This is a genomic window from Streptomyces sp. NPDC029138 (assembly GCF_055564375.1).
The window spans coordinates 136,073-192,459 of record NZ_JBVHWM010000004.1; the positions used below are offsets into that span (position 1 = coordinate 136,073).

The window sequence follows — 56,387 nt, forward strand, 5'->3', positions numbered from 1 at the left end:
CCACGCCCTGGCCGGAGTTCGCCGCCCGCTTCCTCGGCGCGGACGAGGCCGCCTACCGGGCGGCGGTCCGGGACTGGCGGAAGGAGGAGGAGCGATGACGGCCACCCGCGCCGAGTACTGCGTGATCGCCTGCGCCGAGGCCTGGCGCGGCGCCGGGGAGGTCCTGGCCAGCCCCATGGGCCTGATTCCCTCGCTGGGCGCGCGGCTGGCCCGGCTCACCTTCGCGCCGGACCTGCTGCTGACCGACGGCGAGGCCCTGCTGGTCCGCCCCGACGGCACACCGGAGGGCTGGCTGCCCTACCGTCAGCACCTGGAGCTGGTGGCGGGCGGCCGGCGGCACGTGATGATGGGCGCGAGCCAGCTCGACCGGTACGGCAACCAGAACATCTCCTGCGTCGGCGACTGGGCGCACCCCCGCAGACAGCTGCTCGGAGTGCGCGGAGCGCCGCTCAACACGCTGAACAATCCGACGAGTTACTGGGTCCCCCGACACTCCCGGCGGGTGTTCGTGGAGCGGGTGGACATGGTGTGCGGGGTGGGGTACGACCGGGCGGCCGGGCTGGGTCGCGCGGCCCGCTTCCACCACCTCGCGCGGGTCGTCACCGACCTCGGCGTCTTCGACTTCGCCACCCCCGACCACTCCATGCGGCTGGTCTCGGTGCATCCGGGGGTGAGCGTGGGGCGGGTGCGGGAGGCGACGGGGTTCCCGCTGGCCGTGCCGGACGACGTGCCGTGCACCCGGGAGCCCGGGGCGGAGGAGCTGCGGCTGATCCGTGAGGTGCTGGACCCGGCGGCGGCACGCTCGCGCGAGGTGCCGGAAGGGACGGAGAGCTGATGGAGACCGCGCTCACCCGGCTGGTCGGGGTCCGCCATCCGATCGTGCAGACCGGGATGGGGTGGGTGGCCGGGCCGCGCCTGGTCTCGGCGGCGGCGAACGCCGGCGCCCTCGGCATCCTGGCCTCGGCGACGATGACGCCGGACCAACTGCGGGACGCGATACGGGAGGTGCGGTCCCGCACCGGCGCGCCGTTCGGGGTGAACCTCCGGGCCGACGCGGGCGACGCCCCGGACCGGGTGCGGATCCTGCTGGAGGAGGGTGTCCGGGTGGCCTCCTTCGCGCTGGCCCCCTCCGCCGAGCTGATCGCCGAACTGAAGGCGGCGGGAGTGGTGGTGATCCCGACGGTCGGCGCCCGGCGGCATGCCGAGAAGGTGGCGGCCTGGGGTGCGGACGCGGTGCTCGTACAGGGCGGCGAGGGCGGCGGGCACACCGGCGAGGTGGCGACGAGCGTGCTGCTGCCGCAGGTCGTGGACGCGGTGCGGATACCGGTCGTGGCGGCGGGCGGCTTCTTCGACGGGCGGGGGCTGGTCGCGGCGCTGGCGTACGGGGCGGCCGGGGTGGCGATGGGCACGCGGTTCCTGCTCACCTCCGACTCGACGGTGCCGGACGCGGTGAAGACCAGATACCTCGCGGCGACGGTCCGGGACGTCACGGTGACCCGGGCGGTGGACGGACTGCCGCACCGCATGCTGCGCACCGACCTGGTGGCGGCGCTGGAGCGGTCGGGCCGGATACGCGGCTTCGCGCACGCGGCGCGGCGGGCGGCAGGCTTCCGGCGGCTGTCGGGGCTCACCTGGCGGCGGCTGGTCCGCGAGGGCCTCGCCCTCCGGCGCGACAAGGAACTGTCCTGGAGTCAGGTGCTGCTCGCCGCGAACACGCCGATGCTGCTGAAGTCGGCGATGGTGGACGGCCGTACGGATCTGGGGGTGATGGCGGCGGGGCAGGTCGCCGGGGTGATCGACGACCTGCCGTCGTGCGCGGAACTGGTGGACCGGATCATGAAGGAGGCGGAGGAGGTGCTGACCGGACTGACGGGGCTGAGAGCGGCCCGGTGACGGTTGACATGACCGCCGGTCGACCGCCGTCCCGCCGCTCCGTCACAGCCGTTCGGCGACCACCACCCGGCCGCTGCCCCACCGCCGTCCGGCGATCGTCGCCCGGCCGCTGCCCCACCCCTGCGTCACAGCCGCTCGGTGATCGCCACCCGGCCGCTGCCCCACCCCCGCCCGCCGCTCCGTCACAGCGTTCGGCGATCGCCACCTGGCCGCCGCTCCACCGCCGTTCGGCGACCACCACCCGGCCGCCGCTCCACCGCCGCCCCACCCCCGCGTCACAGCCGTTCGATGATCGTCACGTTGGCCTGGCCGCCGCCCTCGCACATGGTCTGGAGGCCGTAGCGGCCGCCGGTGCGCTCCAGTTCGTGCAGGAGGGTCGTCATCAGCCGGGCGCCGGTCGCGCCGAGGGGGTGGCCGAGGGCGATGGCGCCGCCGTTGACGTTGACCTTGTCGGGGTCGGCGCCGGTCTCCTTCAGCCAGGCGAGGACGACCGGCGCGAAGGCCTCGTTGATCTCCACGAGGTCGATGTCGTCGAGGGTCAGACCGGTCTTCTTCAGGGCGTGCGCGGTGGCCGGGATGGGCGCGGTGAGCATGCGGATGGGGTCCTCGCCGCGCGCGGAGAGGTGGTGGACGCGGGCGCGAGGGCGCAACCCGTGGTCGCGTACGGCCCGTTCGGAGGCGAGCAGCAGGGCCGCTGCCCCGTCGGAGACCTGGGAGGAGCAGGCCGCGGTGACGGTGCCGCCGTCGAGAACGGGGCGCAGGGCGGCCATCTTCTCCAGGGAGGTGTCCCGGCGCGGGCCCTCGTCCACGGTGGCCTCGCCGCAGGGGACGGTCTCGCGGGTGAAGCGGCCGGTGTCGATCGCCCAGATCGCGCGCCGGTGCGAGCGCAGGGCGAACTCCTCCTGTTCCTCGCGGCCGATGCCCCACTGGGCGGCGATCGTCTCGGCGCCGGCGAACTGGTTGACGGGCCGGTCGCCGTAGCGGGCGCGCCAGCCGGCGCTGCCGAGGAAGGGGCCCTCCGTCAGGCCGAGGGGGACGGCGGCCTGACGGGAGGCGAAGGCGATGGGGACCTGGGACATGTTCTGCACCCCGCCCGCGACCACCAGGTCCTGGGTGCCGGAGAGCACGGCCTGCGCGGCGAAGTGCACGGCCTGCTGGGAGGAGCCGCACTGCCGGTCGACGGTGACGCCGGGCACCTCCTCGGGGAGGCCCGCGGCCAGCCAGCAGGTGCGGGCGATGTCGCCGGCCTGCGGCCCGACCGTGTCCAGACAGCCGAAGACCACGTCGTCCACGGCGGCCGGGTCGATCCCGGAGCGCTCCACCAGCGCGGTCAGCACCCCCGCGCCCAGGTCGGCCGGGTGGACCGCGCTGAGTCCTCCCCCGCGCCGCCCGACCGGTGTGCGGACCGCTTCGACGATGTAGGCCTCGGCCATGGCAACTCCCTCTGTCGGAAAGGGCTATGCGCGTACGGCGATCCCGTCCAGGACCATCGACAGGTACTGGCGGGCGATCTCCTCGGGGCTGTGCTTGCCGCCGGGCCGGTACCAGGAGGCGGCGACCCACACGGTGTCGCGGACGAACCGGTAGGTGAGCCGGACGTCGAGGTCCGCGCGGAAGACCCGCTCGGCGACCCCGCGTTCCAGCGTGCTGAGCCAGGCCTTCTCGAACCGGCGCTGGGACTCGGCGAGGAAGGCGAACCGGTCCTGGGCGACGAGCTGCCTGCTCTCCTTCTGGTAGATCGCGACGGCGGCCCGGTGCCGGTCGATCTCCCGGAAGGACTCGGTGACCAGCGCCTCCAGCGTCTCGCGGGGCCCGAGTCCGGAGGCGAGGACGGTGTCGTAGCCGTCCCACAGTTCGTCGAGGAAGGTCCGCAGGATCTCCTCGAGCATCGACTCCTTGGAGTCGAAGTGGTAGTAGAGGCTGCCCGCGAGCATCCCGGCGTGGTCGGCGATCCTGCGGACGGTGGTGGCGTTGTAGCCATGCTCGGCGAAGACCTCGGCGGCGGTGCTCAGGAGTTCTCCGCGCCGGGCCGCTGTCGCGGTCACCTGGGGCTTCTTCTTGGTCGGCACGCACCCATTGTGGTCTGCCCGCCCCTCAGGGGTGCTGGCTGCTGACGGCGACGACCTCGCCGGTCAGGTACGAGGAGTAGTCGGAGGCGAGGAAGACGATCACGTTGGCCACCTCCCAGGGCCGCGCGTACCGTCCGAAGGCCTCCCGTCGGGTCAGCTCGGCGAGCAGTTCCGCGGAGGTGACCTTCTCCAGGTGGGGGTGCATGGCGAGGCTGGGGGCGACCGCGTTGACCCGCACGCCGTACGCGGCGGCCTCGATCGCCGCGCACCGGGTCAGCGCCATCACACCGGCCTTGGCGGCGGCGTAGTGGGCCTGGCCGGCCTGGGCGCGCCAGCCGACGACGGAGGCGTTGTTGACGATCACCCCGCCGCCGCTCTCGCGCAGGGCGCGCAGGGCTGCCCGGGTGCAGCGGAAGGTGCCGTTCAGGGTGACGTCCAGGACGCGGGTCCACTGGTCGTCGGTCATGTCGACGAGGGCCGACGTGCCGCCGAGTCCGGCGTTGTTGACGACGACGTCCAGCCGTCCGTGGGCGGCGACGGCCGCGTCGAACATGGCTCGCACCTGGTCCTCGTCGGTGACGTCGCACGGCACCGCGGTGACCGCGCCGGGGAACTCCCGGCCCAGTGCGGCCTCGTGCTCCTTCAGCCGGCGCGGGTGGGCGTCGCTGATCAGGACCCGGGCGCCCTCCTCCAGGAAGCGGCGCGCGGTGGCTCCGCCGATGCCGGTGCCGGCCGCCGCCGTGATGACGGCGGTGCGCCCGCGCAGCAGTCCGTGCCCGGGTACGTAGGCCGGGCTCTCGACGCCTGTCATAGGGCCACGCTAACCTACCAAACACTTGTTAGGGAAGAAGAGCGGCACTGGAGGAAGGCGGCGACCGTGGACCTGACCCACTCTCCGGCCGACGAGGAGTTCCGCGCCGCGGCCCGGTCCTGGCTGGCCGCGCACGTGCCGCGTACGCCGCTGCCGTCCCTGGAGACGGAGGAGGGCTTCGCGGCCCACCGCGCGTGGGAGGCGGAACTGGCCGCGGACCGCTGGTCGGTGGTGTCCTGGCCGGAGCGGTTCGGCGGACGGGACGCCGGGCTTCTGCGCTGGCTGGTGTTCGAGGAGGAGTACTGGGCGGCGGGCGCGCCCGGCCGGGTCGGCCAGAACGGCGTGAGCCTGCTCGCCCCGACCCTCTTCGCGTACGGCACGCAGGAGCAACGCGCGCGCGTGCTGCCGCCGATGGCCACGGGTGAGGTGGTCTGGGCGCAGGCCTGGTCCGAGCCGGAGGCGGGCTCGGACCTCGCCGCGCTCACCTCCCGGGCGGTGCGCGCGGCCGGCGGCTGGCGACTGCGCGGGCAGAAGACCTGGTCCTCGCGCGCCGCGTTCGCGGACCGGGCCTTCGGCCTGTTCCGCAGCGATCCCGACGCCCCCAGGCGGCACGAGGGGCTCACGTACCTCATGTTCGACCTGCGGGCCCCCGGTGTCACCGTCCGCCCGGTCGGCCGCCTGGACGGCAAGCCGGCCTTCGCGGAGCTGTTCCTGGACGACGTGTTCGTCCCGGACGAGGACGTGATCGGCGAGCCGGGCCAGGGCTGGCGGATCGCGATGTCCACGGCGGGCGACGAACGCGGGCTCACCCTGCGCTCCCCGGGCCGCTTCCTGGCCTCCGCCGCCCGGCTGCGCGACCTGTGGCGCGCCCAGGGTTCACCCGGGCACGCCCGCGCCCGGGTGGCCGACGCCCTGGTCGCGGCCCGCGCCTACCAGTTGTTCACCTACGCCGCCGCCTCCCGGGTCCTGGACGGCGCCCGGCTCGGCCCGGAGTCCAGCATGAACAAGGTGTTCTGGTCCGAGCTGGACCTCGCCCTGCACGAGACGGCGCTCGATCTGCTGGGCCCGGAGGGCGAACTGGCGGACGGCGCCTGGTCCGAGGGGTACGTCTTCTCCCTGGCCGGGCCCGTGTACGCGGGCACGAACGAGATCCAGCGGGACATCGTCGCCGAGCGGCTGCTCGGCCTGCCGAAGGGACGCCGCTGATGCGCTTCCTCCTCGACGCCGACCAGCGCGCCCTCGCCGACACCCTGCACGCGATGCTGAGCGCCGCGGACACCCCGGCGGTGGTCCGGGACTGGAGCCGGGGCGACCGCACGCGCGGGCGTGCGCTGTGGTCACGGATCGCGGAGGTGGGGGTCTTCGGTCTGGCGGTGCCGGAGGAGTACGGCGGGCTGGGGCCGCGCCCGGTGGAACTGGCGGTGGCGTTCGTGGAGTTGGGTCGGCACGCGGTGCCCGGTCCGCTCGCGGAGACGGTCGCGGCGGCCGTACTCCTGGGCGAGCCCCCGCTGGCCGAGCGCTTCCTGCCGGGGCTCGCGGCCGGGACGGACACGGCGACCGTGGCGGCGCCCACCGGCTACGCCCTCGACGGGGACGCCGTATCCCTCCGCCTGTCCCCGGCCCCCGAGGGCCTGTACCTGTCCACGGCGCCCCCCGGCCCGGTGCGCCGCTCCCTGGACCCGGCCCGCCGGCTGACCCGGCTGGCCCCCGCCGGCGAACTCCTCAGCCCCGACGCGCCGTACGACCGGGCGCTCACCTGGGCCCGCCTGGCCACCGCCGCCCAGGCCCTCGGCGTCGGACTCGCCCTGCTCGACCGGACCGTCGCCTACGTGAAGCAGCGCACCCAGTTCGGCGTCCCCGTCGGCTCGTTCCAGGCCGTGAAACACCGCCTGGCCGACGCGAAGACCGCCCTGGAGTTCGCCCGCCCCCTCGTGTTCGGCGCGGCGATGTCCCTGCGCCCGGCGGAGGTGGCCGCCGCCAAGCTCACGGCGTGCGAGGCGGCGTACCGGACGGCCCGCACGGCGCTGCACCTGCACGGCGCGATCGGGTACACGGCGGAGTACGACCTGTCCCTGTGGCTCACCAAGGCCCGGGCGCTGCGATCGGCGTGGGGAACGCCGGAGGAGTGCCGGGATCTGGTGCTCGCGGACGGGCTCTAGGAGCTGGTGGCGGATCGCCGCGGGTCTCAGTCCGGTCGTACGACGCCCGCCGCGCGTGCGGCCGCCAGCCATGTCGGGAACTCGCCGACGAGACGGTCGTACAGCTCGGCGTCGGAGACCCGGCGCGGGTCCTGGCCGGCGTGGAAGAAGCCGGCGTTGTCCACGATCCGTCTGCCGGGCACCGCCAGTTCGTCCAGCTTGCGCAGGAACTGGAACTGCCGGCTGTCCGGGTCGCCGAAGCCGACGAACTGCCAGAACAGCGGGAGTTTCGCGGCTTTGCACAGATAGCGTTCGGCGGCGAGCTTGTTGATGGGGCCGCCGTCGGTCTGGAAGACGACCAGTGCGGGAGCGGTGGCGCCGCTGTCCAGGTAGTGGTCGATGACGGCGTCCATCGCCAGGTGGTAGCTGGTCTTGCCCATGTGGCCGAGCCCGGCCACGATCCGCTCGATACGGCCCTCGTGTCCGGCGAGGGCGATGTCGGTGACCGCGTCGACGTCCGTGGAGAAGAACACGACGGGCACCCGGCCGTCGTCGTCCAGGTGCGCGGACAGGCCCAGCACCCGGTCGGCGAGCGTCTGCACACTGCCGTCCTGGTAGTACGGCCTCATCGAGCCCGAGTAGTCGACCACGAGGTAGACGGCGGCCCGCAGCCCGTCCAGGCCGTGCTTGCGCAGGGACACTCCCGCCGACCGGTAGGCGCCGACCAGCGCGGGCGCGGTCTCCTCCACCTTCCGCAGACTGATCGCGGCCATGATCTCCCCCGTCGGCTGTTCCGGCGCCCGAGCGTACCCGCAGCCCACATATGCGACGACGCCTGCCCAGTCGTCCGGTCGGGGACAGGCGGGCAGGCGCCGTTCATGTTCCGTACGCCTTTGTACGGGACGTCTCTGCGGGACCTGGGGTCCGTTGTGCGCGCGTCAGACCGCCAGGGCGCGGTCCGTCGGGCGGATCGGGGCTGGCAGGTCGCTGGCTCCGGTCAGGAAGCGGTCGACTCCGCGGGCGGCCGAGCGGCCCTCCGCGATCGCCCACACGATGAGGGACTGGCCGCGGCCGGCGTCACCGGCGACGAACACACCCGGCACGTTGGTCTGGAAGTCGGCGTCGCGGGCGATGTTACCGCGTTCGTCGAGTTCCAGGCCGAACTGCTCCACCAGGCCGTTCTCCCGGTCCGTGCCGGTGAACCCCATGGCGAGGGTGACCAGCTGGGCCGGGATCTTGCGCTCGGTGCCCGGCTTGGAGGTCAGCTTGCCGTCGACGAACTCCACCTCGGTGAGGTGCAGCCACTGCACGTTGCCGTCCTCGTCGCCCTCGAAGTGGGTGGTCGAGACGGAGTAGACCCGCTCGCCGCCCTCCTCGTGGGCCGAGGTGACCTTGTAGAGCATCGGGAAGGTCGGCCAGGGCTGGTTCGTCGGGTGCCGCTCGTCGCTCGGGCGGGGCATGATCTCCAGCTGGGTGACGGAGGCCGCGCCCTGCCGGTGGGCGGTGCCCACGCAGTCCGCGCCGGTGTCACCGCCGCCGATCACGACGACGTGCTTGCCCTCGGCCGAGATCGGGGCGGTGACGTAGTCACCCTCCTGGACCTTGTTGGCCAGCGGCAGATACTCCATGGCCTGGTAGATGCCCTTGAGCTCGCGGCCGGGCACCGGCAGGTCACGGGCGGTCGTGGCGCCGACGGCCAGGACCACCGCGTCGTACCGCTTCTTCAGGTCGGTCGCCTTGAGGTCGCGGCCGATCTCGATCCCGGTGCGGAAGCGGGTGCCCTCCGCGCGCATCTGCTCGATACGGCGGTTGATGTGCCGCTTCTCCATCTTGAACTCGGGGATGCCGTACCGGAGGAGGCCTCCGACGCGGTCCGCGCGCTCGTAGACGGCGACCGTGTGGCCGGCCCGGGTCAGCTGCTGCGCGGCGGCGAGACCCGCCGGGCCGGAGCCGATGACCGCGACCGTCTTGCCGGACAGGCGCTCGGGGATCTGCGGGGCGACGTCCCCGGTCTCCCACGCCTTGTCGATGATCGAGACCTCGACGTTCTTGATGGTGACCGGCGGCTGGTTGATGCCCAGCACGCACGCCGACTCGCAGGGGGCCGGGCAGAGGCGACCGGTGAACTCCGGGAAGTTGTTGGTCGCGTGCAGCCGCTCCTGGGCGGCCGCCCAGTCCTCGCGGTAGGCGTAGTCGTTCCACTCGGGGATCAGGTTCCCCAGCGGACAGCCGTTGTGGCAGAACGGGATGCCGCAGTCCATGCAGCGGCTGGCCTGCTTGCTGATGATCGGCAGCAGGGAGCCGGGGACGTAGACCTCGTTCCAGTCCTTGACCCGCTCGTCGACGGGGCGGGTCTTGGCGACCTGACGGCCGTGGTTCAGGAAGCCCTTGGGGTCAGCCATTGCTCGCCGCCTCCATCATCTTCTCGGTGATCTCGGTCTCGGTGAGACCGGCTCGCTCGGCGGCGTCCTTGGCGGCGAGCACTGCCTTGTACGTGCTGGGGATGATCTTGCTGAACCGCTCCACGGCCGTGTCCCAGTCGGCGAGCAGCTTCTCGGCGACCGTCGAGCCGGTCTCCTCGGCGTGGCGGCGCACCACGTCGTGCAGCCACTGCTTGTCCGTGTCGTCCAGCGCCTCGACGGACCCGGCGTTGCCGGCGTTGACGTTGTCGCGGTCGAGGTCGATGACGTAGGCGACGCCGCCGGACATGCCCGCCGCGAAGTTGCGGCCGGTCGGACCGAGGACGACCGCGTGACCGCCGGTCATGTACTCGCAGCCGTGGTCGCCCACGCCCTCGGAGACGACCAGCGCGCCGGAGTTGCGGACGCAGAACCGCTCACCGGTACGGCCGCGCAGGAACAGTTCGCCGCCGGTGGCGCCGTAGGCGATGGTGTTGCCCGCGATGGTCGAGTACTCGGCGAGGTGGTCGGCCGCCCGGTCCGGACGGACGATGACCCGGCCGCCCGAGAGGCCCTTGCCGACGTAGTCGTTGGCGTCGCCCTCCAGGCGGAGCGTGACACCGCGCGGCAGGAACGCGCCGAAGGACTGGCCGGCGGAGCCGGTGAAGGTGATGTCGATGGTGTCGTCGGGCAGGCCCGCGCCACCGAACTTCTTCGTCACCTCATGGCCGAGCATGGTGCCGACCGTGCGGTTGATGTTGCGGATGGCGACCTGGGCCCGCACCGGCTGCGCCTCGGTGGCGTCGTTCGCGGCCAGGGCGTCGGCGGCGAGCTTGATCAGCTCGTTGTCCAGGGCCTTCTCCAGGCCGTGGTCCTGCTCGACGATCCGGTGGCGGACGGCGCCCTCGGGCAGGTCCGGCACGTGGAACAGCGGCTCCAGGTCCAGGCCCTGCGCCTTCCAGTGGTCGACCGCGCGCTCGACGTCCAGCACCTCGGCGTGGCCGACGGCCTCCTCGATGGAGCGGAAGCCCAGCTCGGCGAGCAGCTCGCGGACCTCCTCGGCGATGAACCGGAAGAAGTTCACCACGTGCTCGGCCTTGCCGGCGAAGCGGTCGCGCAGGGTCGGGTTCTGGGTGGCGATGCCGACCGGGCAGGTGTCCAGGTGGCAGACGCGCATCATCACGCAGCCGGAGACGACGAGCGGAGCGGTCGCGAAACCGAACTCCTCGGCGCCGAGCAGCGCGGCGATGATCACATCGCGGCCGGTCTTCAGCTGACCGTCGGTCTGGACGACGATCCGGTCGCGCAGGCCGTTGAGCAGCAGGGTCTGCTGGGTCTCGGCGAGGCCCAGCTCCCAGGGGCCGCCCGCGTGCTTCAGCGACGTCAACGGGGAGGCACCCGTACCGCCGTCGTGACCGGAGATGAGGACGACGTCCGCGTGCGCCTTGGACACACCGGCCGCGACCGTGCCGACGCCGACCTCGGAGACCAGCTTCACGTGAATCCGCGCCTGCGGGTTCGCGTTCTTCAGGTCGTGGATCAGCTGGGCCAGGTCCTCGATGGAGTAGATGTCGTGGTGCGGCGGCGGCGAGATCAGGCCGACGCCCGGCGTCGAGTGCCGGGTCTTGGCGACCCACGGGTAGACCTTGTGGCCGGGCAGCTGGCCGCCCTCGCCGGGCTTGGCGCCCTGGGCCATCTTGATCTGGATGTCGTCCGCGTTGACCAGGTACTCGGAGGTCACGCCGAAGCGGCCGGAGGCGACCTGCTTGATGGCGGACCGGCGGGCCGGGTCGTACAGGCGCTCGGGGTCCTCGCCGCCCTCACCGGTGTTGGACTTGCCGCCCAGCTGGTTCATGGCGATGGCGAGGGTCTCGTGCGCCTCCTTGGAGATGGAGCCGTACGACATGGCGCCCGTCGAGAACCGCTTGACGATCTCGGAGACCGGCTCGACCTCGTCGATCGGGATCGGCTGCCGGTCGGACTTGAAGCCGAACAGGCCGCGCAGCGTCATCAGGCGCTCGGACTGCTCGTTCACACGGGACGTGTACTTCTTGAAGATGTCGTACCGGCCGGTGCGCGTGGAGTGCTGGAGGCGGAAGACCGTCTCCGGGTCGAACAGGTGGGGCTCGCCCTCGCGGCGCCACTGGTACTCGCCGCCGATCTCCAGCGCGCGGTGCGCGGGAGCGATGCCGGAGGCCGGGTAGGCCTTGGCGTGGCGGGCCGCGACCTCCTGGGCGATGACGTCGATGCCGACGCCGCCGATCTTGGTGGCGGTGCCGTTGAAGTACTTCTCCACGAAGGCCTCGTCCAGGCCGACGGCCTCGAAGACCTGGGCGCCTCGGTAGGAGGCGACGGTGGAGATGCCCATCTTGGACATGACCTTCAGGACGCCCTTGCCGAGGGCGTAGATCAGGTTGCGGATGGCCTTCTCGGGCTCGATGCCGTTGATGAAGGTGCCCGCGCGCAGCAGGTCCTCCACCGACTCCATCGCCAGGTACGGGTTGACGGCGGCGGCGCCGTAGCCGATGAGCAGGGCGACGTGGTGGACCTCGCGGACGTCACCGGCCTCGACCAGCAGACCCACCTGGGTGCGCTGCTTGGTGCGGATGAGGTGGTGGTGGACGGCCGCGGTGAGCAGCAGCGACGGGATCGGGGCGTGCTCGGCGTCCGAGTGGCGGTCGGACAGGACGATCAGGCGGGCGCCGTTCTCGATCGCCGCGTCCGCCTCGGCGCAGATCTCGTCGATGCGGGCGGCGAGGGCCTCACCGCCACCGGAGACCCGGTACAGGCCGGACAGGGTCGCGGCCTTGAAGCCGGGCATGTCGCCGTCGGCGTTGATGTGGATGAGCTTGGCCAGCTCGTCGTTGTCGATGACCGGGAAGGGCAGCACGACGGACCGGCAGGAGGCGGCGGTCGGCTCCAGCAGGTTGCCCTGCGGGCCCAGCGACGAGCGCAGGGAGGTGACCAGCTCCTCGCGGATCGCGTCCAGCGGCGGGTTGGTGACCTGCGCGAACAGCTGGGTGAAGTAGTCGAAGAGCAGGCGCGGGCGCTCGGACAGGGCCGCGATCGGCGAGTCCGTGCCCATGGAGCCGATCGGCTCGGCGGCGGTGCGGGCCATCGGGGCGAGGAGGACGCGCAGCTCCTCCTCGGTGTATCCGAAGGTCTGCTGGCGGCGGGTGACCGAGGCGTGGGTGTGGACGATGTGCTCGCGCTCGGGCAGGTCGCCCAGCTCGATCTCGCCGGCCTCCAGCCACTCGGCGTACGGCTTCTCGGCGGCGAGGGACGCCTTGATCTCGTCGTCCTCGATGATGCGGTGCTCGGCGGTGTCGACGAGGAACATCTTGCCGGGCTGGAGGCGGCCCTTGCGGACGACCTTGGCCGGGTCGATGTCGAGGACGCCGACCTCGGAGCCGAGGACGACGAGGCCGTCGTCGGTGACCCAGTAGCGGCCGGGGCGCAGGCCGTTGCGGTCGAGCACGGCGCCGACCTGGGTGCCGTCGGTGAAGGTGACGCAGGCGGGGCCGTCCCAGGGCTCCATCAGCGTGGAGTGGAACTGGTAGAAGGCGCGCCGGGCCGGGTCCATGGAGTCGTGGTTCTCCCACGCCTCCGGGATCATCATCAGCACGGAGTGGGGCAGCGAACGGCCGCCGAGGTGCAGCAGCTCCAGGACCTCGTCGAAGGAGGCGGAGTCGGAGGCGTCCGGCGTACAGACCGGGAAGATCCGATCGATGGCCTTCTCCTCCGAGCCGAACAGGTCGGAGACCAGCTGCGACTCGCGGGCGACCATCCAGTTGCGGTTGCCCTTGACGGTGTTGATCTCACCGTTGTGCGCGACGAAGCGGTACGGGTGCGCGAGCGGCCACGACGGGAAGGTGTTCGTGGAGAACCGGGAGTGCACGAGCGCGATCGCGGAGGCGAAGCGCCGGTCGGACAGGTCCGGGAAGAAGGGCTCCAGCTGGCCGGTGGTCAGCATGCCCTTGTAGACGATCGTGCGGGCGGACAGGGACGGGAAGTAGACCCCGGCCTCGCGCTCGGCGCGCTTGCGCAGCACGAACGCCTTGCGGTCCAGCGCGATGCCCTCGCTGGCACCGTCGGTGACGAAGATCTGCCGGAAGGCCGGCATGGTGGAGCGGGCGGTGGCGCCCAGCAGCTCGGGCGCGACCGGGACCTCACGCCAGCCGAGGACGGTCAGGCCCTCGTCCGCGGCGATCGTCTCGACGTGTGAGACGGCGTCCTCGCTCCCGCCCTCCGGCAGGAAGGCGATGCCTACGGCATAGGAGCCGGCCGCGGGAAGGTCGAAACCGGCCACTTCGCGGAGGAAGGCATCCGGCACCTGGGAGAGAATGCCCGCGCCGTCGCCGGAGTCGGGCTCGGAGCCGGTGGCACCACGGTGCTCCAGGTTGCGCAGGACGGTGAGGGCCTGCTCGACCAGGGTGTGGGACGCCTCGCCGGTGAGGGTGGCGACGAAACCGACGCCGCACGCGTCGTGTTCGTTGCGGGGGTCGTACATACCCTGCGCAGCAGGGCGAGCATCCATGAACGACCAGTTCTGGCCATTCGCGGAATGCTGGGACGGCTGGCGCGGCGTACGCATCGGCTCTCCCGTCGTCGTCATGTGGCATGTGGCAGGTGCCGAGGGACGACGTTGGCCCTCTGCGTGAGATCTGCGATGAGATCAAAATTTCGTGCAGGTTACATGATGGGGCGGTTCTCGGGAACCGGAAACACCGTTCCAACATGCGGACGCCGCGGTCGCGGCGGAGGTGCCGCGCGGACGCGGCGGGTGCCGTGCGGTGGCGGCGCGGTTGCCGTGCGAGGACGGCGGTGCCGTGCGGTGACGGCGGGGGCCGCGCGGTGGCGGCCGACGTTTTCGGGGGACCGTTGCGGACACGATCGGTCGGATCGGCGTCCGGCGGTCCGAAGGGGTCCAGGACGAGCGTATCGCCCACCCCGTGGGGTGCGGCAGGCGTCATTGCCCACAGCGCTTACGGCTCATGCCCGGTGGACATGCACTCGAAACCAGCGAGTAACGGGTAGTTATGCGGCCCATCGCATAGGTACCGGTCGAGCTATCCTACGGCCGTTCCGAACAGGCTGCCCAGGGCGTACGTCACACCGGCCGCCGCGCCACCGAGCGCGAGCTGCCGCAGACCGCTGAACCACCAGCTGCGCGCGGTCACCTTGGCCACGACGGCACCGCACCCGAAGAGTCCGGCGAGGGCGAGCAGGACGGCGGGCCACAGCGCGGTCGCGCCGAGCAGGTACGGCAGCACGGGCAGCAGGGCGCCGAGCGCGAACGACCCGAACGACGAGACGGCGGCGACCAGCGGCGAGGGCAGATCCCCGGGGTCGATGCCCAGCTCCTCGCGGGCGTGGATCTCCAGCGCCTGCTCCGGGTCCTTGGACAGCTGCCGGGCGACCTGCCGGGCCAGTCCCGGCTCGACCCCACGGGCCACGTACAGCGCGGCCAGCTCGTCCTCCTCATCCTGCGGATGCCTGCGCAGCTCACGGCGTTCGACGTCGAGTTCCGCCTCGACGAGTTCCCGCTGGGAGGCGACGGAGGTGTACTCACCGGCCGCCATGGAGAAGGCGCCGGCGGCGAGCCCCGCGAGACCGGTGATGATGATGGTGTGCTGGCTCACGGACCCGCCGGCCACTCCCGTCATCAGGGCGAGGTTGGAGACGAGACCGTCCATCGCACCGAAGACGGCGGGCCGCAGCCACCCGCCGTTCACATCGCGGTGCGTGTGGTTGTCGCGGTGCGCCTCGTGCAGCGTCGCCTCGGTTTCGATGATGGCCATCCGGGTCCCCCAGGGAAGCTAAGCCAAAGCTAACTTTGGACGAGTTCTACTTTTCGACAACACAGAACTTACGCTCATCATTTCGCCCACGCCAGCAAGGAAAGGCTGAGCTAACCTGCACTTTCCGTACTGGACGCTCATATGTGCGAAAGAAGGCTCAGATGCCGACCGGGTGACAGAGCCTCGCCCCCGGCTCACGCGGGCGCCTCCCGTGGGACACATCCGCAAAGGGTCCCGTGCGACCCCGCCGAAGGAGGCCGCCCCATGGCATCGATCGCCTGCACTCCCCCGGCCCCGGCGCCCGGTGACGCCGCCGGACTGCGTGAGCGGGCCCGCGGTGCGCTGCTCGGCCTGGCCGTCGGAGACGCGCTGGGCGCACCGGCGGAGAACCTCAGACCCTCCGAGATCCGCGCCCGCTGGGGCCGGATCACCGGGTACGTCAGCGAGCAGCCGTGCGGCACGGACGACACCGAGTACGCCATCTTCTCCGGTCTACTGCTGGCCCGGCACGGGTCGGCACTCACCCCCGAGCATGTCGAGGCGGCCTGGCACGAGTGGATCGCCGACCGTGCCGAGGGCCCCTTCCGCGGGGCGGGCTTCAGCGAGCGCGGCACGCTGGAGAACCTCCGCCGTGGCCTCGCGGCCCCCATCTCGGCCCAGCACCGGCACGCCTGGAGCGACGGGCTGGCGATGCGGGCGGCGCCGTTCGGGGTCTTCGCCGCCGGGCGCCCCGCCGAGGCGGCCCGGCTGGTCGCCATCGACGGCTCGGTCAGCCACGAGGGCGAGGGCATCTACGGCGGCCAGGCGGTCGCGGCGGGCGTGGCGGCGGCGATGACCGGCGCCACGGTTCCGGTGGTGATCGCCGCCGCTCTCGCGGTCGTCCCGGACGACTCCTGGACGGCTCGCTCCCTGCGGCGCGCGGTGGCGGTGGCCCACCGCGGCGAACGGGCGGTCCGCTCCGCGGTCGTCATCGGCGGCTATCCCTGGACCGACCTCGCCCCGGAAGCGGTCGCCCTCGCCTTCGGCGCGTACGCGGCGGCCGACGGCGACTTCCGGGCGGCGGTCCTGACGGCCGTCAACATGGGCCGCGACGCGGACACGACGGCGGCGGTGGCAGGCGCCCTCGCCGGCGCGACCCAGGGCCTCTCGGCGATCCCGCAAGTCTGGGCGACGGCCATCGGCCCGGCCCGCGGCCGCTGCCTACCGTCCATCGCCGGCCACCACGTACTGGAGGTCGCGGACCAATTGGTGAGGGCGGCGGAAGGGGTCACCGAACTCCTCCGACCCCCGCCCTCCACCACCCAGCCGACCGAGCTACTCCCCTCCCCGCCTCACACCACCCAGCCAACCGAACTCCTTCCACCCCCGACCCCGACCACCCAGCCAGCCGAACTCCTCCCACCCCCGGCCCCCACCACTCAGCCGACCGAGTCGGGTGGTGGGCGGGCGGAGGGTCGGGGGTCCAGGGGGCGCAGCCCCCTGGTGGGGGTCGGGAATCCCGGGGAACCGGACAGCGGGCGCAGCCCCCTCGTGGGGGTCGGGAATTCCGGGGAACCGGACAGCGGGCGGAACCCCCTCGTGGGGGTCGGGCAACCGGACAGTGAGGGGCGGCCATGAGCGGGCGCCGTATCGAGGGCCTCCTCCTCGGCCTCGCCGCCGGAGACGCCGCCGGCTGGCCCGCCGCCCGGCACCGCGCCGCCCGCATGCCCGAGTGGACCCGCCGTCTCACCCGGGAACTGGACACCTTCGCCGAGCAGAACGCCACCACCACCCTCCCGGTGCCGATCGCCCTCAACCAACCCCCCGAGCCCCTCCGCCTCGGCCCCTCCGACGACGCCGAGTGGGCGGCGTTCGCCGCGGAGGCAGTCCTGCGCGCCGGCGACGACGACGTCCTCGGCGACCTCAGCCGAGCCCGCCGTATGCGCGCCGCCATCGACCTCACCTGGACCGCCGTGGCCTCGGAGGTCGCCGCCGCGGCGGACCGCGCCCCGGAGATCGAGTCCGCCGTACTGCCGCTGCGCGCCCGCATCTCCGTCCGCGCCGGCCTCGGCAACCTCGCCACCGGCCTGCGCCCGCCCGCCACCGGCCACGACAACCCGCACTACTTCGACGACGCGGCCTGCGTCCGCGCCTGCGTCCTCGCCGTGGCCCACCCCGGTGATCCGCAACAGGCCGCCGCGCTCGCCGAGTTCGACGCCCGCTACACCCAGGACGGCGACGGCGTGCACGGCGCGCGGGCCATGGCGGCGGCCCTCTCCCTCGCCCTCGCCGACGCGGACACCGACACCTGCGTGACCGCCGCGCTCGCCGAACTCCCGGCGGACACCGAGATCGGCCGCAACGCCCGGCACGCCCTCGCCCTGGCCGAGGACAGCGAGTCCGCCTTCGCCCTCGTCCCCCTCCTGGAACACCAGATCGTCGACCACGTCTACAGCTACGGCATCGCCGCCGCCGAGACCGTCCCCGTCGCGCTCGCCCTGACCACCGCCTCCCGGGGCCGGATCGCCGAGGCCGTACCGGCCGCCGCCTGTCTGTCCCGGGTGGCCGACTCCGCCCCCGCCCTCGCCGGCGCGCTCACCGGCGCGCTCGGCGGCGGCGCGGCCATCCCGGGCACCTGGCGGGACGCCTGCCGGACCCTGCCCGGCTGCACCCTGCCCCGCCTCACCGGCACGGACCTGGTGGAACTCGCCGGACTCCTGGAAGCCGCACAACCGGCCCGCCCAGGAGGATGATTCGGGGCATGACGCCCGAACACCCCACAGAACTGACAGAACCCACAGAAGAACCCGCAGACGGCACGCCACGGAACAGCGAAGGCCCGCTCCCGCTCGCCGACCGCGTCACCGCCGCCCTGGTGGGAGCCGCCGTCGGTGACGCCCTCGGCGGCCCGGTCGAGGGCTACTCCCCCGACCAGATCGCCGAGCGGCACGGCGGTCGCGTGCGCGGCGTCGTCGGCCCCTGGCACGGTGACGCCTGGCGCACCGCCCGCCCCATCGCGCCGTACCACAAGGGCGACGGCCACGTCACCGACGACACCCTGATGACGCACGCGCTGATCCGCGTCTATGACCGCGTCCGCGACCACCTCGACGCGTACGCGATCGCCGACCACCTGGTCCCGGACCTGATGACCACCCGCCGCTGGATCCCGGAGCTGGAGGCCGAGGCCCTGCCGCTGCACCGCCTCTTCCTCGCCGAGAAGTGGCTGGTGGCCCGGCTGGCCTACGGTCACGCCGACCCCCGGGAAGCGGGCACCGGCAACATCGTCAACTGCGGCGCGGCGATGTACATGGCCCCGGTCGGCCTGGTCAACGCGGCCAACCCGGCCGCCGCCTACGCCGAGGCGCTGGACATCGCGGGCGCGCACCAGTCGTCGTACGGCCGTGAGGCGGCCGGTGTGTTCGCCGCGGCGGTGGCCGCCGCGGCCGCGCCCGGCGCGACCCCGGACTCGGTGGTGAGCGCCTGTCTGTCCCTGGCCAAGGACGGCACCCGCACGGCGATCGAGAAGGTCTGCGAAGTCGCGGCGGAGTACCGGGACTTCGAGTCGGCGCTCGGTCCGCTGCGCGCGGCGGTGGCGCCGTACGACACCGTCGGCCCGGACTACCGCGCCCCCTCCCTCGCCGCGCGCCGCCCCTCCCGGCTGCACTCGATCGAGGAACTCCCCGTCGCCCTGGGCATGCTGGTCGTCTCCGGCGGCGACTACCGGCAGGCCGTGCTCGGCTCGGTCAACTACGGCCGTGACTGCGACTCGATCGCGACGATGGCCGGTGCCCTCGCGGGCGCGCTCGGCTCGCCCGCCCCCGAGGAGTGGGCGAAGACCGTCGCCGACGCCAGCCGCCTGGATCTGTGGGCGCCGGCCCGGACGCTCACCGAGGTCACACGCGAGATCTTCGACCGGGACGTGCGCCGCCGGCGCGCCCACGAGGAGGCGTTCACCGCGCTCGGAGGCCGCCCGTGCTCCGACTGACCTGGGTCCAGCCGGAGGATCTGCTGGGCCACGAACTGCGCCAGGCCCGCCTGGACGGGCGTGAGCCGAAGGCGATCGAGGCGCGCTGGCGGGCGGCGGGCGGCCCCGAGGCCCCGGAGCGGGCGGGCGCGTCCCCGCACCGGGTGTCCCGTTATCTGCGCCTGCTGGCGGAGGATCTGCTGGACGAACTCGCCGATCTGCCCAGCCGTTTCGCCGAGGACGAGCCGACGGACCTGGCCCGCGTCAGGTCCCAGTGCCCCGACTGGCCCACCGGCCGGTCCGCCGCCGCACCGGACCCCCGCGCCCTGGAGGCCGCCTGGCTCGGCCGGGCCATCGGCTGTCTGCTCGGCAAACCCGTCGAGAAACTCCCCCTCGACGGCATCCGCGCCCTCGCCCGGGCGACCGGGAACTGGCCCCTCGCCACCTGGTTCACCGCCAGAGGAGTCCCCGACGACCTCCTGGCCGCCCATCCCTGGAACCGGCGCTCGGCCACCACCTCGCTCGCCGAGAACATCGACGGCATGCCCGAGGACGACGACCTGAACTATCCCCTGCTCAACCTCCTGCTGCTCCAGCGCCACGGGAGGAGCTTCACCACCGACGACGTGGCCCGGCTCTGGCTCGAAGAACTCCCGCCCGGCCGCACCTTCACCGCCGAGCGCGTCGCCCACCGCAACCTCCTCGCCGGCATCGAACCCCCGCACACGGCCCGCCACCGCAACCCGTTCCGCGAGTGGATCGGCGCGCTGATCCGCGCCGACATGCACGGCTGGAGCAATCCCGGGGACCCGGCCGCAGCCGCCGAACAGGCCCACCGCGACGCGGTCCTCACCCACACCGCCAACGGCGTCTACGCGGCGATGTTCACGGCCGCCGTCATCGCCACGGCCGCCACCGGCACGCACGACGTCCACGCCTGTCTGCGCGCCGGCCGCACGGTGGTCCCGGCCCGCTCCCGCCTGGCGAAGGCGATCGACCACGCCGTCCGACTGGCCACCGCCACCCGCGACTTCGACGACGTCGTGGACGAACTCCACACCGTCTACGCCCCCACCCACCACTGGGTCCACGCCCTGCCCAACACCGCCGTGACCGTCGCCGCGCTCACCCACGCCGAGGGCGACTTCACCGGCTCCGTCTGCCGTGCCGTGTCGGGTGGTTGGGACACCGATTCCAACGGTGCCACCGCCGGAAGCATCGCCGGCCTCCTCGCCGGCAGCCCGGGCGCGCTCCCTGACCGCTGGCGGGCCCCGCTGAAGAACCGGCTCGCCACCACCGTCGCGGACTTCGACGGCACCGGCTTCGACATCCTCGCCCACCTCACCCACCTGGAGGCGACCCGACCATGACCCACATCGTCGTCCTCGGCAGCACGAACATGGACCTCGTCACGTATGTCGGCAAGGCCCCGCAGCGCGGGGAGACCGTGACGGGACGGGAGTTCCGTACGATCCCCGGCGGCAAGGGCGCCAACCAGGCGATCGCCGCGGCCCGCGCCGGCGCCACCGTCTCGATGATCGGCGCGGTCGGCAACGACGCCTTCGGCACGCGGCTGCGCGACACCCTGGAGCACTCCGGCGTGGACACCGACTTCCTGCGCACGGTCGAGGGCCCGTCCGGCACCGCGCACATCGTGGTGGACGACGAGGGCGGCAACGCGATCGTCGTCATCCCCGGCGCGAACGGCACCGTCGACCATCTCTCCCCCGGCGACGAGGGGCTGATCGCCACCGCCGACGCCCTGCTGCTGCAACTGGAGATCCCGCCGGCGGCGGTCGTCGCCGGCGCGGAGGCGGCCCACCGGCACGGCGTCCGTACGGTCCTCACCCCGTCCCCGGTCCAGCCGCTGCCGCCCGAACTCCTGTCCGCCGTCGACCTGTTGGTGCCGAACGAGTACGAGGCGGTCACCCTCACCGGCCGGACCGACCCGCGTGAGGCGGCAGCCGCCCTGCTGGACCTGGTGCCGGAGGTCGTGGTCACCCTGGGCGCCACGGGCTGCCTGTACCTGACCCGGGGCGCCGAACCGCTCGTCGTCCCCGCGCCCCGCGTGACCGCCGTGGACTCCACGGGCGCGGGCGACACGTTCGTCGGCACGCTGGCGGTGGCCCTCGCCGAGGAGAAACCGGTACGGGAGGCCCTGACCTGGGCGGCAGCCGCGGCGGCGATCTCCGTCCAGCGGGAAGGCGCGTCGGCGTCGATGCCGTACCGCCCGGAGATCGAGGCCCAGTACAGCGCATGAACACGACGAGCACGACACACACGGCGGCTACGACGGCACGGACGTCCCCGGCGCTGGACGGCCTGCGGGTGCTGGACCTCGCGACCCTCTTCGCCGGACCGATGGCCGCCACGCTGCTCGGTGACTTCGGCGCCGAGGTGATCAAGGTGGAGCATCCCCGGCGGCCCGACCCCTCCCGGGGCCACGGCCCGGCCAAGGACGGCGTCGGCCTGTGGTGGAAGGTGCTCGCCCGCAACAAGCGGACCGTCACCCTGGACCTGTCCACACCCGGCGGCCGGGCCACCCTGCTGCGGCTAGCCGCCACAGCCGACGTGATGATCGAGAACTTCCGCCCCGGAACCCTGGAGAAATGGGACCTCGGCTGGGCGGAGCTGTCCGCGGCGAACCCCCGGCTGGTCCTCGCCCGGGTCACCGCCTTCGGCCAGTTCGGCCCCTACGCGCACCGCCCCGGCTTCGGCACCCTCGCCGAGGCGATGAGCGGCTTCGCCGCGGTCACCGGCGAACCGGACGCACCCCCGACGCTGCCGCCCTTCGGTCTCGCCGACTCGATCGCGGGCCTGGCGACCGCCTACGCCGTGCTGACGGCGCTGGCCGCGCGCGAGCGCACCGGCACGGGACAGACGGTCGACATGGCGATCATCGAACCCATCCTGTCGGTCCTCGGCCCCCACGCCACCTGGTACGACCAGCTCGGCTACGTCCAGGAACGCACCGGCAACCGGTCCGCGAACAACGCCCCGCGCAACACCTACCGCACGGCCGACGGCACCTGGGTCGCCGTCTCCACCTCCGCCCAGTCGGTCGCCGAGCGGGTGCTACGGCTCGTGGGCCGCCCGGAGCTGATCGAGGAGCCGTGGTTCGCCACCGGCGCGGACCGGGCCGCCCACGCCGACGTGCTGGACCAGGCGGTCGGCTCCTGGATCGCCACCCGCACCCGCGCCGAGGTGCTCGCGGCCTTCGAGAAGGCGGAGGCCGCGGTGGCCCCCGTCCAGGACGTGCGGGACGTCCTGGCGGACCCCCAGTATCAGGCCCTGGACACGGTCACCACCGTCGACGACCCGGAGCTGGGCCCGCTGCGCATGCAGAACGTCCTCTTCCGGCTGTCCGCCACACCCTGCGCGATCCGCTGGGCCGGCCGCCCGCACGGCGCCGACACCGACGCCGTGCTCACCGAACTCGGTCTCACCCCGGCCGACATCGCGGCGCTGCGCGCGGAGGGCGCCCTGTGACCCGCTTCCCGCTCACCTGGCTCTACGTCCCCGGCGACCGCCCTCATGTCGTGGCCAAGGCCCTGGTGGCGGGCGCCGACGTGGTGGTGATCGACCTGGAGGACGCGGTCGCCCCGGACCGCAAGGAGTACGCCCGCGCGGCCACCGCGGAACTCCTCACAGAGCCTCAGCCGGTCCCGGTGCACGTGCGCGTCAACGCCCTGGACGGTCCCTGGGCCGCCGCCGACCTCCATGCCCTGGCCGGCCTGCCGGGCCTGTCCGGTCTGCGGCTGCCGAAGGTGACGACCCCGGGCGAGGTACGGCAGGTCGCGGTGGCCACGCCCGTCCCCCTGTACGCGCTCCTGGAATCCGCCCTCGGCATCGAGCACGCCTACGCCATCGCCACCGCCCACCCCGCCCTGCGGGGCATCGCCCTGGGCGAGGCGGACCTCCGCGCCGACCTCGGGGTACGGGCCGACGCGGGCCTGGACTGGCCGCGCTCGCGGGTGATCGTCGCCGCCCGCGCGGCGGGCCTGGCCCCGCCGTCCCAGACCGTCTATCCGGACATCCGTGACCTCGACGGCCTGGCCGCCTCCTGCGCCCACGGCCGCGCTCTCGGGTTCCTGGGCCGCGCCGCGATCCACCCCCGCCAGCTGCCGGTGATCGAGCGGGCCTACCTGCCGACGGAGGCGGAGATCGAACACGCGGAGACGGTCATCAAAGCGGCCTCGGCGAACGAGGGCGCCCAGGCCCTCCCCGACGGCCGTTTCATCGACGCGGCGGTGGTGGCGCTGGCCCGCCGAACGCTGTCCTTGGCGAGCAGAACCTGAGCACACCCCCTTGGCCGCCGTTTCCTGCTCCCCCCACACACGCCGAGGGCGCCCGGAAGAACTCCGGGCGCCCTCGGTGTCGTACGAGAGACGGTCAGCTCTTCTCGGCCGGCGCCGCCTTCTCCTCGCCCTCGGCGTCGGCGTCGGCATCGGCGTCGCCCTCGGCGTCAGCCTCTGTGTCCTCGGCCGAACCGTCGGAGATCCCCGGCTCGACCACGGCTTCCCGCCCCGGCCGCTTCTTCGCCGACACCACCATGTACGCCACCGCCAGCAGGAAGACGAGCAGCGCGGTCCAGTCGTTCAGACGGAGGCCCAGGATGTGGTGGGCGTCGTCCACCCGCATGTACTCGATCCAGCCCCGGCCCACGCAGTACGCGGCGACGTACAGGGCGAACGCCCGGCCATGCCCCAGCTTGAAGCGGCGGTCCGCCCAGATGACCAGGAGGCCCACCCCGACGCACCACAGGGACTCGTAGAGGAAGGTCGGGTGGTAGTACCCCGGCACCCGGCCGCCCTCGGAGGAGGTGATGTGCAGCGCCCAGGGGAGATGGGTCTCGCGGCCGTACAGCTCCTGGTTGAACCAGTTGCCCCAGCGGCCGATGGCCTGCGCGAACGCGATGCCGGGCGCGACGGCGTCGGCGTACGCGGGCATCGGGATGCCCCGGCGCCGCGCGCCGATCCACGCGCCGAGCGCCCCGAGCGCGATGGCGCCCCAGATGCCCAGGCCGCCCTCCCACACCTTGAAGGCGTCCACCCAGTCACGGCCCTCGCTGAAGTACAGCTCGTAGTCCGTGATCACGTGGTAGAGCCGGCCGCCGACCAGTCCGAACGGCACGGCCCAGACAGCGATGTCGGCGACCGTGCCGGACTGCCCGCCACGGGCGATCCAGCGCTTGTTGCCGAACCAGACGGCAACGAAGACGCCGATGATGATGCAGAAGGCGTAGCCGCGCAGCGGGATGGGGCCGAGATACAGCACCCCGTGCGACGGGCTGGGGATATAGGCAAGGTTCATGGCAGGTCCGACGCTACCGTGCCGGGCGGTGGGGACGGCAAGCAGCCCGGCTACGGGTCCATAACAGGGGCGTGAGAAACGCTTACCCCCGGTCGGCCTCCTCCACCAGTTGCTTGAGCTTGGCCGGGGTCATCGTCTGGTCCTGGTAGATGTTCTTGCCGCCGAGCAGCACCGTGGGCGTGCCGGTGAAGCCGCCGGAGCGGAAGGCCTGGTTGGACTTGTCGACCCAGCTGTTGTGGGTGCCGTCCTGGACGCACTTGCGGAAGGCGGGCGTGTCCAGGCCCTTCACCTTGCCGGCCAGCTCGATCAGCTTGCCGTTGTCCGCGAAGGCGTCGTCGGTCTCCTTGGGCTGGTTCGCGTACAGCACGTCGTGGTAGTCGCGGAACTTCCCGGCGTCCTGGGCGCAGGCCGCGGCGTTGGCGGCCCGGAGCGAGCCGGTGCCGCCGAGGTTGCCGTCGATCAGCCGGACCAGGTGGTACTCGACTCTGAGTTTGCCGGCGTCGGTCAGTTCGTGGAGCGTCGGCCGGTACGCCACCTCGAAGGCCTGACAGGCCGGGCAGCGGAAGTCCTCCCAGACGGTGAGCGTCGACTTGGCGCCGTCCTTGCCGACCGGGATCGCGAGGCCGTCCTTGCCCTGCGCGCCCGAGGGTGCCACGGCCGGGCCCGCGCTGCTGCCCTTGTGCTTTCCGGCGTTCGCGGCGACGACGCCGATCACCGCCGCCAGGCCCAGGACGCAGACGACGCTCGCGCCCACGATCAGCGTGCGCCGTCGCTTCTCCGCGGCCTTCTGCTTCTCGCGCTCGACCGCCAGCCGCTCCCGGGCGGTGCGCTTTCCGTCACGGTTCTTCTCGCTCACACCCCCAGAACGAACCGGGGAGGCGCAGCGCGCCTCCCCGGCCCGAGGTCCACCCGTTCGAGTGACCGAATCATCCGATACGGGACATTCGCCGACGGTTACGCCTGTCGGTCACGCCTGTCCGCGCACGCCTTTCGCCAGCTCACCGGCCAGCTCGCGGACCGCCGCGACACCGGCGGCGTGGTCCGGCGCGTCCAGCATCCGCTTCACGAACGCCGAACCGACGATCACGCCGTCGGCGAAGCCGGCGACCTCGGCGGCCTGGGCCCGGTTGGAGACGCCGAGCCCGACGCAGACGGGCAGCTCGGTGCCGGTGGCGCGGGTGCGCCGGACCAGGTCCTGGGCCTGCGCGCCGACGGACTCCCGGGTGCCGGTGACGCCCATGAGGGAGGCCGCGTAGACGAACCCGCTGCCCGCCGCGGTGATCTGGGCGAGCCGCTCGTCCTTGCTGCTCGGTGCCACGACGAAGACCGTCGCGAGGCCGTGCTTCTCGGCGTGCTCCCGCCACAGCGCCGACTCCTGCACGGGCAGGTCGGGCAGGATGCAGCCCGCGCCGCCGGCCTCGGCCAGCTCGGCGGTGAAGCGCTCCACGCCGTAGCGGTCGATGGGGTTCCAGTACGTCATGACGAGCACCGGCTTCCCCGTGGCCTCGTGGGCCTCCCGTACCGTGCGCATGACGTCGGCGATCTTCACGCCGCCCCGCAGGGCGATGTCGTCGGCGGTCTGGATGACCGGGCCGTCGAGCACCGGGTCGCTGTGCGGCAGGCCCACCTCGACGACGTCGGCGCCGCCGTCGAAGACGGCCTTGATCGCCTCGATGCCGCCGTCCACGGTCGGGAAGCCGGCCGGGAGGTAGGCGATGAGCGCGGAGCGGCCCTCGGCCTTGGCGGCGGCGAGGGTGTCGTTCAGCAGCCGGATGTTCCCGCTCACTTGGCGTCCCCCTCGATCTCGGCGGTGTCGGCTTCGTTGGCGGCAACCTCGGCGTCGGTGTCGTAGAGGCCGAACCAGCGGGCGGCGGTGTCCATGTCCTTGTCGCCGCGGCCGGACAGGTTGACGACGATCAGGCCGTCCTTGCCCAGCTCCTTGCCGACCTCCAGGGCGCCGGCCAGCGCGTGGGCGCTCTCGATCGCCGGGATGATGCCCTCGGTGCGCGACAGCAGGCGCAGGGCCTGCATGGCGGCGTCGTCGGTGATCGCGCGGTACTCGCCGCGGCCGGAGTCGCGGAGGTAGGAGTGCTCCGGGCCGACGCCCGGGTAGTCCAGGCCGGCCGAGATCGAGTACGGCTCGGTGATCTGGCCCTCGTCGTCCTGGAGGACGTACGACCGGGAGCCGTGCAGGATGCCGGGCTCGCCGGCGGTGAGGGTCGCCGCGTGCTCGCCGGTCTCGACGCCGTGGCCCGCCGGCTCGCAGCCGATGAGGCGGACGCCCTCGTCGGGGATGAAGGCGTGGAAGAGGCCGATGGCGTTGGAGCCGCCGCCGACACAGGCGACGGCCGCGTCGGGAAGACGGCCGGCGCGCTCCAGCAGCTGGCGCCGCGCCTCCACGCCGATCACCCGGTGGAAGTCGCGCACCATGGCCGGGAACGGGTGCGGACCGGCGACCGTGCCGAAGAGGTAGTGGGTGTGGTCGACGTTGGCGACCCAGTCCCGGAACGCCTCGTTGATGGCGTCCTTGAGGGTGCGGCTGCCGGACTTCACGGAGACGACCTCGGCGCCGAGCATGCGCATACGGGCCACGTTGAGGGCCTGGCGCCGGGTGTCGACCTCGCCCATGTAGATGGTGCAGTCGAGGCCGAACAGCGCGCAGGCGGTGGCCGTCGCGACACCGTGCTGACCGGCGCCGGTCTCGGCGATGACCCGCGTCTTGCCCATGCGCTTGGTGAGCAGGGCCTGGCCGAGCACGTTGTTGATCTTGTGGGATCCGGTGTGGTTGAGGTCCTCGCGCTTGAGGAACACGCGGGCGCCACCGGCGTGTTCGGCGAACCGGGGCACTTCGGTGAGCGCCGACGGGCGGCCGGTGTAGTTGACGAGCAGGTCGTCCAGCTCACGGGCGAACTCGGGGTCGTTCTTGGCCTTGTCGTACTCGACGGCGACCTCGTCCACGGCGGCGACGAGGGCCTCCGGGATGAACTTGCCGCCGAACGCGCCGAAGTAGCCCTCGACGGTGGGCACCTGGCCGGTGGGATCAGGGATGAAGAACTCGCTGGGCATGCGGATACCTCACGGTGAGTGCGGTGAAAAAACACTGATCGCCGTGGGGGCGGGGCCAGTCGGTCGGCCTCAGGTCGTCTGTGGCTGGTCGCGCAGTTCCCCGCGCCCCTTCGGGGCGCGCTGCCATCGGCGTCCGTTGACCTGCCCGGGTTCGTCACCGATGACGTACCGGACGCGACGGCCGTGAACGCGCCGCGCGGGTGCGCGGCAGCCACGCGGACGGCAGCCGCGCGCCAGGCGGGCGTGCCGGTCCAGGGTCGTCACGGTGAGAGTCATCGGCGCCAAGCCTAGCGGGATCAGCCGCGGCCGTGTCGCAGTGCCGGGTGCTCGCCCGCCGCCACCAGGTCGGCCACCGCCGCTTTCGGGTCGCGGCCGGTCACCAGGGACTCGCCGACCAGCACCGCGTCGGCACCCGCGTTGGCGTAGGCGATCAGGTCGTGCGGGCCACGGACGCCGGACTCGGCGACCTTCACGATGCTGTCCGGGATCTCCGGTGCGACCCGGTCGAACGTGCCGCGGTCCACCTCCAGCGTCTTCAGGTTGCGGGCGTTGACGCCGATGACCTTGGCGCCCGCGTCCACCGCCCGCTCCACCTCGTCCTCGTCGTGCACCTCGACGAGGGGGGTCAGGCCGATGGACACCGCCCGCTCGATCAGCGACTCCAGGGCCGGCTGGTCCAGGGCGGCCACGATCAGCAGCGCGAGGTCGGCGCCGTACGCCCGGGCCTCCCAGAGCTGGTACGACGTGACGATGAAGTCCTTGCGCAGGACGGGGATGTCGACCCGCGCGCGCACCGCCTCCAGGTCGGCGAGCGAGCCGCCGAAGCGGCGCTGCTCGGTGAGGACGGAGATGACGGCCGCACCGCCCGCCTCGTAGTCCGCGGCGAGTCCGGCCGGGTCGGCGATCGCGGCCAGCGCGCCCTTGGAGGGGCTGGAGCGCTTCACCTCGCAGATCACCTTGACGCCGTCGCCCTTGAGCGCGGCCACCCCGTCCTTGGCGGCGGGGGCCTTGGCCGCGCGCTCCTTGAGCTCGTCGAGGGTGACGCGTGCCTGCCGCTCCGCGAGGTCGGCACGGACTCCGTCGATGATCTCGTCGAGCACACTCACGCGAGCGGCCCCCTTCCTGACGGTGGTTCCTTCAGGTTCTGAAAACCCGTGGTCAAACCGATGGTATCCGCAGGAGCGCCGAGGCCTCGCATCCGGTGGAGGGCGGTCCCACTACCTGGACATTCGCTGTTCGATCAAGGGTGAAGCCAGCCACCGAACGGCAGGTTCCGGACGACGGTGAACACCAGCAGCAACGCGCCGAGCGCCCACAGCGGTGCCGGTCCGAGGTCGATGCGCAGCGGCCTGCCGCGCGCCGCGCGGGCCACCCAGACGGTCCACAGCACCGCGAAGGCCAGGTAGGCGGCCACGGCCGGCGCGTTGTCGCGCAGGGCGGCGAGGAGATCACCGTGCACGAAGGCATGCGCGCTGCGCAGCCCCCCACAGCCCGGGCAGTACAGACCGGTCAGCCGGTACAGGGGGCAGACGGGGTAGTGCCCGGGTTCACCCGGATCGACGACCCCGACGTAGGCGAAGGCCGCGACGACGACCGCGAACAGCCCTGCGGGGACCGCGACCCGCCGCAAGAAGGGGGCGAGCTGCGGTACCGGGCGGCTGAAGGCGTTCACGCGGGAATTCTCCCCCGCCGAACGCGGACCTGCCCGCCGTGGCCGGAACCCGTACACACGAAGGGCGGCCCGCATCCCACAGGATGCCGACCGCCCTCGCGGAAACCCTGAGGCTCAGCTCTCCGCGGCAGCCGGCTCCCGCGTGGCCGCGGGCGCGGTGTGCGGCAGCGGACGGGACTCCTTCGGCTGCCCAAGACCCATCGCGCGCATGATGCCGCCGACCACACCACCGAGGAGCGTGAGTACCATGCCGGCCCAGAAGCCGACGGGCTGGGCCATCACCATGAAGGCGCCCGCGACGCAGAAACCGATGAAGGCGATGATGACACCGGTCCAGGCGGCCGGGGTGTGACCGTGGCTGCTGCCCGCCATGACTTGCTCCTCGTTGCTGTGTACGTGTCGTACTGTCCGAGCCGGACGCTCGCCGTCCATTGTCCCGTACGCGTGCGTGTGCCCGACGCGGGGGTGGCGTCTGTTTCACCACACCGGGGGTTCAGGCGCCGGTCGGGTCCTCGCCCCGGTCCAGCGCCTTCCAGATCTCCTCGGGCCGCTCCGGGTCGACCGGCCGGGCCGTGCGCCGCGGGCGGGCGGTGCCGCGCTCGTAGCGGCCGGACATCGCGGGCCACAGCCGGCCGTAGCGCAGGGCGAGCAGCCCGGCGAGCAGGAGCAGCGCACCGCCGACGGCCGCGACATAGGGCCAGCCGGTGTGGGTGAGCGCGCTCACCGTGGCGGAGGTGTCGCCGCTCGCCTTGGCCGCCTGCTCGTCCAGCGCGGAGCTGTCGGAGGCGCCCGCGAGGGCCGCGGCGACGATCCCGGCGCCGGACAGCGCGAGCAGCCCGGAGACGAGGAACCGGCCGGCCCTGCGGACGGCGAAGACGGCGACGAGCGCGGCGAGGCCCACTATGGCGAGGGCCGCGGGAACGCCCGTGACGTCGCTGCCCTTGACGGTCAGCGGGAACGCGCCGCCGGCCACCGTCGCGGTGCCCTCCGCCCAGCGCTGCCGGGTCGCGAGCAGCGCGACGGCCGCGCCGAGCGCACCGCACAGGAGGGCAACGGCGAGGCTCCGCCGGCCGGACCGGGCGGACGCGGCGGCTTGGGAACGGGGGTGAGGTACGGCAGTCACGTACTCCACTATCGCCTGAACCCCGGGCGAACCGTCACCCGGGGTTCGTATGAGAAGCGCCCTACGTGCGAGCAGGGTGCCCTACTTGTGCAGCCGGTTGGCGGTGTGCACCGCGCGGAGCACCGCCGCCGCCTTGTTGCGGCACTCCTGGTCCTCCGCGACCGGGTCGGAGTCGGCGACGATGCCGGCGCCGGCCTGGACGTAGGCCGTGCCGTCGCGGAGCAGGGCCGTACGGATGGCGATCGCGGTGTCGGAGTCGCCGGCGAAGTCCAGATAGCCGACGCAGCCGCCGTACAGGCCGCGCCGGGACGGCTCCAGTTCGTCGATGATCTGCATCGCGCGGGGCTTGGGGGCGCCGGAGAGGGTGCCGGCCGGGAAGCAGGCGGTGAGCACGTCGAAGGCCGTGCGGCCCGGGGCGACCCTGCCGGTGACGGTCGAGACGATGTGCATCACGTGCGAGTAGCGCTCGACGGACATGAAGTCGACCACCTCGACCGAGCCCGGCTCGCAGACCCGGCCGAGGTCGTTGCGGCCGAGGTCGACCAGCATCAGGTGCTCGGCGCGCTCCTTGGGGTCGGCGAGGAGTTCCTCGGCGAGGGCCTGGTCCTCCTGCGGGGTGGCCCCCCGGTGCCGGGTGCCGGCGATGGGGTGGACCATCGCGCGCCCGTCCTCGACCTTCACCAGCGCCTCGGGGGAGGAGCCGACGACGTCGAACCCGTCGAAGCGGAAGAGGTACATGTACGGCGAGGGGTTGGTGGCCCGCAGGACCCGGTAGACGTCCAGGGCGCTCGCCGTGCACGGCGTCTCGAAGCGCTGGGAGGGCACGACCTGGAAGGCCTCGCCCGCGCGGATGCGCTCCTTGACGTCCTCGACGGCCCGCTGGAAGTCGGCGCCGCCCCATCGGGCGCTGTACTCGGGCAGCTCGGACGGCGGGAGGTGGGCCGGGGGCTGGGCGACCGGGCGGGAGAGGTCGGCCTCCATGGCGTCGAGGCGGGCGACGGCGTCCGCGTACGCCTCGTCGACGCCGGTGTCGAGGTCGTTGTGGTTGATCGCGTTGGCGATCAGCAGGACCGAGCCCTCCCAGTGGTCCATCACCGCGAGGTCGCTGGTCAGCAGCATGGTCAGCTCGGGCAGCTTCAGGTCGTCGCGCTCGCCGGGGCCGATCTTCTCCAGGCGGCGGACGATGTCGTAGCCGAGGTAGCCCACCATGCCGCCGGTGAAGGGCGGCAGGCCCTCCTGGTGCGGGGTGTGCAGGGCCTGGAGGGTGGCGCGCAGGGCGGCGAGGGGGTCGCCGTCCGTGGGGACGCCGACGGGCGGGGCGCCGAGCCAGTGTGCCTGGCCGTCCCGCGCGGTGAGCGTGGCGGCGCTGCGGACACCGACGAAGGAGTAGCGGGACCAGGAACGGCCGTTCTCCGCGGACTCCAGCAGGAAGGTGCCGGGTCGCTCGGCGGCGAGCTTGCGGTAGAGCGCGACCGGGGTGTCGCCGTCGGCGAGGAGCTTGCGCGTGACCGGGATGACTCGCCGGTCGGTGGCCAGCTTGCGGAAGGTCTCCAGTTCCATGGCCGCTGACCTTACTGATCGGATCCGGGTACGCCGGAATCGGCGTTCCCCCGCAGCACGTCCGCGTCGAAGCAGGTGCGGGCGCCGGTGTGGCAGGCGGCACCCACCTGGTCGACCTTGACCAGCAACGTGTCGGCGTCGCAGTCCAGCGCGACCGACTTCACCCACTGGACGTGGCCGGAGGTGTCGCCCTTGACCCAGTACTCCCGGCGGCTGCGCGACCAGTAGGTGCAGCGGCCGGTGGTCAGCGTCCGGTGCAGCGCCTCGTCGTCCATCCAGCCGAGCATGAGCACCTCGCCGGTGTCGTACTGCTGGGCGATGGCGGGGACGAGCCCGTCGGCGCTGCGCTTGAGCCGCGCGGCGATCTCCGGGTCGAGGCTGCTGCTGGGCCGGGGGGCACCGGTCGTACTGGTCATGGGTCACATTGTGCCGCGCGGGACCGACACCGCCGGGACGGTGTCCATGGAATGGTCACGGCGGCGCGAAGGGTGACGGGTGGGCGGACCGTTTACGTGGTCGTAGGCTGACAGCATGTCGACCTTCGCCAAGCGTGAACGGCTTCTTCTCGCCGACCTCTTGGAAACCGTCGGGCCGGACGCCGAGACCCTCTGCGAGGGCTGGCGGACCAGGGACCTGGCCGCGCATCTGATCGTGCGCGAGCGCCGCCCGGACGCGGCGGGGGGCGCGCTGATCAAGCAGCTCGCGCCGCGTCTGGAGAAGGTGATGGCCGAGTACACGGCGAAGCCGTACGAGGAGCTGATCCAGCTGATCCGTACCGGCCCGCCGCGCTTCTCACCCTTCCAGCTCAAGCAGGTCGACGAGGCGGCCAACATCGTGGAGTTCTACGTCCACACGGAGGACGTCCGCCGCGCCCAGCCGGACTGGAGCCCGCGCGAGCTGGACCCGGTCTTCCAGGACGCGCTGTGGTCCCGCCTCGAACGCGCCGCGCGGCTGATGGGCCGGGGCGCGCCGACGGGTCTGGTGCTGCGCCGCCCGGACGGGCAGACGGTGGTGGCGCACCGGGGCACGCCGGTGGTCACGGTCACCGGTGAGCCGTCGGAGCTGCTGCTGTTCGCGTACGGCCGGCAGAGCGCGGCCAAGGTGGAGCTGGACGGCGACGCGGACGCGATCGCCACGCTGCACGAGACCAAGCGGCTGGGCATCTGAGAGGGTCGGCCCATGATCAAGGTGGCGATGACCGGCGTGTACGTGGACGACGTGGCGACGGCGCACGCCTTCTACACGGGCGTCCTCGGTTTCGAGACCCGCACGCACATGGACCTCGGCGACGGCACGCTCTTCGTGACGGTCGGGGCGCGGGAAGGGGCCCAGCCGGATCTCCAGCTGCTGCTGGAGCCCGGCCAGGGCCCGATCGCGGAGCCGTACCGCAGGGCGCTGTACGAGGCGGGGCTGCCGTGCATCGTCTTCTCCGTGGACGACCTGGGAGCGGAGTACGACAGGCTGCGCGGCCTGGGTGTCCGGTTCACGCACGCGCCGCGGGAGCAGGGGCCGGTGATCGCGGCGGTGTTCGACGACACCGTGGGCAACCTGGTGCAGCTGGTTCAGCCCAGGGAGTGAAAGCCCGTCAGCCCGGGAGTTCGGCGCGGCGCAGGGCCGGTACGGCGAGGGCGACGGCCCCGCCGAGCCCGCACACCACCGCGCTGACGACGAACACCGGGCCGAGGCCCCACGCCCCGATCGCGGCGGCGGCGAACGGCATGCTCAGCGGGGTGAGACCGAGGCTGACCAGGCTGGAGACCGAGGTGACCCGGCCGAGGTAGGCGGGGTCGGCCTGGGTCTGGAGCAGGGCACCGCACATCGCGCCGCTGAGCCCGGTGAGCAGGCCGACGAGCACGGCCGTGCCGACGGCGGCGACGAGACCGGGCACGTAGGCGAGGGCGCCGATGGCCACGCAGCCCGCGATGACGGCGTACCCGGCGACCAGCCCGGCGCGCGGCAGCCGCCCCCGGACCGTCAGCAGCAGCGAGGCGGCCCCCGCGCCGACCCCGAACCCGGCGAGCACCCAGCCCATGCCCGCCGCACCCCAGCCACGCCGGTCGGCGAGCAGGGTCAGCCCGACGTTCAGCGGACCGACGAAGCCGAGGTCACCGAGAGCGATGGCGACCATCAGCGGCGCGAGGACACGGTGCCGGCGGATGTACCGCAGCCCGGCCTTCAGTTCGCTCCAAGCGGTTCCCGCCGTGCCGGGCGTGCCGTCCTTCGGCAGCTCCCGTACCCGCACCGACGCCAGCAGGGGCAGCGACACGGCGATGAGGAGCCCGGCGAGGGTGAACGCGGCCGGGGCGCCGCCGGTGGCCACGCCGAGTCCGCCGAGCGGGGCGCCCACGACGCTCGCGAAGCGGATGGCGAGGCCGCGCATGCCCTGGACCCGGGTGAGCTGGCCCTTCTCGGTGAGGCGGGCCGGCAGGGCGCCCACGGCGGGCATGAACACGGCGTCGACGGTGCCGAAGACCAGTGCCAGCAGGGCGAGCGGCCACAGCCCGGGGCTGGTGAGGAACAGCAGGGCGGCCACGGCGAGGACGGCGGCACAGCGTACGGCGTCACTGCCGAGGACGACCCGGCGCGGCCCGAACCGGTCGGCGACCACTCCCCCGCCGAGCATCAGCACGGCCCTGGGCAGTGCGCTGGCCGACATCACGAGCCCGGCCTGCGCGGGGCTTCCGGCCTGGACGGCGGCCCAGGACAGGGCGAGGTAGTAGACGCTGTCGCCGAGCATCGAGGAGGTGTAGGCCCCGAGCCAGCGCAGCACGTTGGGGTCGCGGTGGGCCTGCGCGGCGGCCGGCGGTATGAGCGTGGCGGTCACGGGAGGGCTGTCCTCTCAGACGTCAGACGCGGAACGGGAAGCCGTACACATGCAGCGCGACATGCTCGCGCCCCTCGGTGTCACCGGCGGCCTCACGGGCTCGCCCCTGCTCGTCGTACCGCTCGAGCAGGCCGGTCAGGTCCTTCTTCAGCTCGGCGAGTTCACCGGCGGTGAGCCGCAGCAGTGACTCCGAGTCATGGGCCGCCGTGTTCCACTCGGCCCCCCAGTGGGCGCGTTCGTCGAGGTACCTCCGGTACATCTCGGCGCGCTGCTCCAGGAACATCCGGGAGGCCGCCAGGTGCGCCGCCGCCTTCTCGGGGGCGTCCTGGAAGTCCTCGTCGCGGATGGTGACGCCGTCGGACGCCGGCTGCCACCAGCGCTCCCGCGCGTCCGCGCTGCGCGGCTCGGCCTCCTCGACGAGACCGTGCTCGGCCAGCTTGCGCAGGTGGTAGCTGACGAGGGAGACGGCCTCGTCCACCTGGTCGGCCAGCTGTGAGGCGGTGGCGACCTCGGCGACGAACAGCAGGCGGTACAGCTTCATGCGCAGTGGATGCGCGAGCGCCTTGAGCGTCCCGATGTCCGTGATCCGGCGGTTCTCCTCGCGTGCCATGGCACCGACCCTAGATACGAAAGAGAAACTGCGCAATATTCTTTGCGCAACTTTCCTTTCGCATCTGCCGGCAGAAAGGCCCCGGCCACCCGGCCGGGGCCTCGAAGGCGACGGCTACCGCATGACGGCTACCGCACAGGGTGCCCCGCCCCCCGCAGCGTCTCCTTCACCTCGCCGATCCTCAGGTCGCCGAAGTGGAACACCGACGCCGCCAGGACCGCGTCCGCGCCCGCCTCGATGGCCGGCGGGAAGTCGGTCAGCTTCCCGGCGCCGCCGGAGGCGATCACCGGGACGGTCACGTGCTTGCGGACCGCCGCGATCATCTCCAGGTCGTAGCCGTCCTTCGTGCCGTCCGCGTCCATGGAGTTCAGCAGGATCTCCCCCGCGCCCAGCTCGGCCGCCCGGTGCGCCCACTCCACCGCGTCGATGCCGGTGCCGCGCCGGCCGCCGTGGGTGGTGACCTCGAAGGTGCCCTCAGGGGTGCGGCGCGCGTCCACCGAGAGGACCAGCACCTGTCGCCCGAACCGCTCGGCGATCTCGCGGATCAGGTCGGGGCGCGCGATGGCCGCCGTGTTGACGCCCACCTTGTCGGCGCCCGCCCGCAGCAGCTTGTCCACGTCCTCGGCCGTGCGGACACCACCGCCGACGGTCAGCGGGATGAACACCTGCTCGGCGGTGCGCCGCACCACGTCGTAGGTCGTCTCCCGGTTGCCGGAGGACGCGGTGATGTCCAGGAACGTCAGCTCGTCGGCGCCCTCGGCGTCGTACACCTTGGCCATCTCGACGGGGTCGCCGGCGTCGCGCAGGTTCTGGAAGTTGACGCCCTTGACGACCCGGCCGTTGTCCACGTCCAGGCAGGGGATGACTCGTACGGCCAGGGTCATGCGGAAACTCCTCGGAACGCCTCCACCTCGACCTCGACGACCAGACTGGGGTCCACGAAACCGGAGACGATGATCATGGATGCGGCGGGCCGGACGGTGTCGAACAGCTCCTTGTGGGCACGGCCGACCTCGTCGACGTCCCGGGCGTGCGTGATGTACATGCGCGTCCGCACCACGTCGTCACGGCCGAGCCCCAGCTGTTCGAGCGCCGCCAGGGCGACCTTGAAGGCGTTGACCGCCTGCTCGTACGGGCCGCCCCCGGCGATCTGCCCGTCCACGATGGACGTGCAGCCCGAGACCAGCACCAAGCCGTTCGGCAGCTCCACCGCACGGGAGTAGCCGAACTCCTCCTCCCAGGGCGCGCCGGTCGACACACGTCGCACGTCACTCACTTGGCTACCGCCTCCAAGGCCTCTTCCAGGGTGAACGCCTTCGCGTACAGCGCCTTCCCTACGATGGCGCCCTCGACACCGAGGGGTACCAGCTCGGCGATGGCGCGCAGGTCGTCCAGGGACGACACGCCGCCGGAGGCCACGACCGGGCGGTCCGTGGCGGCGCACACGTTCTTCAGCAGCTCCAGGTTGGGGCCCTGGAGGGTGCCGTCCTTGGCGATGTCGGTGACGACGTAGCGGGCGCAGCCCTCCTTGTTCAGGCGCTCCAGCGTCTCGTAGAGGTCGCCGCCGTCGCGGGTCCAGCCCCGGCCGCGCAGGGTGGTGCCACGCACGTCCAGACCGACGGCGATCTTGTCGCCGTGCTCGGCGATGACCTTGGCGACCCACTCGGGGGTCTCCAGGGCGGCCGTGCCGAGGTTCACCCGGGTGCAGCCGGTGGCGAGGGCGGCGGCGAGGGTGTCGTCGTCGCGGATGCCGCCGGACAGCTCCACCTTGATGTCCATCGCCCCCGCGACCTCGGCGATCAGGGCGCGGTTGTCCCCCGTGCCGAACGCGGCGTCCAGGTCGACCAGGTGCAGCCACTCGGCGCCGGACCGCTGCCAGGCGAGGGCGGCCTCCAGCGGGGAGCCGTAGGAGGTCTCGGTCCCGGACTCGCCGTGCACGAGGCGGACGGCCTGGCCGTCGCGGACGTCGACGGCGGGGAGGAGTTCGAGCTTGGCCATGGTCTACAGGGTTCCGATCCAGTTGGTGAGGAGCTGGGCGCCGGCGTCGCCGGACTTCTCGGGGTGGAACTGGGTGGCCCACAGGGCGCCGTTCTCCACGGCGGCCACGAACGGCTTGCCGTGCGTCGACCAGGTGACCTTGGGGGCCGCGATCACCGGGTTGTGGGATTCCAGCGCCCAGTCGTGGACGGCGTAGGAGTGCACGAAGTAGAAGCGCGCGTCGGCGTCCAGGCCGGCGAACAGCTGCGAGTCGGCCGGGGCGTCGACGGTGTTCCAGCCCATGTGGGGGACGACGTCGGCCTGGAGCGGCGCGACCGTGCCGGGCCACTCGTCCAGGCCCTCGGCCTCCACGCCGTGCTCGATGCCGCGCGCGAAGAGGATCTGCATGCCGACGCAGATGCCCATGACCGGGCGCCCACCGGACAGCCGGCGGTCCACGACCCAGTCGCCCCGGGCGGCGCGCAGGCCCCGCATGCAGGCGGCGAAGGCGCCGACGCCCGGCACGAGCAGGCCGTCGGCGTTCATCGCCTTGTCGAAGTCACGCGTGATCTCGACGTCGGCGCCCACGCGCGCGAGGGCCCGCTCGGCGGAGCGGACGTTGCCGAAGCCGTAGTCGAAGACGACGACCTTCTTGGTGCTCAATTCCACACCTCCAGCCGGATGACACCCGCCACCAGGCACAGGCCCGCGCCGATCGAGAGGAGCACGATCAGGCTGGTGGGCATCTTCTGCTTGACGAAGGAGATGATGCCGCCGACCAGGAAGAGGCCGACGACGATCAGGAGGGTCGACAGTCCGGTCATGGGTTACAGCGCGCCCTTCGTCGACGGGAGGATGCCGGCCGCGCGCGGGTCGCGCTCGGAGGCGTAACGCAGCGCCCGGGCCAGCGCCTTGAACTGGCACTCCACGATGTGGTGCGCGTTGCGCCCGTACGGGACGTGCACGTGCAGCGCGATCTGCGCCTGGGCGACGAAGGACTCCAGGATGTGCCGGGTCATCGTCGTGTCGTACTCGCCGATCATCGGCGCCATGTTCTCGGGCTCGGTGTGCACGAGGTACGGGCGGCCGGACAGGTCGACGGTGACCTGGGCGAGGGACTCGTCCAGCGGGACCGTGCAGTTGCCGAAGCGGTAGATGCCCACCTTGTCGCCGAGCGCCTGCTTGAAGGCGGCGCCGAGCGCGAGGGCCGTGTCCTCGATGGTGTGGTGGGAGTCGATGTGCAGGTCGCCGTCGGTCTTCACGGTCAGGTCGAACAGACCGTGCCGGCCGAGCTGGTCGAGCATGTGGTCGTAGAAGCCGACGCCGGTGGCGATGTCGGTCCGGCCGGTGCCGTCGAGGTCTATCTCGACCAGCACCGACGTCTCCTTGGTGGTGCGCTCCACGCGTCCTGTGCGGCTCATGCGTTACAGCTCCTTCTTCAACTCACGGACCGCGTCGAGGAACGCGTCGTTCTCCTCCGGGGTGCCGGCGGACACCCGCAGCCATCCCGGTACGCCGTTGTCCCGGACCAGCACGCCCCGGTCGAGGATCTTCCGCCAGGCCTCGTGGGCGCTGTCGAACCGGCCGAACTGCACGAAGTTCGCGTCGGACTCGGTGACCTCGTAGCCGATCGCGCGCAGCTCGGCGACCAGCCGGTCCCGCTCCGCCTTCAGCTGCTCGACGTACCCGAGCAGGGTGTCGGTGTGCTCCAGCGCGGCCAGGGCGGTCGCCTGGGTGATCGCCGACAGGTGGTACGGCAGCCGGACCAGCTGGACGGCGTCCACGACGGCCGGATGCGCGGCCAGGTAGCCGAGGCGCAGGCCGGCCGCGCCGAACGCCTTGGACATCGTCCGGGAGATCACCAGGTGCGGGCGGCCCTCCAGCAGCGGCAGCAGCGAGTCGCCGTGGCTGAACTCGATGTACGCCTCGTCCACGATCACCATGGACGGCTTGGCCGCCTGCGCCGCCTCGTACAGCGCGAGGACCGTCTCGGGCGGGACCGCGTTGCCGGTGGGGTTGTTGGGGGTGGTGATGAAGACGACGTCCGGCTTGTGCTCGGCGATGGCCTGCCGGGCCGCGGCGAGGTCGATCGTGAAGTCCTCGCTTCGCGGGCCGGAGATCCAGCCGGTGCCGGTCCCGCGCGCGATGAGCGCGTGCATCGAGTACGACGGCTCGAAGCCGATCGCCGTACGGCCCGGTCCGCCGAAGGTCTGCAACAGCTGCTGGATGACCTCGTTGGAGCCGTTGGCGGCCCACACGTTCTCGATGCCGAGGGGGTACTTGCCGGTCTTCGTCAGGTACTTGGCCAGCTCGGTGCGCAGCTGGACCGCGTCCCGGTCCGGGTAGCGGTTCAGGTCGCGGGCGGCCTCCCGCACCCGCTCCGCGATCCGCTCGACCAGCGGCTCGGGCAGCGGGTAGGGGTTCTCGTTGGTGTTCAGCCGTACGGGGACGTCCAGCTGGGGCGCGCCGTAGGGGGACTTGCCACGCAGCTCGTCCCGTACGGGAAGATCGTCGATCCGCACGTCGCTCACTTGCTCTCGGGTACCTTCCAGCCGAACCTCGCCTTGATCGCCGCGCCGTGCGCGGGCAGGTCCTCCGCCTCCGCCAGCGTCACCACGTGGTGCGCGACCTCGGCGAGCGCGTCCTTCGTGTAGTCCACGATGTGGATGCCGCGCAGGAAGGACTGGACCGACAGGCCCGAGGAGTGGCATGCGCAGCCGCCGGTGGGCAGGACGTGGTTGGACCCGGCCGCGTAGTCGCCGAGCGAGACGGGGGCCCAGGGGCCGATGAAGACCGCGCCGGCGTTCCTCACGCGGTCGGCCACCGCAGCGGCGTCCGCCGTCTGGATCTCCAGGTGCTCGGCGCCGTACGCGTCGACCACCCTCAGGCCCTCCTCGATGCCGTCCACGAGGACGATCGCGGACTGCTTGCCCTTCAGGGCGGGCACGATCCGGTCGTCGATGTGCTTGCTGGCCGCGACCTGCGGCTCCAGCTCCTTCTCGACCGCCTCCGCCAGCTCGACGGAGTCGGTGACGAGGACGGCCGCCGCCAGCGGGTCGTGCTCGGCCTGGCTGATCAGGTCGGAGGCGACGTGCACCGGGTCGGCGCCGGCGTCCGCGAGGATCGCGATCTCGGTCGGGCCCGCCTCGGCGTCGATGCCGATCTTGCCGGTGAAGTAGCGCTTGGCGGCGGCGACCCAGATGTTGCCGGGGCCGGTGACCATGTTGGCGGGCGGGCAGGACTCGGTGCCGTACGCGAACATCGCGACGGCGGTGGCGCCGCCGGCCGCGTACACCTCGTCCACGCCGAGCAGGGCGCAGGCGGCGAGGATCGTCAGGTGCGGCAGTCCACCGAACTCGGCCTGGGCCGGTGAGGCGAGCGCGATGGACGCGACGCCGGCCTCCTGGGCGGGCACCACGTTCATCACCACGGACGACGGGTAGACCGAGCGGCCACCGGGCGCGTACAGGCCGACACGCTCGACCGGAACCCACTTCTCGGTCACCGAGCCGCCCGGCACGACCTGCGTGGTGTGGGCCGTCCGGCGCTGCTCGCGGTGGACCAGCCGGGCACGGCGGATGGACTCCTCCAGGGCTGCGCGCACGGCCGGGTCGAGACCGGCGAGCGCGTCGGTGAGCGCCTGGGCCGGGACACGGACGGTTTCCAGCCGTACTCCGTCGAACTTCTCGGCGAAGTCGATCAGCGCCGCGTCGCCACGATGATGCACGGCCTCGCAGATCGGGCGCACCTTCTCCAGGGCGGCCTGAACGTCGAAGTCGGCTCGGGGCAGCAGGTCGCGCAGGGCGGGGCCCTCGGGAAGGGCGTCGCCGCGCAGATCGATTCGGGAAATCACACTCCCAATTCTCTCAGACCGCCGTCGGGAGCCGTTCGCGCGTATCAATGGCTGATACAGAACGTGGGCCAATGACTGGTACAAATGTGGGCCAATGACTGGCACATAGGGTGGCCGGAACGCGGAAGATCACCTTCACGGGTGGTGTTCCGACGGTCACAGAGGGCATGAACGGCTGTACGAAAACCACCGAACCGGAAGAGGAGAACGGTGAGCGAGGGTGCCGGCATCCGCACGGGGGACCTGCCGGACGACCTGACCGCGACCGAGGCGGGCATGTGGCAGGCCTTCCGCAACGGCAGCGTGTACGACCTGAGCAGCGGCGACTTGGCGGTGGACGATCCGCACGGCGGGCACCCCTGGGGCCCCGACCGGACCGTACGGGCCCGCATCGTCTGCTGGCTGCTTCTCGACGGCCCGCCGGCACTCGCCGGCCGGGTGTCCGCGCTGAAGCTCGTCGGTGTGCGCGTCACCGACCCGCTGGACCTGGCGGGCGGCCAGGTCGTGCCGTACGTCGAACTGCGCGGCTGCCGCTTCGACGAGGAGATCCGGCTGCCCGAGGCCCGGTTCACGACCGTACGCCTGGTGGACTGCGCGGTGCCGCGCCTGGAGGCGGCCCGCGTGCACACGGAGGGTGATCTGCATCTGCCGCGCTGCCGGTTCCAGAACGGGGTGCGGCTGACGGACGCGCACATCGGCACCGATCTGCTGCTCAACCAGGCGGTCGCGTACCGGGACCGCAGCGGCCGGTCGATCGCGGCCGACGGCCTGTCCGTCGGCCAGGACCTCCAGGCGGAGATGCTGGAGTCGCACGGCGAGTTCAGCCTGCGCGGCGCCCAGATCGGCGTCTCGCTCAGCCTGCGCGGCGCGAAGCTCGCCAACCCCTACGCCCGCTTCGCCCTCAACGCCCCCCAGCTGACGGTCGAGCGGACCCTGTACCTGACCCCGGCCGGCGTGGGCAACCCGCTACTGAGCGGCACGACACCCGCGCGCGGGACCCGCATCCAGCGGTTCGAGTCCCGGGGCGGGGTGCGCCTCGACGACGGGCGGTTCGGGGACGCCGTCGACCTGGAGCGGGCCCGGTTCTCCTTCACCGACGAGCAGGAACTGTCGTTGCGCCGGGTGCAGACGCCGGAGCTGCGCTTCCTCGGGGACAAGCCGGAGCGCGGCAAGGTCGTGCTGTCCGGCGCGCGGGTCGTGAACCTGGTGGACCGGGCGAGCAGCTGGCCGGACGCGGGCAGCCTGCACATGGGCGGGTTCGCCTACGAGAGCCTGGTGCCGCAGGGCCCGTTCCCGCTGACGCGGCGCCTGGACTGGGTGGCGGCGGCCACCGCCGAGTACGCCCCGGAGCCGTACGAGCGGCTGGCGGCGGTCCTGCGCGCCGCCGGGGAGGACGAGGACGCGCGCGAGGTGCTGCTCGCCAAGCAGCGCAGGCGACGCGAGACGCTGCCGCTGGCCGGCAAGTTCTGGGGTTATCTCCAGGACTGGACGGTCGCCTACGGCTATCGTCCGGGCCGGGCCGCCGTGTGGATGGCGGTGCTGTGGGCGGCGGGCACGCTCGCCTTCGCGCGCGCGGACCATCCGCCGGTCAGCTCCGGCGGTCATCCGGTCTGGAGCCCGGCGCTGTTCACGCTGGACCTGCTGCTGCCGGTGATCGACCTGGGCCAGGCCGGCCAGTGGCAGCTGCGCGGCGGCTGGCAGTGGCTGGCGGCGGCGCTGATCCTGATCGGCTGGGTCCTGGCCACGACGGTGGCGGCGGGCGCGACCCGGCTGCTGCGGCGGGGCTGACGGAACCCGGCGGGGCCGACGGGACGCAGTGGCGGCGACGGGACTCACTGGCGGTGACGCCGGCGGAATCTACCCTTCACGCACACACGCCCGCACAAAATACACATTCACCCTTTACCGGTCCTTGACTGTCGGCCGTACAACTTTCCATGAGTTGCCCAGACCCTCTGGCGCCGCCCCGACCTGCGGACTTTCAATGGTCGGCACCATGGCTCTGCTGCCCTCGTTCATCCGCCCCACCCGGATGACCAAACGCTCCGCGCGCCCGGCCGCCCGGCCGCCGGCCGGGGACGAGTCCGTCCTGGACGCGCCGGACGACCGCCTCTCGCCCGCGCTGGTCGCGGCCGGCCAGGGCGAGTACGCCGCCGCGGCCGACCTGCTCGGCTCGACCCGTGCCGCCGCCGAGTGGGAGAACCGGGACCGGTATCTACGACGCCTGGCCGCCTTCGCCCGCTCGCGCCCCGAGTGGTACGACGAGTGGCGTGCCGCCGCCCCGGACGACCCCGGCGTGCTCCTGCTCGGGGCCCAGCTGGCGGTGGACCGCGCCTGGCCCTCGCCCGCCCGCGCCGAGCTGCTGCGCGAGGTGAGCCCGCTCATCACCGCCGCCGCCCGCGCCGACGACCGCGACCCGGTGCCCTGGCGGATCGCGCTCGACCACGCGCGCGGCTCGCGGGCCGGGCACCGCTACTTCGAGGAGCTGTGGGAGGCGGCCGTCCGGCGCGCCCCGCACCACTACGGCTGCCATGTGGCCGCCCTGCGCTACCTGGCCGCCTTCTGCTGCGCCCGGTGGGGAGACACGCCCCACACTCCCCATGGCTCCCACCCCGCGTGCTTCGACTTCGCCGACCGGGCCGCGCAGGACGCCCCGGCCGACTCGCTCGTCCAGGCGCTGCCCGCCCGGGCGGCCTTCGGCTGTCTGACCGACGGCTGCGGCCCCGAGGTGCCGCGCGCCCGGCTGGACGCGGCGGCCGACCGCGCCATCGCGCTGTCCGGGCGCTTCCCGGCGGCCGACCCGTGGCCCGCCGAGGTCCGCAACAAACTGCTGTACGTCCTGCTGCGGCTGGACCGCTGGGAGGACGCCCGCACCCAGCTGCGCCTGATCGGCCCGTACGCCACCTCCTTCCCCTGGGACCGGCTCTCGGACGACCCGCTCGGCCACTTCCTGCGCGTGCGTGAACACCTGGAGACGGCGGGTCCGCGGCCCGCCCCGGCCGGGCTGCTGACGGCGTCCCCGGACCCCCTCGGTGAGCACGGCGGACACGCCCGCGCCGCCGACCACTAGGCTGGGGCGCCGTGACCACCGTCCGTCTCCCGCTCTTTCCGCTGAACTCGGTGCTGTTCCCGGGGCTCGTGCTGCCGCTGAACGTCTTCGAGGAGCGTTATCGCGCCATGATGCGCGCGCTGCTGAAGACCCCCGAGGAGGAGCCGCGCCGCTTCGCCGTCGTCGCCATCCGCGACGGCCACGAGGTCGCGCCGAGCGCCCCGGGCATGCCCGATCCCACGGCCCAGCCCGACCGGGGCCCGGCCGCGGGCTTCGGCCCCGACCCGCTCAAGGCCTTCCACGGGGTGGGCTGTGTGGCGGACGCGGCGACCGTCCGGGAACGCTCCGACGGCACCTTCGAGGTGCTGGCGACGGGCACGACCCGCGTCCGCCTGCTGTCCGTGGACGCGTCCGGCCCGTTCCTGACCGCCGAGCTGGAGGAGCTGCCGGAGGAGCCCGGGGACGAGGCCGGCGCGCTGGCCGAGGGCGTCCTGCGCTCCTTCCGCCAGTACCAGAAGCGCCTGGCGGGCGCCCGCGAGCGATCGCTGTCCACCAGCGCCGACCTGCCGGACGACCCGAGTGTGGTGTCGTATCTGGTGGCCGCCGCGATGGTGCACGACACGCCGACCAAGCAGCGGCTGCTCCAGGCCCCGGACACCGCCTCCCGGCTGCGGGACGAGCTGAAACTCCTTCGCGCGGAGACGTCCATCATCCGTAGCCTGCCCTCGTTGCCCGCGTTCGAGCTGACGCGGACGCCGACGAGTCTGAACTGAGGGAAGCCCGACACCCTGATGGCGAAGAAGTCGAAGAAGCAGCAGCAGTCCGGGGGTACGCCCGCGACGGTGGCCCTGACGGCGGCGGGCGTGGACTTCACCGTCCACGCCTACGACCACGACCCGTCCCACCCCTCCTACGGCGAGGAGGCGGCGGAGGCGATGGGCGTCTCCCCCGACCGCGTCTTCAAGACCCTGGTGGCCGACGTGGACGGTTCCCTGGTGGTCGGGGTGGTCCCGGTGGCCGGCTCGCTGGATCTGAAGGCCCTCGCGGCGGCGGTGGGCGGCAAACGGGCGACCATGGCCGACCCGACCCTCGCCGAACGCACCACGGGCTACGTCCGGGGCGGCATCTCCCCGCTCGGTCAGCGCAAGAAGCTCCCGACGGTCATCGACGACTCGGCGGAGTCCCACGCGACGATCTGCGTGTCGGCGGGGCGGCGGGGGCTTGAAGTGGAGCTGGCGCCGGGGGATCTGGCGAAGCTGACGGAGGCGGTGCTGGCGCCGATCGGACGGGGCTGACGGGCTCGCCCTCCACGACACCTCACTCCGCGGTCTCTCGTTATGGCCTCTCGCCGTACGGCACCTCGGGATCGCGGGGACCGAACGCCGCCGTGAGCCCCAGATGCACCAGCAGCCCGGCCAAGGGCCAGGCCAGCAGCGCGCCCTTCGCCGACAGCTTCAGCGGCGCCGAGAACGTCACTCCCTTGCCCACGGCCCGCGCGTGCGCGAGCACGTCGGACTCGGGTCCCAGCCACATCCCGAGCCGGCAGGCCAGCAAGGAGCCGAGCAGCCCGCCGAGGCCGAGTGCCACCACGGCCGGCACACCGCCGCGCCGCCGCAGCAGAAACACCACCACGGCGCTGACCAGTCCGAAGGCGAGGCCCAGCAGAGTGAACGTTCCGTCCACGCCGACCGCCTGTTCGCCCTCGCTGTCCTTGACGTAGACGACCCAGTTCTTGCCGATCTCGTCAGCGATCAGCGGCACGTGCGGCGCCAGCCACCACCACAGCAGCCCCAGCAGCACCCCGCCGAGCGCCGTCGCCACCGTGATCACGGTGGCCTCCCGCAGTTCCGTCCTCATCCCGGGACCGTCCTGTTCGTACGCGCCCTCGCCCGGCACCCCGGCGGGCGGCGGCGCCTGCCAGACCTGGTGCGGGGAGTTCTCGTGCGGCGGCGGAGGCGGAGTCAGCGGTGCGGTCACCTGACCATCGTGCCAGGTCGTGCTGTGGGCCGCGTCACCGGACGGCGGCCCTGCGGTACGCCCAGGTCGCCACGGCCAGCGAGATCACACCGACACCCGCGCACACCCCCAGGTCAGCGAGGACGACGGGCCAGTCGGGGTCCGCCCCGAAGGTCCGCGCGTACGCCTCCACGCCGTAGGTCGACGGCAGCAGATCACGGGCCAGCCGTACGGCCTCCGGCATCCGGTCGGCGGGCAGCACGCCCAACAGCAGCGCGGCCGACATGCCGAGCTGCCCGAGCAGCGTGGCCAGCTCCGGCCGGGGCGCGAGCAGCCCGCAGGCGGCGCCCAGCCCGGCCAGCGCGGCCCCGGCGAGCGGGATGACGGCCACCAGGATCCACAGGTTGGACAGCGGCAGCCCGAAGAGCACACAGCCGAAGACGGCCGTCACCAGGGTCCCCGGCACGGTGAAGGAGGCGTACGCCGCCGCCGCGCCCAGCACCACGGCCGCCGGCGGCACCGGCAGCGTGGCGTAGTGGTCGAGCCCGCCGCTGGCCCGCAGCTGCCCGAAGTACTGCGACAGCAGGTTCAGCGCGACGTACGCGACGACCAGCACGGAGGACCCGGCCACCACGGACTGGGCCTCATGGCCGCTGTCGACGACGCCGCGCATCATCACGGCGATGCCGATGGACTGGAAGGTCGCCACGAACAGCAGCGGAATCCGCGCCACCCGGGCCCGGGACAGCTGCGCCCGGTAGACGGCCACCAGCGACGGCCACAGCCGCGCGGCCGGCCCGAGCCGGGCCGCGCCGGCCGCCGTCTCCGGCACGGCCCGGGCACCGCCCGGCAGAACCTCGGCGGGTACGACACTCACGACGGGCTGCTCCTCTTCCCTACGGCGGCCGCCACGACGGGCCTCCCGGCCACGGCACTCGCCACGACAGGCCTCCCGGCCACGGCACTCGCCACGACAGGCCGCCCCGCTACGACGGTCGCCACGACGGGCTTCCCCGCTGCGGCGGCCGCCACGACAGGCCTCCCGGCCACAGCACTCGCCACGACGGACCTCCCGGCGACAGCAGTCGCCACGACAGGCCTCCCCGCTACGGCGGCCGCCACGACGGGCCTCCCGGCCACGGCACTCGCCGCGGCGGCCGCCACGACAGGCCTCCCGGCCACAGCAGTCGCCATGACAGGCCTCCCCGCTGCGGCGGCCGCCACGACGGGCCTCCCGGCCACGGCACTCGCCGCGACGGACCTCGTCGCCGCGGCCGCCGCCACGACAGGCCTCCCGGCCACAGCAGTCCCCACGACAGGCCTCCCCGCTGCGGCGGCCGCCACGACAGGGCTTCCCGCTGCGGCGGTCACCACGACAGGCCTCTTCGCCGCGGCGGTACCGCAGACCCATACGCGTTCCGTAGCCGGTGTGCTCACGCCTTCACCAGCCCCTGCCGGGCCGCGCCGCCCAGTGCCAGATAGACGTCCTCCAGGCTGGGCGTGGCGAGTGTGAAGTCGTCCAGGGCGGCGAAGGCGGCCCCGCCGGTCACCGTGGCGACGACGGCGCGGGCCTCCTCGGGCGCGAGCCGGAGCGTCCAGCGCCGGCCGGACTCCACGGCCCGTTCGCGCAGCACGGCGACCTCGGGCACCTCCAGCGGCGCCCGCTCCCGCCACACCAGCTCGACCCGCACCTCGCCGGCGACCTGCGCCTTGAGTCCGGCGGGGCTGTCGCAGGCGATGACGCGGCCCTGGTCGAGCACGGCGACCCGGTCCAGGACCGTCTCGGCCTCGATGACGTTGTGGGTGACCAGCAGCACCGTCGTACCGCGCTCGGCCCGCCGCCGGTCCACGGCCGCCCAGACCGCGCGCCGGGCCACCGGGTCCATGCCGGTGGTCGGCTCGTCCAGCACGAGCAGCGGCCGTTCCCCGACGAGGGCGGCGGCGAAGCAGGCGAGCCGCCGCTGCCCGCCGGACAGCTTCTTCAGCGCGCGTCCCGCGATCGGGGTCAGCCCCAGCTCGTCCAGGACGGCGTCCCGCTCGGCCCGGGCCCGCCGGACGTCCAGGCCGCGCAGGCGTCCGGTGGTCTCGGCGGCGAGGGAGACGGTCAGCTCGTCCAGCGCGGTGGACTCCTGGCCCAGGTAGGCGAGGAGCCGGGCGGCCCGCTCGGGGTGGCGCACGATGTCGTGGCCGAGTATCCGGACGCTGCCCGTGTCCGGCCGCAGCAGCCCGGTGAGCTGCCGTACGAGGGTGGACTTGCCGGCGCCGTTCGGGCCGAGCAGCCCGAACACCTCGCCGCGCCGCACGTCCAGCTCCACCCCGTCGGTGGCCCGCACCTCGGGGGTGCCCGACGCGCCCCGCCGGCCCTTCACGGCCGGGTAGGTCTTGCTGAGCCCGCGCACGCGTACGACCTCGTCGTACCGAAGTGCCTGTCCCGCGCGCGTACTCACAAGGGACGAGACTACGGGGTCGGGGGCCTTTACTCGCCTTTGGGGGCGGCCAGGGGGCTTCAGTCGGCGGCGGGCGCGTGCTGTTCCGCCGCCGCCGGGACGTCGATCTCCCGCCAGAACCCCGCCCGAATGGCGTAACGGTCGTGCTCGTCGATCTGGTCGTCCTTGTGCGCGAGCAGCCCGAACCGCGCCGCGTACCGCAGCAGCTCCCCGTCGATCCGGTGCGGGATGCGCGGATACATCTGCGACAGCCGCTGGAGATGGCTCTGGTCGCCGAGCCGGGACATCCAGCGGCGGGCGAAGACCTGCCCGACCTCGTACGGATCGCCGCCGACGGTGGTGATGTCCTCCTCGCGGTCGGCCCACCGCTGCTCGGCGGTGGTGAGCTGGGCCAGCGTCGGCATGGAGGCGACCTCGGGGGGCTCGGTCACCGCGCCGGGCCGGTCGACCCAGCCCTTGTCGGAGGACCAGCGCAGGGTCGCCGTCGCCGGGTGCTGCACGGGCTGGGTGCCGGGTGCCCGCAGCGCGGCCAGGTCCTTGGGGGTGGGGACGCCCTTGGGGGCGGTCACCCGCTCCTGGGTGCCGTTCTCGGTCGCGGCGGTGGCCGGCTGGGCGGGCTGTTCGGCAGGCCGCTCGCTCGCCGCGGAGAGCGCGGACTCGGGCAGCGGGGCGGAGAGGATCGCGGCGATCTCGGGGCGGGGCGCGGGCGGCGGGGCGCAGACGCCGGTCAGCTCCTTGGCGCGGACGGCCTGGGTGATCCAGGCGCGGTCCAGCACGCGCCGCTCGTCGGCCTCGGCGACCAGGTCCTCGGACTGGTTGTAGTCGCCGTCGGCGGCCTGGACGGCCCACAGGTGGACGGCGACGCCGTGCTCCTTGGCGGCCATCATGCCGGGCAGCAGATCGCCGTCGCCGGTCACGAGGACGACGTCGGAGCAGGCGCGGTTGCGGGCCAGCTCGGTCAGCTCGGCGTGCATGGCGGCGTCGACGCCCTTCTGGGCCCAGCGTCCGTCGCTCCGGGTGAGGGCGCCGAGCCGGACGGTGACCCGGGGCATCACGCGCAGCCGGCGATGCTCCGGCTGGGGGACCCGGTCGGGGGCGCCGTCGAACCAGTAGATGCGCAGCAGGGGGCGCTCGGTGTCGGACTCCGCGCGTTCCCGCAGCGCCTGGATCAGCGCGGCGTGGTCGACGGTGATCCGGGACCGCGAGGGCTCACCGGCGAGGAGGCTGGCGGCGGCTCCCAGCAGATACCCGGCGTCCACCAGGACGATGCAGCGGTCCACGCGACTCACCCTCTTCCCGGGAGGTTTTGCTTCGGACTTCCTTCGAGTCTGCCCGACCACGCGGGGGTTAACGGCCGGAACTCGATCTTCGGCGTGGCGTTTGCGGTTCCGGTCCGCCCACCACCCCTGTCACACACGGTAATTATCCGACATGCGCTTGATGTCAGCGTATGTGAATCTGGTCCCGGCCCTGGCCCCTAGATCCCCCACAGGAGGCAGATCACCATGGCCAAGAACAAGAACCGCAAGCAGTCCGGCCCGCAGAACCGCGCTCCGCAGTCCGAGCACGCGCAGCGTCCGCAGGCGGAGGAGCACGAGCCGCCGATGGCGCACGTCCCGGGCAGCCCCTCGGAGGCCGCTCGCAAGAAGCAGAAGAGCTTCGGCCACAACTAAAGGGCAGTTGTAGCCCGGGCACACGTGAGGGGCGCACCCGTCAAGGGTGCGCCCCTTCCCGTTGACGCCCTCCGCCGGGCCTCAGCCGGCCAGGCAGGACGGGCCGAGCAGGACCTTCAGGTCGCCGAACAGCGCCGGGTCGGGCTTGACCCGGTGCCGGTCCAGGCGGAGCACGGTGGTCTTGCGCGGGCCCTGGAGCTTGATCCGGACCTCGCTGTCGCCCTTGTGGTGGCTGAGGATCTCGCCGAGGCGGCTGACCATCGGCGGGGTCACCTTCACGGCCGGGATGGTGAGCACAACGGGCGCGTTGGTGCCCGCGTTGGACAGGTCCGGGACCATCAGCTCCATGGCGACGAGCCGGGGCACGTCCTCCCGCTTGTCGAGGCGGCCCTTGACGAACACCACGGCGTCCTCGACCAGTTGGGTCGACACCAGCTGGTAGGTGGCCGGGAAGAACATGCACTCGATGGAGCCCGCCAGGTCCTCGACGGTGGCGATGGCCCAGGCGTTGCCCTGCTTGGTCATCTTGCGCTGAAGGCCGGAGATGATGCCGCCGATGGTCACCACCGAGCCGTCCGCGTAGTCACCGCCGGTGAGCTGGGCGATGCCCGCGTCCGCCTTGTCGGAGAGCACGTGCTCCAGGCCGAAGAGCGGGTGGTCGGAGACGTACAGACCGAGCATCTCCCGCTCCTGGGCGAGCAGATAGGTCTTGTCCCACTCGTCGTCGGTGAACTGCACGTCGAGCCCGAAGCCGGGCTGGTCGCTGGTCTCCTCGCCCATCCCGCCGAAGAGGTCGAACTGGCCCTCGGCCTCCTTGCGCTTGACCGCGACCACGTTGTCGATCATCGGCTCGTACTGGGCCATGAGGCCCTTGCGGGTGTGGCCCATCGAGTCGAAGGCGCCGGCCTTGATCAGCGATTCCGTGGTGCGCTTGTTGCAGACCACCGCGTCGACCTTGTCGAGGTAGTCGGGGAAAGAGGTGTACTTCCCCTTCGCCTTGCGGCACTTGATGATCGACTCGACCACGTTGGTGCCGACGTTGCGGACGGCGGACAGGCCGAAGAGGATCACTTCGTCGCCCTGGGCGGCGAAGTTCGCCTCGGACTCGTTGACGTTCGGCGGGAGCACCCGGATGCCCATGCGGCGGCACTCGTTGAGGTAGACCGCCGACTTGTCCTTGTCGTCCTTGACCGAGGTCAGCAGGGCGGCCATGTACTCGGCGGGGTGGTTCGCCTTCAGGTACGCCGTCCAGTACGACACCAGGCCGTACGCGGCGGAGTGCGCCTTGTTGAACGCGTAGCCGGCGAAGGGGACCAGCACGTCCCACAGCGCCTGGATGGCCTCGTCGCTGTAGCCGTTCTTGCGGGCGCCGGCCTGGAAGATGACGAAGTTCTTCTCCAGCTCCTCCGGCTTCTTCTTGCCCATCACACGGCGCAGGATGTCGGCCTCGCCGAGCGAGTAGCCCGCGATGATCTGAGCGGCCTTCTGCACCTGCTCCTGGTAGACGATCAGGCCGTAGGTGACGTCCAGGACCTCCTTGAGCGGCGCCTCCAGCTCGGGATGGATCGGCGTGATCTCCTGCTGCCCGTTCTTGCGCAGCGCGTAGTTCGTGTGGGAGTTCATGCCCATCGGGCCCGGCCGGTACAGGGCCGACACGGCGGAGATGTCCTCGAAGTTGTCCGGCTTCATCAGCCGCAGCAGGGACCGCATGGGGCCGCCGTCGAACTGGAAGACGCCGAGCGTGTCACCGCGCTGGAGCAGCTCGAAGGTCGTGGGGTCGTCGAGCGGCAGGGACAGCAGGTCGATGTCGAGGCCCTTGTTGGCCTTCACCATCTTGACCGCGTCGTCCATGATCGTGAGGTTGCGCAGACCCAGGAAGTCCATCTTCAGCAGGCCGAGCGACTCACAGCTCGGGTAGTCCCACTGGGTGATGGTCACACCGTCGGTGTGCCTCACCCACACGGGGACGTGCTCGGTGATGGTCTCGCTGGACATGATCACACCGGCGGCGTGCACACCCATCTGCCTGACCAGGCCCTCCACACCGCGCGCGGTGTCGATGACCTTCTTCACGTCCGGCTCGTTCTCGTACATCCCCCGCACCTCACCGGCCTCCGAGTAGCGCGGATGGCTGGGGTCGGTGATACCGGACAGCGGGATGCCCTTGCCCAGGACGTCGGCGGGCATGGCCTTGGTGATGCGGTCCCCCATCGCGTACGGGTAGCCCAGCACACGCGCGGAGTCCTTGATCGCGTTCTTGGCCTTGATGGTGCCGTACGTGCCGATCATGGCGACCTTGTCGGCGCCGTACTTCTCGGTCACGTACCGGATCACCTCGACGCGCCGGCGCTCGTCGAAGTCGATGTCGACATCGGGCATCGAGATGCGCTCGGGGTTCAGGAACCGCTCGAAGATCAGGCCGTGCGGGATCGGGTCGAGGTCGGTGATGCCGAGCGCGTAGGCGACGATCGAGCCGGCCGCGGAGCCCCGGCCGGGGCCGACCGCGATGCCCTGGCGCTTGGCCCACATGATGAAGTCGGCGACCACGAGGAAGTAGCCCGGGAACCCCATCTGGATGATGACGTCCATCTCGTACTCGGCCTGCTTCTGCCGGTCCTCGGGGACGCCGCCCGGGAAGCGGCGCTCCATGCCGCGGCGGACCTCCTCCTGGAACCAGGTGACCTCGGTGTAGCCCTCGGGGATGTCGAACTTGGGCATGAGGTCGCGCTTCTCGAACATGCCGGTGGTGTCCACCATCTCGGCGACGAGGAGCGTGTTGGCACAGCCCTCCTGCCAGGCGTCCGAGGAGTCGATGGCGTACATCTCGTCCGTGGACTTCAGGTAGTAGCCGGTGCCGTCGAACTTGAAGCGGTCGGGGTCGGAGAGGTTCTTGCCGGTCTGGATGCACAGCAGGGCGTCGTGGGCGCCCGCCTCGTGCGCGTACGTGTAGTGCGAGTCGTTCGTGACCAGCGGCGGGATGCCGAGCTTCTTGCCGATCTCCAGCAGGCCGTCGCGGACCCGGCGCTCGATCTCGATGCCGTGGTCCATCAGCTCCAGGAAGTACTTGTCCTTGCCGAAGATGTCCTGGTAGTCGGCGGCGGCCTTCAGGGCCTCGTCGAAGTGGCCGAGGCGCAGCCGGGTCTGCACCTCGCCGGAGGGGCAGCCGGTGGAGGCGACGATGCCCTCGGACCACTGGGCGATGGTCTCCTTGTCCATCCGGGGCCACTTCTGGAGCCAGCCCTCGGCGTAGGCGTCGGAGGAGAGCCGGAAGAGGTTGTGCAGGCCGGTCCTGTTCACGGCCCACATCGTCTTGTGGGTGTAACCGCCCGAGCCGGAGATGTCGTCCTTCTTCTGGTGCGGCTGGCCCCAGAGGATCTTGCGCTTGTTGCGCCGGGACTCGGGGGCGACATAGGCCTCGATCCCGATGATCGGGGTGATTCCGGCCTTCTTCGCGGAGTGGAAGAAGTCGTACGCCCCGTGGAGGTTGCCGTGGTCGGACATGGCGATGTGCGTCATGCCCATCTCGTTGCAGGCGTTGAACATGTCCTTCAGCCGCGCGGCACCGTCCAGCAGCGAGTACTGGGTGTGGACGTGCAGGTGCGTGAAGGGCGGCTTTGACACGGTGAGGCCTCCGGGGGAAACACTCGGCGACGGACTGGCGGACAGTTCTGGGGTCAGCGTCGAAGTCTATGCCGCGGCACTGACAACCGACGGGCACCTCCGCGTACCTTCGTGCGTTGGATACGGCAGAAACGCTGTCGTACAGGTAACGCACCAGGAGGCACCCCGCGATGTCGGTCCCCCAGCTCGACGAGGAGCAGCGCGGCGAGGAGATCCTCGCCGTCTTCGACACCGCCTTCGGCCGGCTCCTGGCCGCCGACCCGGCAGCGTTCCGGGTGAAGTTCCGGAAGATGGCGGCCTCGGCGTTCGCCTTCTACCGGGGCACGGCGTGCCTCTTCTACCACGACCTGGACGCCGAGAAGCGCGGCGGCCCGTACCTGGACGAGCGCACCTCACGCGTGTGGATCCACGGCGATCTGCACGCGGAGAACTTCGGCACGTACATGGACTCCAACGGCCGCCTGGTCTTCAACGTCAACGACTTCGACGAGGCCTACGTCGGCCCGTTCACCTGGGACCTGAAGCGCTTCTCGGCGTCCGTCGCGCTCATCGGGTACGCGAAGGCGCTCAGCGACGCGCAGATCACCGAGCTGGTGACGGTCTACGCCGCCGCCTACCGCGAGCGCGTCCACGCCCTGGCGACGGGCGCCAAGCGGGACGAGGTGCCGCCGTTCACGCTCGACACCGCGCAGGGTCCGCTGCTGGACGCGCTGCGTGACGCCCGCTCGCTGACCCGCTTCGGGCTGCTGGACTCGATGACCGAGATCCGCGACTTCGAGCGCCGCTTCGCCCCGGGCGGCGGCTCCATCGAGCTGGACGCGGCCACCCGGTACAAGGTCCTGGCGGCCTTCGACGGCTATCTGGAGACGCTGCCGGACTCCTCCCTGGCCCGCCCGGACTCCTACCGGGTGAAGGACGTCGTGGGCCGCCGGGGCATCGGCATCGGCTCGGCCGGCCTGCCGTCGTACAACATCCTCCTGGAGGGCCACAGCGACGCCCTGGAGAACGATGTCGTGATCTACATCAAGCAGGCCCAGACCCCGGCCGTCTCCCGGCACATCACGGACCCGGCCATCGCGGAGTACTTCCAGCACGAGGGCCACCGCACGGTGATCTCCCAGCGCGCCCTCCAGGCGCACGCCGACCCGTGGCTCGGCTGGACCGAGCTGGACGGCACGGGCCAGCTGGTCGCCGAGGTCTCGCCGTACGCCGTGGACCTGGACTGGGACGACATCGACGACCCGGAGGAGATCGCGGCCGTCGTCGCCGACCTGGGCCGGGCCACCGCCACCATGCACGCGGCGGCGGACGACACCTCCGGCGAGTCCCTGGTGCCGTTCTCCACCGAGCGCGCCATCGACGCGGCGCTCGCGGCCGACGAGGAGAGCTTCGCGCCCCTGCTGGTGGAGTTCGCGCACGGCTACGGCGCACGCGCGCGTGCCGACCACCAGATCTTCCTCGACCTGTTCCGCAACGGCCGGATTCCGGGGCTGTGACCTTCGCGGATTCACAGGCACCCTTTAGGGGCCCCTTACCCGCGTACGTGACAGACTCTCCTTTCGCTATGGACATATCCGGGACCCAGCTCAGAGCCGTGCGCGCGGCGCTGTTCACGGCCTTCGTCGTGACGCTCAGCACCGCGTCGCACGTGCTGCTGTCCCGTGCTCCGCTGCCGCTGGCGACCGTGGGCGCGGTCGCCGCCGGGGTGTTCGTCACCGCGTACGCGCTGGCGGGCCGCGAGCGCGGCTTCGGCCGGATCGCGGCCCTGCTGATCCCGCTGGAGCTGGCCGCCGACACGGTGTTCACCACGGGCCAGCACGCCTGCTACGGCCGCGCGGGCGGCCCGGTCGCCGGCCCGCTGCGCGCGGTCGGCCTGGACGTGCTGTGCGAGGGCCGGGTGGGCACCCCGCTGGCCCGGATGACCGGCGGTCCCGGCCATGCCGGGGCGCTGCTCGCCCACGCCAGCCCGGCCGCCGCCTGGCTGCTGCTCGCCGCGCACATCGGCGTGGGGCTGCTCGCCGCCGCCTGGCTGCGCCGGGGTGAGCGCGCGCTGACCCAGCTGCTGCGGGCGGTCGCCGCCAGCACCTTCCGGCCGCTGCTGCTGGCGGTGGCCGCGGTCGCCGCACGGCCGCTGCCGGCCCGCCGGCTGCCCCGCCCGGCGCCGCGCCGCGCCGCCGCCCGCGACCGGCTCCTCACCCACTCCCTGGGACGGCGTGGACCGCCGTGCTCACCGGCATTCGCCTGAGCACGACCAGTCCCCCACACGTATCCCGCGTACGACGTGTGCGCGTCCCATATGGAGATCACCAACATGAGCAAGCGGAACAGCCAGTCGGCGAAGACGGCGGCCCGGGAGCGGCTGCGCCAGGAGCGCGAGCGGCAGGCCAAGCGCGACAAGGTCAGGCGGCAGCTCATCGTGGCCGCCTCGGTCGTGGCCGTCCTGGCCGCGGCCGGCGGCATAGGCTACGCCGTCGTGCAGGCCAACAAGCCCGCCTACTGGGAGGCCGCGAAGAACGACAAGCTCGTCAAGCCGGCCAACACCACGGGCACGGACGGCACGACGATCGTCCTCGGCAAGAGCAGCGC

The 56,387-nt window shown here is 72.4% G+C and carries 54 protein-coding genes and 1 pseudogene (2 of these 55 running past the window's edge); 22 read left to right on the plus strand and 33 right to left on the minus strand.

Going from position 1 to position 56,387, the window contains the following annotated elements:
• The 3 genes in view from ACZ4WH_RS06310 to ACZ4WH_RS06320 are tightly spaced (each overlapping or abutting the next) and all read left to right on the plus strand, a layout consistent with a single transcriptional unit that may run on beyond the window.
• On the plus strand, window positions 1-98 hold the 3' end of the coding sequence (locus tag ACZ4WH_RS06310; protein WP_468177146.1) for a CoA transferase subunit A. 754 nt of this gene lie to the left of the window's left edge; 98 of the gene's 852 nt are visible here — the last part of the coding sequence; its start codon lies off the left edge, out of view; it ends in the stop codon at window positions 96-98.
• The gene (locus ACZ4WH_RS06315; RefSeq protein WP_468177148.1) at window positions 95-835 is read left to right on the plus strand and encodes a CoA-transferase subunit beta; all 741 of its coding nucleotides are present in this window, start codon (window positions 95-97) and stop codon (window positions 833-835) included. Before ACZ4WH_RS06310 ends, ACZ4WH_RS06315 begins: the two co-directional genes overlap by 4 nt.
• Window positions 835-1,893 carry an NAD(P)H-dependent flavin oxidoreductase gene (locus ACZ4WH_RS06320; protein ID WP_468177150.1) on the plus strand — a complete coding sequence of 353 codons (1,059 nt, stop codon included), beginning with the start codon at window positions 835-837 and terminating at the stop codon, window positions 1,891-1,893. The genes ACZ4WH_RS06315 and ACZ4WH_RS06320 overlap by 1 nt, the downstream gene beginning before the upstream one ends.
• A gap of 275 nt (window positions 1,894-2,168) precedes the next feature.
• Here the strand turns inward: ACZ4WH_RS06320 and ACZ4WH_RS06325 are convergent, their stop codons facing one another.
• From ACZ4WH_RS06325 to ACZ4WH_RS06335, 3 genes are read right to left on the minus strand one after another with little or no spacing between them, the layout of a single operon-like run.
• Window positions 2,169-3,326, minus strand: a complete 1,158-nt coding sequence (locus tag ACZ4WH_RS06325; RefSeq protein ID WP_468177152.1) for an acetyl-CoA C-acetyltransferase — start codon at window positions 3,324-3,326, stop codon at window positions 2,169-2,171.
• Window positions 3,327-3,350: 24 nt separating this feature from the next.
• Window positions 3,351-3,962 carry a TetR/AcrR family transcriptional regulator gene (locus ACZ4WH_RS06330; RefSeq protein ID WP_468177154.1) on the minus strand — a complete coding sequence of 204 codons (612 nt, stop codon included), beginning with the start codon at window positions 3,960-3,962 and terminating at the stop codon, window positions 3,351-3,353.
• Window positions 3,963-3,987: 25 nt separating this feature from the next.
• Entirely contained in the window at window positions 3,988-4,773 is a 786-nt protein-coding gene (locus tag ACZ4WH_RS06335; protein ID WP_468177156.1) for an SDR family oxidoreductase, read from the minus strand.
• A 66-nt stretch (window positions 4,774-4,839) separates the two neighbouring features.
• Here ACZ4WH_RS06335 and ACZ4WH_RS06340 point away from each other — a divergent pair, with 66 nt between their 5' ends.
• Both ACZ4WH_RS06340 and ACZ4WH_RS06345 read left to right on the plus strand, forming a co-directional pair.
• Complete coding sequence (locus tag ACZ4WH_RS06340; RefSeq protein WP_468177158.1) at window positions 4,840-5,979, plus strand: acyl-CoA dehydrogenase family protein; 1,140 nt, start codon at window positions 4,840-4,842, stop codon at window positions 5,977-5,979.
• A complete protein-coding gene (locus tag ACZ4WH_RS06345; protein ID WP_468177160.1) occupies window positions 5,979-6,932 on the plus strand; it encodes an acyl-CoA dehydrogenase family protein in 954 nt (317 codons plus the stop codon). Before ACZ4WH_RS06340 ends, ACZ4WH_RS06345 begins: the two co-directional genes overlap by 1 nt.
• 26 nt (window positions 6,933-6,958) lie before the next feature.
• Here ACZ4WH_RS06345 and ACZ4WH_RS06350 read toward each other — a convergent pair whose 3' ends face one another.
• From ACZ4WH_RS06350 to ACZ4WH_RS06365, 4 genes are all read right to left on the minus strand, one after another.
• On the minus strand, window positions 6,959-7,684 hold the full coding sequence (locus tag ACZ4WH_RS06350) for a VWA domain-containing protein (RefSeq protein ID WP_468177162.1): 726 nt from the start codon (window positions 7,682-7,684) through the stop codon (window positions 6,959-6,961).
• A 165-nt stretch (window positions 7,685-7,849) separates the two neighbouring features.
• Window positions 7,850-9,313 carry a glutamate synthase subunit beta gene (locus ACZ4WH_RS06355; RefSeq protein ID WP_468177164.1) on the minus strand — a complete coding sequence of 488 codons (1,464 nt, stop codon included), beginning with the start codon at window positions 9,311-9,313 and terminating at the stop codon, window positions 7,850-7,852.
• On the minus strand, window positions 9,306-13,904 hold the full coding sequence (gene gltB / locus ACZ4WH_RS06360; RefSeq protein WP_468177167.1) for a glutamate synthase large subunit: 4,599 nt from the start codon (window positions 13,902-13,904) through the stop codon (window positions 9,306-9,308). The genes ACZ4WH_RS06355 and gltB overlap by 8 nt, the downstream gene beginning before the upstream one ends.
• 475 nt (window positions 13,905-14,379) lie before the next feature.
• Window positions 14,380-15,111 carry a VIT1/CCC1 transporter family protein gene (locus ACZ4WH_RS06365; protein WP_468177169.1) on the minus strand — a complete coding sequence of 244 codons (732 nt, stop codon included), beginning with the start codon at window positions 15,109-15,111 and terminating at the stop codon, window positions 14,380-14,382.
• 264 nt (window positions 15,112-15,375) lie between these two features.
• Here ACZ4WH_RS06365 and ACZ4WH_RS06370 point away from each other — a divergent pair.
• From ACZ4WH_RS06370 to ACZ4WH_RS06400, 7 genes and pseudogenes are all read left to right on the plus strand, one after another.
• Window positions 15,376-16,365 (plus strand): annotated as a pseudogene (locus ACZ4WH_RS06370) (ADP-ribosylglycohydrolase family protein); the annotation flags it as partial.
• A 359-nt stretch (window positions 16,366-16,724) separates the two neighbouring features.
• Entirely contained in the window at window positions 16,725-17,843 is a 1,119-nt protein-coding gene (locus tag ACZ4WH_RS06375; protein ID WP_468177171.1) for an ADP-ribosylglycohydrolase family protein, read from the plus strand.
• An 8-nt stretch (window positions 17,844-17,851) separates the two neighbouring features.
• A complete protein-coding gene (locus ACZ4WH_RS06380; RefSeq protein WP_468177173.1) occupies window positions 17,852-19,078 on the plus strand; it encodes an ADP-ribosylglycohydrolase family protein in 1,227 nt (408 codons plus the stop codon).
• Window positions 19,066-20,427 carry an ADP-ribosylglycohydrolase family protein gene (locus ACZ4WH_RS06385; protein WP_468177175.1) on the plus strand — a complete coding sequence of 454 codons (1,362 nt, stop codon included), beginning with the start codon at window positions 19,066-19,068 and terminating at the stop codon, window positions 20,425-20,427. Before ACZ4WH_RS06380 ends, ACZ4WH_RS06385 begins: the two co-directional genes overlap by 13 nt.
• Entirely contained in the window at window positions 20,424-21,317 is an 894-nt protein-coding gene (gene rbsK, locus ACZ4WH_RS06390; RefSeq protein ID WP_468177177.1) for a ribokinase, read from the plus strand. The genes ACZ4WH_RS06385 and rbsK overlap by 4 nt, the downstream gene beginning before the upstream one ends.
• Complete coding sequence (locus ACZ4WH_RS06395) at window positions 21,314-22,546, plus strand: CaiB/BaiF CoA transferase family protein (RefSeq protein ID WP_468177179.1); 1,233 nt, start codon at window positions 21,314-21,316, stop codon at window positions 22,544-22,546. The genes rbsK and ACZ4WH_RS06395 overlap by 4 nt, the downstream gene beginning before the upstream one ends.
• Window positions 22,543-23,355, plus strand: a complete 813-nt coding sequence (locus tag ACZ4WH_RS06400) for an HpcH/HpaI aldolase/citrate lyase family protein (RefSeq protein WP_468177181.1) — start codon at window positions 22,543-22,545, stop codon at window positions 23,353-23,355. The genes ACZ4WH_RS06395 and ACZ4WH_RS06400 overlap by 4 nt, the downstream gene beginning before the upstream one ends.
• A gap of 94 nt (window positions 23,356-23,449) precedes the next feature.
• Here ACZ4WH_RS06400 and lgt read toward each other — a convergent pair whose 3' ends face one another.
• From lgt to hisI, 11 genes are all read right to left on the minus strand, one after another.
• Window positions 23,450-24,370, minus strand: a complete 921-nt coding sequence (gene lgt, locus ACZ4WH_RS06405) for a prolipoprotein diacylglyceryl transferase (protein ID WP_468177183.1) — start codon at window positions 24,368-24,370, stop codon at window positions 23,450-23,452.
• A gap of 82 nt (window positions 24,371-24,452) precedes the next feature.
• A complete protein-coding gene (locus tag ACZ4WH_RS06410) occupies window positions 24,453-25,226 on the minus strand; it encodes a DsbA family protein (protein WP_468177185.1) in 774 nt (257 codons plus the stop codon).
• Window positions 25,227-25,337: 111 nt separating this feature from the next.
• Complete coding sequence (gene trpA / locus ACZ4WH_RS06415) at window positions 25,338-26,156, minus strand: tryptophan synthase subunit alpha (protein ID WP_468177187.1); 819 nt, start codon at window positions 26,154-26,156, stop codon at window positions 25,338-25,340.
• Window positions 26,153-27,436 (minus strand): tryptophan synthase subunit beta, encoded by a 1,284-nt coding sequence (gene trpB, locus ACZ4WH_RS06420; RefSeq protein WP_468177189.1) that lies wholly within the window; start codon window positions 27,434-27,436, stop codon window positions 26,153-26,155. The genes trpA and trpB overlap by 4 nt, the downstream gene beginning before the upstream one ends.
• Before the next feature lie 69 nt (window positions 27,437-27,505).
• Entirely contained in the window at window positions 27,506-27,712 is a 207-nt protein-coding gene (gene trpM / locus ACZ4WH_RS06425) for a tryptophan biosynthesis modulator TrpM (RefSeq protein WP_468177191.1), read from the minus strand.
• Window positions 27,713-27,732: 20 nt separating this feature from the next.
• On the minus strand, window positions 27,733-28,542 hold the full coding sequence (trpC, locus tag ACZ4WH_RS06430) for an indole-3-glycerol phosphate synthase TrpC (protein ID WP_468177193.1): 810 nt from the start codon (window positions 28,540-28,542) through the stop codon (window positions 27,733-27,735).
• Between the two features lie 134 nt (window positions 28,543-28,676).
• On the minus strand, window positions 28,677-29,108 hold the full coding sequence (locus ACZ4WH_RS06435) for a DUF2752 domain-containing protein (RefSeq protein ID WP_468177195.1): 432 nt from the start codon (window positions 29,106-29,108) through the stop codon (window positions 28,677-28,679).
• A gap of 114 nt (window positions 29,109-29,222) precedes the next feature.
• Window positions 29,223-29,480 (minus strand): HGxxPAAW family protein, encoded by a 258-nt coding sequence (locus ACZ4WH_RS06440; RefSeq protein WP_468177197.1) that lies wholly within the window; start codon window positions 29,478-29,480, stop codon window positions 29,223-29,225.
• 121 nt (window positions 29,481-29,601) lie between these two features.
• A complete protein-coding gene (locus ACZ4WH_RS06445) occupies window positions 29,602-30,240 on the minus strand; it encodes a TIGR02234 family membrane protein (RefSeq protein WP_468177199.1) in 639 nt (212 codons plus the stop codon).
• A 72-nt stretch (window positions 30,241-30,312) separates the two neighbouring features.
• The gene (locus ACZ4WH_RS06450; protein WP_468177201.1) at window positions 30,313-31,791 is read right to left on the minus strand and encodes an anthranilate synthase component I; all 1,479 of its coding nucleotides are present in this window, start codon (window positions 31,789-31,791) and stop codon (window positions 30,313-30,315) included.
• An 11-nt stretch (window positions 31,792-31,802) separates the two neighbouring features.
• On the minus strand, window positions 31,803-32,207 hold the full coding sequence (gene hisI, locus ACZ4WH_RS06455) for a phosphoribosyl-AMP cyclohydrolase (protein WP_468177203.1): 405 nt from the start codon (window positions 32,205-32,207) through the stop codon (window positions 31,803-31,805).
• A 115-nt stretch (window positions 32,208-32,322) separates the two neighbouring features.
• Here hisI and ACZ4WH_RS06460 point away from each other — a divergent pair, with 115 nt between their 5' ends.
• The gene (locus tag ACZ4WH_RS06460) at window positions 32,323-32,958 is read left to right on the plus strand and encodes a TIGR03085 family metal-binding protein (RefSeq protein ID WP_468177205.1); all 636 of its coding nucleotides are present in this window, start codon (window positions 32,323-32,325) and stop codon (window positions 32,956-32,958) included.
• A 12-nt stretch (window positions 32,959-32,970) separates the two neighbouring features.
• Window positions 32,971-33,369, plus strand: coding sequence for a VOC family protein (locus tag ACZ4WH_RS06465; protein WP_468177207.1), 399 nt, complete (start codon window positions 32,971-32,973; stop codon window positions 33,367-33,369).
• Between the two features lie 7 nt (window positions 33,370-33,376).
• Here ACZ4WH_RS06465 and ACZ4WH_RS06470 read toward each other — a convergent pair whose 3' ends face one another.
• From ACZ4WH_RS06470 to hisD, 10 genes are all read right to left on the minus strand, one after another.
• Window positions 33,377-34,615 carry an MFS transporter gene (locus tag ACZ4WH_RS06470; RefSeq protein WP_468177209.1) on the minus strand — a complete coding sequence of 413 codons (1,239 nt, stop codon included), beginning with the start codon at window positions 34,613-34,615 and terminating at the stop codon, window positions 33,377-33,379.
• Window positions 34,616-34,637: 22 nt separating this feature from the next.
• Window positions 34,638-35,225, minus strand: coding sequence for an ArsR/SmtB family transcription factor (locus ACZ4WH_RS06475; protein ID WP_468177211.1), 588 nt, complete (start codon window positions 35,223-35,225; stop codon window positions 34,638-34,640).
• A 128-nt stretch (window positions 35,226-35,353) separates the two neighbouring features.
• Window positions 35,354-36,109 carry an imidazole glycerol phosphate synthase subunit HisF gene (hisF, locus tag ACZ4WH_RS06480; protein ID WP_468177213.1) on the minus strand — a complete coding sequence of 252 codons (756 nt, stop codon included), beginning with the start codon at window positions 36,107-36,109 and terminating at the stop codon, window positions 35,354-35,356.
• On the minus strand, window positions 36,106-36,501 hold the full coding sequence (locus ACZ4WH_RS06485) for a RidA family protein (RefSeq protein ID WP_468177215.1): 396 nt from the start codon (window positions 36,499-36,501) through the stop codon (window positions 36,106-36,108). Before ACZ4WH_RS06485 ends, hisF begins: the two co-directional genes overlap by 4 nt.
• A complete protein-coding gene (priA, locus tag ACZ4WH_RS06490) occupies window positions 36,498-37,223 on the minus strand; it encodes a bifunctional 1-(5-phosphoribosyl)-5-((5-phosphoribosylamino)methylideneamino)imidazole-4-carboxamide isomerase/phosphoribosylanthranilate isomerase PriA (protein ID WP_468177217.1) in 726 nt (241 codons plus the stop codon). Before priA ends, ACZ4WH_RS06485 begins: the two co-directional genes overlap by 4 nt.
• 3 nt (window positions 37,224-37,226) lie before the next feature.
• Window positions 37,227-37,871: an imidazole glycerol phosphate synthase subunit HisH gene (hisH, locus tag ACZ4WH_RS06495; RefSeq protein ID WP_468177219.1), complete on the minus strand. Its 645-nt coding sequence runs from the start codon at window positions 37,869-37,871 to the stop codon at window positions 37,227-37,229.
• A complete protein-coding gene (locus tag ACZ4WH_RS06500; protein WP_467409218.1) occupies window positions 37,862-38,026 on the minus strand; it encodes a hypothetical protein in 165 nt (54 codons plus the stop codon). Before ACZ4WH_RS06500 ends, hisH begins: the two co-directional genes overlap by 10 nt.
• Window positions 38,027-38,029: 3 nt before the next feature.
• Entirely contained in the window at window positions 38,030-38,623 is a 594-nt protein-coding gene (hisB, locus tag ACZ4WH_RS06505) for an imidazoleglycerol-phosphate dehydratase HisB (RefSeq protein ID WP_030605410.1), read from the minus strand.
• 3 nt (window positions 38,624-38,626) lie between these two features.
• The gene (locus tag ACZ4WH_RS06510) at window positions 38,627-39,733 is read right to left on the minus strand and encodes a histidinol-phosphate transaminase (protein ID WP_468177222.1); all 1,107 of its coding nucleotides are present in this window, start codon (window positions 39,731-39,733) and stop codon (window positions 38,627-38,629) included.
• A complete protein-coding gene (gene hisD / locus ACZ4WH_RS06515) occupies window positions 39,730-41,055 on the minus strand; it encodes a histidinol dehydrogenase (RefSeq protein WP_468177224.1) in 1,326 nt (441 codons plus the stop codon). Before hisD ends, ACZ4WH_RS06510 begins: the two co-directional genes overlap by 4 nt.
• Before the next feature lie 210 nt (window positions 41,056-41,265).
• Here hisD and ACZ4WH_RS06520 point away from each other — a divergent pair, with 210 nt between their 5' ends.
• From ACZ4WH_RS06520 to ybaK, 4 genes are all read left to right on the plus strand, one after another.
• A complete protein-coding gene (locus tag ACZ4WH_RS06520) occupies window positions 41,266-42,843 on the plus strand; it encodes an oxidoreductase (RefSeq protein ID WP_468177226.1) in 1,578 nt (525 codons plus the stop codon).
• A gap of 196 nt (window positions 42,844-43,039) precedes the next feature.
• A complete protein-coding gene (locus ACZ4WH_RS06525) occupies window positions 43,040-44,125 on the plus strand; it encodes a hypothetical protein (RefSeq protein ID WP_468177228.1) in 1,086 nt (361 codons plus the stop codon).
• 11 nt (window positions 44,126-44,136) lie between these two features.
• Window positions 44,137-44,877 (plus strand): LON peptidase substrate-binding domain-containing protein, encoded by a 741-nt coding sequence (locus ACZ4WH_RS06530; RefSeq protein WP_468177230.1) that lies wholly within the window; start codon window positions 44,137-44,139, stop codon window positions 44,875-44,877.
• Window positions 44,878-44,895: 18 nt separating this feature from the next.
• Window positions 44,896-45,399, plus strand: coding sequence for a Cys-tRNA(Pro) deacylase (ybaK, locus tag ACZ4WH_RS06535; RefSeq protein ID WP_468177232.1), 504 nt, complete (start codon window positions 44,896-44,898; stop codon window positions 45,397-45,399).
• A gap of 40 nt (window positions 45,400-45,439) precedes the next feature.
• Here ybaK and ACZ4WH_RS06540 read toward each other — a convergent pair whose 3' ends face one another.
• The 4 genes from ACZ4WH_RS06540 to ACZ4WH_RS06555 form a co-directional block, all read right to left on the minus strand.
• Window positions 45,440-46,081 (minus strand): AAA family ATPase, encoded by a 642-nt coding sequence (locus ACZ4WH_RS06540; RefSeq protein ID WP_468177234.1) that lies wholly within the window; start codon window positions 46,079-46,081, stop codon window positions 45,440-45,442.
• Window positions 46,082-46,115: 34 nt separating this feature from the next.
• Window positions 46,116-46,937 (minus strand): ABC transporter permease, encoded by an 822-nt coding sequence (locus ACZ4WH_RS06545; protein WP_468177236.1) that lies wholly within the window; start codon window positions 46,935-46,937, stop codon window positions 46,116-46,118.
• Window positions 46,938-47,493: 556 nt separating this feature from the next.
• Entirely contained in the window at window positions 47,494-48,507 is a 1,014-nt protein-coding gene (locus ACZ4WH_RS06550) for an ABC transporter ATP-binding protein (protein WP_468177238.1), read from the minus strand.
• A gap of 59 nt (window positions 48,508-48,566) precedes the next feature.
• A complete protein-coding gene (locus tag ACZ4WH_RS06555; protein WP_468177240.1) occupies window positions 48,567-49,787 on the minus strand; it encodes an NYN domain-containing protein in 1,221 nt (406 codons plus the stop codon).
• 225 nt (window positions 49,788-50,012) lie between these two features.
• Between ACZ4WH_RS06555 and ACZ4WH_RS06560 the strand changes: the two genes are divergently transcribed.
• Window positions 50,013-50,180, plus strand: a complete 168-nt coding sequence (locus tag ACZ4WH_RS06560; protein ID WP_468177242.1) for a hypothetical protein — start codon at window positions 50,013-50,015, stop codon at window positions 50,178-50,180.
• Between the two features lie 81 nt (window positions 50,181-50,261).
• Here the strand turns inward: ACZ4WH_RS06560 and dnaE are convergent, their stop codons facing one another.
• Window positions 50,262-53,801 (minus strand): DNA polymerase III subunit alpha, encoded by a 3,540-nt coding sequence (gene dnaE / locus ACZ4WH_RS06565; protein WP_468177244.1) that lies wholly within the window; start codon window positions 53,799-53,801, stop codon window positions 50,262-50,264.
• 170 nt (window positions 53,802-53,971) lie between these two features.
• On the opposite strand from dnaE, the gene ACZ4WH_RS06570 reads away from it, so the two are divergent.
• The 3 genes from ACZ4WH_RS06570 to ACZ4WH_RS06580 all read left to right on the plus strand — a co-directional run.
• Window positions 53,972-55,297 carry a DUF2252 domain-containing protein gene (locus ACZ4WH_RS06570; RefSeq protein ID WP_468177247.1) on the plus strand — a complete coding sequence of 442 codons (1,326 nt, stop codon included), beginning with the start codon at window positions 53,972-53,974 and terminating at the stop codon, window positions 55,295-55,297.
• 68 nt (window positions 55,298-55,365) lie between these two features.
• Window positions 55,366-56,046 carry a hypothetical protein gene (locus tag ACZ4WH_RS06575; protein ID WP_468177249.1) on the plus strand — a complete coding sequence of 227 codons (681 nt, stop codon included), beginning with the start codon at window positions 55,366-55,368 and terminating at the stop codon, window positions 56,044-56,046.
• A gap of 66 nt (window positions 56,047-56,112) precedes the next feature.
• Window positions 56,113-56,387: the 5' portion of a DsbA family protein gene (locus tag ACZ4WH_RS06580; protein WP_468177251.1), read on the plus strand. The gene runs 538 nt beyond the window's last position; the window shows 275 of its 813 coding nt (coding positions 1-275); its start codon is at window positions 56,113-56,115; its stop codon lies beyond the right edge, outside the window.

Coding starts and splice junctions, on each gene's coding strand:
- ACZ4WH_RS06500 (WP_467409218.1), bottom strand. CDS start 38,026: ATGACCGGACTGTCGACCCTCCTGATCGTCGTCGGCCTCTTCCTGGTC.
- priA (WP_468177217.1), bottom strand. CDS start 37,223: ATGGCCAAGCTCGAACTCCTCCCCGCCGTCGACGTCCGCGACGGCCAG.
- ACZ4WH_RS06475 (WP_468177211.1), bottom strand. CDS start 35,225: ATGGCACGCGAGGAGAACCGCCGGATCACGGACATCGGGACGCTCAAG.
- ACZ4WH_RS06450 (WP_468177201.1), bottom strand. CDS start 31,791: ATGGAACTGGAGACCTTCCGCAAGCTGGCCACCGACCGGCGAGTCATC.
- ACZ4WH_RS06325 (WP_468177152.1), bottom strand. CDS start 3,326: ATGGCCGAGGCCTACATCGTCGAAGCGGTCCGCACACCGGTCGGGCGG.
- ACZ4WH_RS06320 (WP_468177150.1), top strand. CDS start 835: ATGGAGACCGCGCTCACCCGGCTGGTCGGGGTCCGCCATCCGATCGTG.
- ACZ4WH_RS06575 (WP_468177249.1), top strand. CDS start 55,366: ATGGACATATCCGGGACCCAGCTCAGAGCCGTGCGCGCGGCGCTGTTC.
- ACZ4WH_RS06570 (WP_468177247.1), top strand. CDS start 53,972: ATGTCGGTCCCCCAGCTCGACGAGGAGCAGCGCGGCGAGGAGATCCTC.
- ACZ4WH_RS06365 (WP_468177169.1), bottom strand. CDS start 15,111: ATGGCCATCATCGAAACCGAGGCGACGCTGCACGAGGCGCACCGCGAC.
- rbsK (WP_468177177.1), top strand. CDS start 20,424: ATGACCCACATCGTCGTCCTCGGCAGCACGAACATGGACCTCGTCACG.
- ACZ4WH_RS06375 (WP_468177171.1), top strand. CDS start 16,725: ATGAGCGGGCGCCGTATCGAGGGCCTCCTCCTCGGCCTCGCCGCCGGA.
- hisF (WP_468177213.1), bottom strand. CDS start 36,109: ATGACCCTGGCCGTACGAGTCATCCCCTGCCTGGACGTGGACAACGGC.
- hisB (WP_030605410.1), bottom strand. CDS start 38,623: ATGAGCCGCACAGGACGCGTGGAGCGCACCACCAAGGAGACGTCGGTG.
- ACZ4WH_RS06335 (WP_468177156.1), bottom strand. CDS start 4,773: ATGACAGGCGTCGAGAGCCCGGCCTACGTACCCGGGCACGGACTGCTG.
- ACZ4WH_RS06440 (WP_468177197.1), bottom strand. CDS start 29,480: ATGGCGGGCAGCAGCCACGGTCACACCCCGGCCGCCTGGACCGGTGTC.
- gltB (WP_468177167.1), bottom strand. CDS start 13,904: ATGCGTACGCCGCGCCAGCCGTCCCAGCATTCCGCGAATGGCCAGAAC.
- ACZ4WH_RS06560 (WP_468177242.1), top strand. CDS start 50,013: ATGGCCAAGAACAAGAACCGCAAGCAGTCCGGCCCGCAGAACCGCGCT.
- ACZ4WH_RS06345 (WP_468177160.1), top strand. CDS start 5,979: ATGCGCTTCCTCCTCGACGCCGACCAGCGCGCCCTCGCCGACACCCTG.
- ACZ4WH_RS06315 (WP_468177148.1), top strand. CDS start 95: ATGACGGCCACCCGCGCCGAGTACTGCGTGATCGCCTGCGCCGAGGCC.
- trpM (WP_468177191.1), bottom strand. CDS start 27,712: ATGACTCTCACCGTGACGACCCTGGACCGGCACGCCCGCCTGGCGCGC.
- ACZ4WH_RS06380 (WP_468177173.1), top strand. CDS start 17,852: ATGACGCCCGAACACCCCACAGAACTGACAGAACCCACAGAAGAACCC.
- trpB (WP_468177189.1), bottom strand. CDS start 27,436: ATGCCCAGCGAGTTCTTCATCCCTGATCCCACCGGCCAGGTGCCCACC.
- ACZ4WH_RS06525 (WP_468177228.1), top strand. CDS start 43,040: ATGGTCGGCACCATGGCTCTGCTGCCCTCGTTCATCCGCCCCACCCGG.
- ybaK (WP_468177232.1), top strand. CDS start 44,896: ATGGCGAAGAAGTCGAAGAAGCAGCAGCAGTCCGGGGGTACGCCCGCG.
- ACZ4WH_RS06350 (WP_468177162.1), bottom strand. CDS start 7,684: ATGGCCGCGATCAGTCTGCGGAAGGTGGAGGAGACCGCGCCCGCGCTG.
- ACZ4WH_RS06460 (WP_468177205.1), top strand. CDS start 32,323: ATGTCGACCTTCGCCAAGCGTGAACGGCTTCTTCTCGCCGACCTCTTG.
- ACZ4WH_RS06395 (WP_468177179.1), top strand. CDS start 21,314: ATGAACACGACGAGCACGACACACACGGCGGCTACGACGGCACGGACG.
- lgt (WP_468177183.1), bottom strand. CDS start 24,370: ATGAACCTTGCCTATATCCCCAGCCCGTCGCACGGGGTGCTGTATCTC.
- ACZ4WH_RS06465 (WP_468177207.1), top strand. CDS start 32,971: ATGATCAAGGTGGCGATGACCGGCGTGTACGTGGACGACGTGGCGACG.
- hisI (WP_468177203.1), bottom strand. CDS start 32,207: ATGACCAGTACGACCGGTGCCCCCCGGCCCAGCAGCAGCCTCGACCCG.
- ACZ4WH_RS06355 (WP_468177164.1), bottom strand. CDS start 9,313: ATGGCTGACCCCAAGGGCTTCCTGAACCACGGCCGTCAGGTCGCCAAG.